Source organism: Micromonospora sp. HUAS YX12 (genome assembly GCF_040215685.1).
In the GTDB taxonomy this organism is placed as follows: domain Bacteria; phylum Actinomycetota; class Actinomycetes; order Mycobacteriales; family Micromonosporaceae; genus Micromonospora; species Micromonospora tulbaghiae.
In genome coordinates this window covers 5,773,311-5,830,981 of record NZ_CP157974.1, presented here as the reverse complement: position 1 = coordinate 5,830,981, position 57,671 = coordinate 5,773,311, and the positions used below count along the sequence as shown (strand labels likewise).

Here is a 57,671-nt window from a genome sequence, read left to right as displayed (position 1 = left end):
TGGCGACCATCCTGGCGAACCTGGGCATGGACACCACCACGCTGGTCGCGGCGCTGCTGCACGACACCATCGAGGACACCGAATACACACTGGACCAGATGCGCGCCGACTTCGGCGGTGAGGTCGCGCTGCTCGTCGACGGCGTCACCAAGCTCGACAAGGTCAAGCTCGGCGACGCCGCCAAGGCCGAGACCATCCGCAAGATGGTCGTCGCGATGGCGAAGGACCCCCGGGTTCTGGTGATCAAGCTGGCCGACCGGCTGCACAACATGCGGACCCTGACCTTCCTGCCCCGCCCCAAGCAGGAGCAGAAGGCCAAGGAGACGCTGGAGATCCTGGCCCCGCTGGCGCACCGCCTCGGTATGAACACGATCAAGTGGGAGCTGGAGGATCTCGCCTTCGGCACGCTGTTCCCGAAGCGGTTCGAGGAGATCAACCGGCTGATCGGGGAGCACCAGCCGCAGCGGGAGGCGCTGCTGCGCCAGGTGACCCAGAAGGTGTCCACCGACCTGAAGGCCGCCAAGATCAAGGCGGAGACGACCGGGCGGCCGAAGCACCTCTACTCGATCTACCAGAAGATGATCGTGCGGGGGCGGGACTTCAACGACATCTACGACCTGGTCGGTGTGCGGATCCTGGTCGACACGGTGCGCGACTGCTACGCGGCGCTGGGGGTCATCCACGCCAACTGGCAGCCGGTGCCGGGCCGGTTCAAGGACTACATCGCCATGCCCAAGTTCAACATGTACCAGTCGTTGCACACGACTGTCATCGGGCCCACCGGCAAGCCGGTGGAGATGCAGATCCGCACGTACGCGATGCACCGCACCGCCGAGTTCGGCATCGCCGCGCACTGGAAGTACAAGGAGCACAAGGGCAGCCCGGTGGTGGGCCCGCCGGCGCACATCGACGAGATGACGTGGCTGCGGCAGCTGCTGGACTGGCAGCGCGAGGCGGCCGACCCGAGCGAGTTCCTGGACGCGCTGCGGTTCGACCTGTCCAGCCAGGAGGTGTACGTCTTCACGCCCAAGGGCGACGTCATCCCGCTGCCGACCGGGTCGACGCCTGTCGACTTCGCGTACGCGGTGCACACCGAGGTCGGGCACAAGTGCATCGGGGCGCGGGTCAACGGCAAGCTGGTTCCCCTCGAATCGACGCTCTCCAACGGCGACGTGATCGAGATCTTCACGTCGAAGTCGGACACGGCCGGCCCGACGCAGGACTGGCTGGGCTTCGTCAAGAGCCCGCGCGCCCGTACGAAGATCCGCCAGTACTTCAACAAGGAGCGGCGCGAGGAGGCGATCGAGGCCGGCAAGGACGCGATCGTCAAGGCGATGCGCAAGCAGGGCATGCCGTTGCAGCGGATGCTCACCTCGGACGCGTTGATGGCGATCGCCCGGGATCTGCACCTGGCCGACGTGGCCTCGCTGTACGCGGCGGTCGGCGACAGCCAGGTCTCCGCGCAGTCGGTGGTGCAGAAGCTGATGGCGTCCTACGGCGGCGAGGAGGGCGCGGCGGAGGACATCGCCGAGACCGCCGTCGCCACCCGGCCGCCGCGCAGCCGGCAGAGCAGCGCCGACCCGGGCGTCGTGGTCCGCGGCGTCAGCGACGTCTGGATCAAGCTGGCCCGCTGCTGCACGCCCGTACCGCCGGACTCGGTGTTCGGGTTCGTCACCCGCTCCGGCGGGGTCAGTGTGCACCGGGACGACTGCGCCAACGCCGAGGATCTGCGCGCCCAGCCCGAGCGGGTGGTCGAGGTGAGCTGGAAGCTCACCTCCGCCTCCACGTTCCTCGTCGCCATCCAGGTGGAGGCGCTGGACCGGCACAAGCTGCTCGCCGACGTGACCAGGGTGCTGTCCGAGGAGCGGGTGAACATCCTCTCCGCGACCGTCACCACCACCCGCGACCGGGTGGCGGTCAGCCGGTTCAGCTTCGAGATGGCCGACCCGAAGCACCTCGGGCACCTGCTGGCCGCCGTGCGCAAGGTCGACGGCGTGTTCGACGCGTACCGGGTCACCTCGGGGGCCTGAGCCACCACGCATGCGAAAGCGCCCGCCGGCTGCGATCAGCCGGCGGGCGCTTCGTCGTCGTACGGGTGGGTCAGCCGCCCTGGATCGGGCTCATCGTCACCTTGGTCATGGTGATCTCCTTCTTCGGGTGACCACCGCCGGCCTGCTGGGCGAACGCGCCGTCGTCACCGGCCGCGGCGACCTGCTTAACCACGTCCATGCCACCGGTGATGGTGCCCAACACGGTGTATGCCGGGTCGAGCGGCGAGTCGCCGTACACGATGAAGAACTGACTGCCGGTGCTGCCCGGTTGGGTGGACTTCGCCATCGCGATGACACCCTCCGGGTACGGCGGGCGCTTGTCGGTGGGGAGGTTCTCCTCGGCCATGTTGTACGACGGGCCGCCGGTGCCGTCGGTGTCCCGCCAGCCCTTGCCGGTGGCGCTCGGGTCACCGCACTGGAGCACCTTGATGCCCTCGGTGACCAGCCGGTGGCACTTGGTGTTGTCGAAGAAGCCCTTACTGGCCAGGTGCGTGAAGCTACCGGCGGTGCAGGGCACCTTGGCGCGGTCGATCTTGGCGGTGATCGGACCCAGGTTGGTGTCGATGGTCATCGTCTGGGTGCCCTTGCCGGACTGCTGGGCCGGCGGCAGGCCGACGTCCTTGATCTGCGCCGGACGGCCCTCCTTGGGCACCTCCGTGTACGCGCACTGGACGGCACCGGCGGCGGCGGTCGTGCCGCCCTGCTTGTCGTCGTCGTCGCCGAGCGCGGCGACGAGCCAGACCGTGCCGGCCACGACGAGCACCAGCACCGCCGCGGCCCCGACGATCGCCTGGGTCTGCCGGCGCTTGCGGGCCCGGCCGGCCCGTTCCGCCATCTCCCGCTCGAGCTTGGCCCGCGCCGCCGCGCGCTGGCGGTCTCTGGTGGACGTCACGGTCACTCCTCACCTGCTGCGTTATGGGGTCGGCGCGCGCGCCGCCGGGTCACGTGTGGGTCACCGGCGGCGGGCCGCCGGATCGGCTTGTCTGGTCAGCCCGCGCTGGCGCTGGGCGACGGCGCGGGGCTGCCGGCCGGAGCCGCGCCGGGCTCGCCGACTGTGACGCTCTGGACCAGCACCTGCGTCTTCGGCTTGACCTTGGCGCCGTTGCCATTGTCCACCGTCGGCGTGGCGCCGATCTTCTCCACCACGTCGAGCCCGCCGGTGACCTTGCCGACCACCGAGTAGGCCGGCTTGGCCGGGCTGGCGTCCTTGAAGAAGATCAGGAACTGGCTGCCGTTGCTGCCGGGCGGGTTGCCGATCATGGCGACCGTGCCCTTCGGGTACGTCGTCGGCTGCCCGGGCGCCGGCGAGGCCGACGGGCTCGGCTCCGGCGCGGCCGGCACGTTCTCGTCGTAGAACGAGTAGGTCGGGCCGCCGAGGCCGGTGCCGGTCGGGTCACCGCAGCGCAGCGCGCCCTCGGCGGTGATCTCGTGGCAGGTGGTGTTGTCGAAGAACGACCGGCCGGCCAGGTAGCTCAGGCTCGCCGCGCCGCACGGCGCGTCGGTCTGGTCCAGCTCGACCGTGATCGGCCCGCCCTGGTTGGTGGTGATCGTCATCGGGCGGGTGCCCGAGGTCGGCAGGCCCGTGGTGGGCGGCTGGCCGACGTCCTTGAGGTTGGTGTTGACGGCGGCGTCCTCCGCGGCCCAGAGGCAGACGTCCTCGGCGGCCTTCTTCTCCGGCTCGGAGTCGAACGCGCCGAGCGCCCAGGCGGAGCCGGCCACGATCAGCACGAGCACCACCGCGGCGCCCACACCGGCCCGGATCTGCCGGCGGCGCTTCGCGGTCGCCGCCCGCCGGGCGAGCTGCCGGTCGAGCTTGGCGCGCGCCAGTTTGCGCTGCCGGTCCCTGCTGGAAGCCACGCGCGCTCCCCTTCCTCTGCCTGATCGCCGCCGGCGCCGGGCGCCGTCCGCCGTCCGATCGGGGTGCGCCACGCCACACGCCCGCCAGAGTGTACGGGTAGCGACTGTGAATGTGGTGTACGAGGTCCCGTCGTCTCGCCCCGGCCGGGGCGGACGGGGGCCGGTGGCGGACGGAACCCGCTCGCCGCTACGACTAGGCTGCAAGCAGACGACGACCGGACGGAAAGGGGAGCGACGTGCTCGTGGCCGGCTTTCCCGCGGACGCCTTCGGCACCAACTGCTATGTGGTGGCGACCGGGCCGGGGGAGCAGTGCGTGGTGGTCGACCCCGGCATCGGGGTGCTCGACCGGCTCGACGCCGTGCTCGCCGAGCACCGCCTGCACCCGGCCGCCGTGCTGCTCACCCACGGCCACCTGGATCACACCTTCTCCGTCGCCCCGGTCTGCGGCGCGCGGGGCATCCCCGCCTACGTCCACCCGGACGACCGGGAGCTGCTGGCCGACCCGAGCAAGGCGCTGTCGATGGACCTGACCCAGCTGTTCGGCGGCCGGCTGCCGTACGCCGAGCCGGACGACGTGGCCGAGCTGACCGACGGCGCGACGCTGTCGCTGGCCGGGTTGGAGATCGCCGTCGACCACGCCCCCGGCCATACCGGCGGGTCGGTGCTGTTCCGGTTGCCCGGCGCCGGCTCGCCCTGGGAGGCGGAGCAGATCTGCCTCTCCGGTGACGTGCTGTTCGCCGGCTCGATCGGCCGCACCGACCTGCCGGGCGGCAGCATGCCCCGGATGCTGTCCAGCCTGCGGGAGAAGGTGCTCCCGCTGGCCGACGACACGGTCGTCCTGCCCGGCCACGGCCCCGCGACCACGATCGGCCGTGAGCGCGCGACCAACCCGTACCTCGTCGAGGTGGCGGGCACCGGCGGCGCGCGCCCGGCCGCGCCCACCCGAGGCCTCTAGACCCTCACCCGCGCCCGCGCGGGTTCTCAAGGAGTTCGTGATGAGCAAGCCCACGCCCATCTCCGGCTTCCCGGAGTGGACCCCTGCCCAGCGGATGATCGAGCAGTTCGTTCTCGATCGCATTCGCACCACGTTCGAGCTGTACGGCTTCGCGCCACTGGAGACCCGCTCGGTGGAGCCGCTGGATCAGTTGCTGCGGAAGGGGGATACCGCAAAGGAGGTCTACCTGCTGCGCCGGTTGCAGGCCGACACCGACGGCCCGGCCGGTGACGACGCGCTCGGCCTGCACTTCGACCTGACCGTGCCGTTCGCCCGCTACGTGCTGGAGAACGCCGGCAAGCTCCAGTTCCCGTTCCGCCGCTACCAGATCCAGAAGGTGTGGCGGGGTGAGCGCCCGCAGGAGGGCCGGTACCGGGAGTTCCTCCAGGCCGACATCGACATCGTCGACCGGGACACCCTGCCGGCCCACTACGAGGCCGAGATGCCGCTGGTCATCGGCGACGCGCTGCGGTCGCTGCCGATCCCGCCGGTGCGTATCCAGGTCAACAACCGCAAGATCTGCGAGGGGTTCTACCGGGGCATCGGGCTGACCGACGCGGAGGCGGCGCTGCGCGCCGTCGACAAGCTCGACAAGATCGGCCCGGCCGGGGTGACGGAGCTGCTGGCGAGCACCGCCGGGGCGAGCGAGGCGCAGGCCAAGGCCGTGCTGGCGCTGGCCGAGATCTCCGCGCCGGACGCCTCCTTCGCCGACGCGGTGCGCGGCCTCGGGGTGAGCGACCCGCTGCTGGACGAGGGCGTCGCGGAGCTGACCGCCGTGGTGGAGACCGCCGCCGCGCACGCGCCCGGCCTCTGCGTGGCCGACCTGCGCATCGCGCGGGGCCTGGACTACTACACGGGTACGGTCTACGAGACGCAGATGATCGGCTACGAGCGGTTCGGCTCGATCTGCTCCGGCGGCCGGTACGACAACCTGGCCAGCTCGGGCAACGTCCGGTTCCCCGGCGTGGGCATCTCGATCGGGGTGACCCGGCTGCTCGGCCTGCTGTTCGGCGCCGAGGCGCTGTCGGTGTCCCGGTCGGTGCCGACCTGCGTGCTGGTGGCCGTCACCGCCGAGGAGGACCGGGCGGCCAGCGACGCGGTCGCGGCGGCGCTGCGGTCGCGGGGTGTGCCCACCGAGGTGTCCCCGTCGGCGGCCAAGTTCGGCAAGCAGATCCGGTACGCCGAGCGGCGCGGTATCCCGTACGTCTGGTTCCCCGGCGCGGACGGCGACGAGGTCAAGGACATCCGTTCCGGTGAGCAGGTGGCCGCCGCGGCGGGGGAGTGGACGCCGCCCCGGGCGGACCTGAAGCCGCTGGTCGGCCCGGCCGGCACTGGCGCCTGACGGCGTTTCGACCTACGGTGGCGTAAGTTACGCCACCGTAGGGAGAACGTCGTGACCGTGCTCAGCCAGACCGCTCTGCTCACCGAACTCGAGCCGGTGGTCGAGAAGAACCTCGACCGCCACCTGTCGCTGGCCAAGGAGTGGTTCCCGCACGAGTACGTGCCGTGGAGCGAGGGCCGCACCTTCGACGGCCCGCTGGGCGGCGAGGCCTGGTCGCCGGAGGACTCGACGCTGCCCGAGGTGGCCCGTACCGCGCTGATCGTCAACCTGCTCACCGAGGACAACCTGCCCTCGTACCACCACGAGATCGCCACCCTGTTCGGGCGCGACGGCGCGTGGGGCACCTGGGTGCACCGGTGGACCGCGGAGGAGGGGCGGCACGGCACCGCGATCCGCGACTACCTCACGGTGACCCGGGCGGTGGACCCGGTGGCGCTGGAGCGGGCCCGCATGGTGCACATGTCGGCGGGCTACCAGAACGTGCACGACCAGGAGATGCTGCACTCGCTGGCGTACGTGTCGTTCCAGGAGCTGGCCACCCGTATCTCGCACCGCAACACCGGCCGGGCCACCGGTGACCCGACGTGCGAGGCGCTGCTGGCCCGGGTGGCCGCGGACGAGAACCTGCACATGGTCTTCTACCGCAACCTGCTCGGCGCGGCGTTCGAGCTGGCCCCGTCGCAGGCGATGCGGGCGGTCGCCGACGTGCTCGCCGAGTTCCAGATGCCGGGCGTGGGCATCGACGGCTTCGCCCGCAAGTCGGTGGCGATCGCGCTGGCCGGCATCTACGACCTGCGCCAGCACCGCGACGACGTGGTGATGCCGGTGCTGCGCCAGTGGAACCTGTTCGACGTGACCGGCCTGAACGCCGACGGCGAGACCGCCCGCGAGCAGATCGCCGCCCACCTGGACACCCTGGAGACCCAGGCGTCCCGCTTCGAGGAAAAGCGCGCGGCCAGGGCCGCTCGCCTGCTTGTGCGCTAACCCCACCCCGCTCCTCCCCGCCGGAAGCGAGCTACCGAGAATCATCGGGATGGCGTGGTGGAGCATGCCTGCCCCTCCTGCGGGCCTCGGTGGCCGATCAAGGGTTGAGACGGCAGCTCTACCAGCGGCGCGGTGTCGCCAGACGAGGCTTCACTCATCCGGGCCCGGTCTCCTGATGCCTCGGTGGTCAATGCACACGCGTTTCGACGTGCTCAATACGGCTCGTCGGAGCGAACCCGCAGCTAGGCACGTCTAAATCGGTTGACATCACAGGTAGGACGATGAGGATCGATCCGAGGTGGTCGTGCATCTATCTATATGATAGCGTTTTGCTCAACGCACGAGGTCGTCAAAACGACGACCTCGTGGGCCAATCTGCCGACGAGAAAGGTGCTATCTATGCGACGAGGGGTAAAGCGAGCGATCGCCGCGGTGGCCGCCACGGGGCTCGCTCTGGTGGCTATTCCCGGCACGCCCGCCTTCGCCATCTCGAAGGTGTCATGCACTAGTTCTACCGTGGACATCATTACGGTTCTCAACTATCACCACTGCTACAGTGGTGCGGGTAAGGTAAACACGACCATCAACGGCGTGGTTCGTATCAAGGCCGGGAACAACACGGCTTTCGTAACGCTCTCGAACGGCGACGTAATCTTCTACAACCCCGGTGAGTCGACGAGTTTCTCAGCCCCCCGGCAAGACTATTACGGCGGTCCAGATCGTCTAGTCGCGATGCGCTGACTCGCCGTGGTGCGTTGGTTTTTCAGTGCGCTGATAAGGGAGCTCGGCGCGCACCGTGAATGAAGGCTGGTAATGCCAGCAGCAAGCCCTGAACGCCCTAGTGGGCATTCAGGGCTTGCTTCATTGCCTCGGAGGAAATTGTTCCGTGTCGGATGCGCACCCTGGTCGTGCTTTGCCCGATCTTCGACGGCGTGCGCCGCTGAAGGCATACGGGCCTCCCGCGCTCGGCGTTGACCAGGTGCTCGGGTGGGGCGACCGCTACCTGGCCGACCCGGAGGGATCGCCGCTGAGCGTCGCGCACCGCGACTGCGGCGCCGAGGTGCGGGTCGCGTTGCGCTGCGCCGAGGGGCACGAGATCGCCGAGGCGCGCGACGTGCTGCCCCGCCCGGGGCCGGGCGCCCACCGCCGCACACCCTGACCCGCTCTGACAGATGGTGTCGATGTTGTTGCTTGGGCGTTACATCGGGCGCGGGTGCGAATTAGGGCAAAGCCATGTCTTGCTTACGATCTTAAATGTGTGAATACTTTGGTCACCCGGACGGTTTCCCCAGGTCGTCCGGGTTGTCCTCGGGCGCGCCCCCATGACAGCGCCCGTTCACCCCCATTCGGAGGTTGTTACATGCGACCCACGAGGTCCACGCTCCGCCGCGCCGCCGCAGTCGCCGTCGCCGGCACCCTGGTCACCGGCTCGCTGCTCGGCGCACCCGCGCAGGCCGCCCCCACGGCCCTCTCGCCGGACGCCGCCGCCACCCTCGTCGAGAAGCTCGGCGCCCGCGCGGCCGGCACGTACGCCGACGCCAGCGGGAAGATGGTCGTCACGGTGACCGACGCCGCGACCGCCCGCCAGGTGCGCGCCGCCGGTGCCGTCCCGAAGATCGTGACGCGCGGCGCGGACAAGCTCAACGCCGCCACCAGCGAGCTGGAGCGCTCCGCCAAGATCCCGGGCACCGCCTGGTGGACCGACCCGGCGACCAACCAGGTCGTCGTCTCCGTCGACAGCACCGTCACCGGCGCCAAGCTGGAGCGGGTCAAGGCCGCCGCCGCCCGCACCGGTGGCGCGGTCCGGATCGAGGCCGAGGCCGGCACGCTCAGCACCCGGATCTCCGGCGGCCAGGCCATCTACGCCGGCGGCGGGGGCCGGTGCTCGCTCGGGTTCAACGTCCGCAGCGGCTCGACCTACTACTTCCTCACCGCGGGCCACTGCACCAACATCTCGTCGAGCTGGTACAGCAACTCCTCGCAGACCAGCCTGCTCGGCACCCGCGCCGGCACGAGCTTCCCGGGCAACGACTACGGCATCGTCCGGCACAGCAACTCGGCCAACGCGGCCGGCAACGTCTACCTCTACAACGGCAGCTACCGCGACATCACCGGCGCCGGCAACGCCTACGTGGGCCAGAGCGTGCAGCGCTCCGGCAGCACCACCGGCCTGCGTAGCGGCAGCGTGACCGCGCTCAACGCGACCGTGAACTACGCCGAGGGCAGCGTCTACGGCCTGATCCGGACCAACGTGTGCGCCCAGCCCGGCGACAGCGGCGGCTCGCTCTTCTCGGGCAGCACCGCGCTCGGCCTCACCTCCGGTGGCAGCGGCAACTGCAGCACCGGTGGTACGACGTACTTCCAGCCGGTCACCGAGGCGCTCAGCGTCTACGGCGTGAGCATCTTCTGATCCGCGTACTCCACGAGCGGGCCGCCGGGTGACCGGCGGCCCGTTCCGCGTACCCTATCAGGCGCCCGCCTCCCGGCGGCCCGGGCTGACCGGCGGGGTGTCCGGGCGCGGCGCATCCGGCGGCCGGCGGGGCAGGCGCAGCGCCGTGCCGGCCGGCCACAGCGACAGCGCGAGCACCGCCACCGTGGCCACCACGCCGTGCGCCGGGGAGCCGCCCACCTGCGGCCGGGGGAACGCGATGAGCGCGACGGTGGCCACCCCGCCGACCGCGAGCAGGAATCGGCTGGGCAGCCCGGCGGCGTGCAGCGCGGCGGCGGTGGCGCAGTAGCAGCAGCCGAGCAGCACCAGCGCGCCGCCCATCAGCCACGGATCGGTCGCGCCCTCGCCGGCCAGCTCGCTGATCGTGTCCCGCACCGGGTCGTAGCCCGGCGGCTGGCGGGCGCCCGCCACCGTCCAGCCCGCCACCAGCAGTGCGGGCGCGGCGGCCGCGGTGGCCACGGCCCAGCTCGGTACGGCACGCACCCGGCCACGGTAAACCGCCGGACCCGGCCCGCACCGCGCTTTCGCCGCGCGCCGGGGCGGACCGGGCTCGACGGGTGCCCGGGAGCGGGCCCGCCCGCCCTGACAGAATGCGGGGGAGCAGTGAGTGGACCAGATTGAGGAGACGCCAGCCGTGATCCGTACCCACAATGCCGGAAGCCTGCGCGCCGCGGACGCCGGCTCGACGGTGACGCTCGCCGGGTGGGTGGCCCGCCGGCGCGACCACGGCGGTGTCATCTTCGTCGACCTGCGCGACGCCTCCGGCGTCGTGCAGGTGGTCTTCCGCGAGGAGGACGCGCACGCGCTGCGCAACGAGTTCTGCGTCAAGGTCACCGGCGAGGTGACCCGCCGCCCGGAGGGCAACGAGAACCCGGACCTGCCCACCGGCGAGGTCGAGGTGACGGCGAGCGCGCTGGAGGTGCTCTCCGAGGCCGCGCCGCTGCCGCTGCCGGTGGACGACCAGGTCGAGGCCGGCGACGACATCCGGCTCAAGTACCGCTACCTGGACCTGCGCCGGGGCGGCCCGGCCAAGGCCATGCGGCTGCGCTCGCGGGCCAACCAGATCGCCCGCGGCGTGCTGCACGAGCGGGACTTCCTGGAGATCGAGACGCCGACGCTGACCCGCTCCACCCCGGAGGGCGCCCGCGACTTCCTGGTGCCGGTGCGCCTGCAGCCCGGTAGCTGGTACGCGCTGCCGCAGTCTCCGCAGCTGTTCAAGCAGCTGCTGATGGTCGGCGGCATGGAGCGGTACTACCAGATCGCCCGCTGCTACCGGGACGAGGACTTCCGCGCCGACCGGCAGCCGGAGTTCACCCAGCTCGACATCGAGATGTCGTTCGTCACCGAGGACGACGTGATCGACCTCGGCGAGGCGATCGTCTCGGCGCTGTGGAAGGACCTCGCCGGCTACGAGATCGCCCGGCCGATCCCGCGCATCACCTGGCACGACGCGATGTCCCGCTACGGGTCCGACAAGCCGGACCTGCGCTACGGCGTGGAGCTGACCGAGCTGACCGGCTACCTGCGCGGCACCGAGTTCCGGGTGTTCGCCGGCGCGATCGACGCGGGTGGCTACGTCGGCGCGGTCGTCATGCCCGGCGGCGCGTCCCAGACCCGCAAGGAGCTGGACGGCTGGCAGGACTGGGCCAAGGCGCGCGGCGCGCGCGGCCTGGCGTACGTGGTGCTGGACGCGGAGACCGGCGAGCCGCGCGGCCCGGTGGCGAAGAACCTGTCCGAGGCGCACCTGTCCGGCCTGGCCGACGCGGTCGGCGCGAAGCCCGGCGACGCGATCTTCTTCGCCGCGAGCACGAACACCCGTGAGGCGCAGGAACTGCTCGGCGCGGCCCGGATCGAGATCGCCAAGCGGGCGAACCTGGTCGACGAGAGCGCCTGGGCGTTCTGCTGGGTGGTCGACGCGCCCATGTTCGAGAAGACGGACGAGGGTGGCTGGACCGCCGTGCACCACCCCTTCACCTCGCCGAACGCCGAGTGGGTGGACCGGTTCGAGTCCGCGCCGGACCGGGCGCTCGCCTACGCGTACGACATCGTCTGCAACGGCAACGAGATCGGCGGCGGGTCGATCCGTATCCACCGCGGCGACGTGCAGCAGCGGGTGTTCGACCTGCTCGGCATCACCGCCGACGAGGCGCAGGACAAGTTCGGCTTCCTGCTGGAGGCGTTCAAGTACGGCGCCCCGCCGCACGGCGGCATCGCGTTCGGCTGGGACCGGGTCTGCATGCTGCTGGCCGGCGCGGACTCGATCCGTGAGGTGATCGCCTTCCCGAAGACCCGGGGCGGCTTCGACCCGCTGACCGGCGCGCCCACCCCGATCACCGCGCAGCAGCGCGCCGAGGCCGGCATCGACGCCAAGCCGAAGGCGGCGGCCGGCCCGCACGCCGGCACCGCCGGCCCGGCCGCGCCGGTGGCCGACCCGACCTGATCCTCGCTTGCTGGAAAGGCCCGCGTCATGATGACGCGGGCCTTTTCGATCTTCAGGGGGACTGATGCACCTGCTCGTGGTGGGAGCCAGCGGCTTCCTCGGCGCCGAGGTGTGCCGGCAGGCGGTCGCCGCCGGGCACCGGGTGGCCGGCACGTACCACTCGACCACCGTCGCGGTGCCGGGCGCCGCGCCGCACCGGCTCGACGTCACCGACCGCGCCGCCGTGCGTGAGCTGCTGATCCGGGTACGCCCCGACGCGGTCGTCGCCACCCCCTACCGGTACGACGACTGGGCGGTCACGGCGGACGGGGCGGCCCACATCGCGGTAGCGGCCGCCGAGGTGGGCGCCCGGCTGGTGCACCTGTCCAGCGACGCGCTGCACGCCGGGCGACCCACGCCGTACGCGGACGAGGACGTGCCCACGCCGCTGTACCCGTACGGGGCGGCGAAGGCGGCGGCGGAGACGGCGGTGCGGGCGGTGGACCCGGGCGCGGCGCTGGTGCGGACCTCGCTGATCGTGGGGGAGGGCAGCAAGCAGATCCAGCTCTGCCGGGACGCCCTGGCCGGCCGGGCCACGCTGTTCACCGACGAGCTGCGCTGCCCGGTGCACGTCGCCGACCTCGCCGCCGCGGTGCTGGAGCTGGTGCCGGGCGACCACGCCGGGCTGCTCAACGTGGCCGGGCCGGACGCGGTGAGCCGCGCCGAGCTGGGCCGGCTGGTGGCCCGGCACGACGGCGCGGACCCGGGCGCGCTGCGGACGACCACCATCGCCGCCGCCGGGCTGCGCCGGCCGGGTGCGGTGGTGCTGGACTCCACCCGTGCCGCCGGGCTGCTGCGGACCCGGCTGCGTGGCGTCACCGAGCTGTACGGCTAGTTGCACAGATTCTTTGCAACGCACTTGTGCACAGAAAGTGTGCACAGATATTGTGCACCGCATGGAGGAGAAGAAGCGGCCCGAGGATCGGGCCGTACGCATCGACCACCGCCAGGTGCGCGCGCTGGCCCAGCCGCTGCGCATGCGCCTGATCGGCGCGCTGCGCGTGGTGGGCCCGTCCACCGCCACCGCCCTGGCCGAGATGCTCGGCACCAACAGCGGCGCGACCAGCTACCACCTGCGCCAGCTCGCCGAGGTCGGCCTCGTGGTGGAGGATCCCAACCTCGGCACCGGCCGGCAGCGCTACTGGCGGGCCGCGCACGACGTCACCAACTGGGAGTCCAGCGACTTCGACGACGACCCCGACTCGCGGGCCGCCATCGAGTGGCTGGAGGCGGACTACGTCCGGTTCTTCGCCGGGCACGCCGAACGGTGGTTCGCCCAGCGGCACCAGTGGTCGCCCGCTTGGCGCGACGCGTTCGGCATGGGCGACTTCTTCATGCGGATCCCGGTGGACCGGCTGGAGGCCATCAAGGAGGAGGTCTTCGCGGTCTTCGAGCGGCACCGCGACGAGGCCGACCCGGACGACCCCGGCGCCGAGACGGTCCAGCTCTACCTCGCCGCCCTGCCGATGGACGCGGCGTTCCCGCGGCCCACCCCGCCGTCCACCGAGGAGAAGCCGTGAGCGCCCTGTCCGTACGCCAGATCCGGATCCGCTACCTCACGCTGTACGGCCTGCGCTGGCTGCCCACCGGCCTGCTCATGCCGGTGATGATCCTGCTGATGCAGGAGCGCGGGCTCACGCTGTCCCAGATCGGCCTGGTCGCCACCGCGCAGGGCCTCGTCGTGCTGGCGCTGGAGCTGCCCACCGGCGGCTTCGCCGACGCGCTCGGCCGCAAGCCGGTGCTGCTCGTCGCCTGGGTGGTCTGCCTGGGCTCGCTGGCACTGATGGCGGTGGCCGACTCGTTCTGGATGTTCTTCCTGGTCTGGGCGCTGCAGGGCGTCTACCGGGCGCTCGACAGCGGCCCGCTCGAATCCTGGTACGTCGACGCCACGCTCGCCGCCGACCCGAAGGCCGAGTACGAACGCGGCCTCGGCTGGGCCGGCACCGTGGTCGGCGTCGCCATCGGCGCGGGCGCGCTGCTCAGCGGCGGCCTGGTCGCGCTCGGCCCGGTCGGTCCGGTCAGCGCGCTGGCCCTGCCGGTGATCGTCGCCGCCGTGCTCCAGGGCGTCTCCATCGTGGCCCTGCTGGCGCTGATGGCCGAGCGGCGGTCCGCGTCCGGCCCGGCCGCGCTGCGCGCCTCGGTGGTCGACGCGCCCCGGATGGTCGGGCAGGCCGTCGGGCTGCTGCGCCGTAACCGGGTGCTGCTGGCGCTGGTCGCTCTCGAACTGTTCTGGGGCTTCGGCATGGTCACCTTCGAGTCGCTGCTCCCGGTGCGCCTCGCCGAGGTGGTCGGTGGCGCCGACCGCGCGGCGGCGCTGCTCGGTCCGGCCGGCACGGCGGCCTGGCTGGCGAACGCCGCCGGCGCCGCGCTCACCCCGTTCCTGCTGCGCCGGCTCGGCGCCGCCCCGGCCGCCGCGCTGATGCGGATCCTCCAGGGCGTGACGGTGGTCGGCATGGGCCTGCTGGCCGGCCCGGTCGGCGTGCTCATCGCGTACCTGGCCTGCTACGCCGTGCACGGCGCGTCGAACCCGCTGCACATGGGACTGCTGCACCGGCAGGTCGACGGCCCGTACCGGACGAGCGTGCTCTCGCTGAACTCGATGGCCGCCCAGCCGGCCGGCGCGCTCGGCGCGGTGACGCTGACCGCGCTGGCCGACGCGACGAGCGTCAGCGTCGCCATGATCGTCGGCGCGGTGATGCTCGCCGTGGCCGCGCCGCTCTACCTGCCGGCCTGGCGCGCCGCCCGCCGTACCCCGCCGGACGTCGAGGTGGGACCGGAGGGCACGGCCGGCGGCCCCGGTCAGACCGGCCTGGCCCCCGAGCCGGCACCGGTGGTCGTGCCGGCGTCGACCGGCCGCGACTGATCCCCGCCCGCTCGGGGTAACGCCGGCCGGCTCGGACGCGAGGAGATCTTGGTACGCGAGCGCCCCGATGGGGGCCGTTCCGTACCAAGATCTCGGCGTGGGGACGGTGCGTCAGGCGAGCTTGATCGAGGTGCGGCGTTCGGTGGCGGTGAAGCCGAGCCGGCGGTAGAGCCGGATCGCGCCCACGTTGTCCGGGTACACGCCCAGCGCCACGGCGTCGTACCTGCCGAACAGGGCACACGTCATCCCGGCGGTCAGCGCCGCGCCCAGCCCCCGGCCGCGATGCCCGGGCGCGACGGTCAGCCCGGCCAGGAAGCCGATGTCCCCCCGGCTGCGATCGGCGCCGCAGGCGAGCAGGCGGTCACCGTCGCGGATGCCGTACCAGTCGACGATGCCCGGGTCGCCCGGCCGGGAGGTGGTGCTCGGGAACGCCTCCTCGATCAGCGCGGCCAGCGCCGGACGGTCGGCCGCGGTCAGGCGTACCACCCGTTCCTGCTCCGGCTGCCGCGGCGGCGGGCCGGTGGTCCAGAGGAAGTCCCAGTCGGCCAGCCGGGCCACCGGCAGCCGCGCGGACACCTCGTCCGGATCCGCCCGGGGCAGGTTGACGGACTGGCCGGCCGACAGCGTCCCGTCCGCCCGCTGGGCGGCGAAGACGTCGAGCGCCGGGCCGGGAGCGCCGACCGCGCCGCCGGCCGACCACTCGCCCGGCGGGAGCAGCCATCCGACCGCGCCACCGTGGCGCCATCCCCGCACGTCCTGGTCGCGCCGGAGCGCATGCCGGGCGTACGGGTGGTTGCCCGTCGCGGCGAGCAGCGCCTCCGGCCCGGTCAGCGCCTCGTCGACCGTGATCATGCCGCCAGCCTACGAGCATCCCCGGCGCGTACCGGAGGCCGGGCCACCGCCTGTTCCACGGTGGAGATTGACGAACAGACCGATTGGGTACATCCGTCGCCGACCTGCTGGGAACCCCCACCGGAGGAACGACATGCTCGCCATTCTCGCGGCCATCGTGTTCGGTTTCGCGCTGCTGCTCGACTTCATGAACACCGACCTCGGCGCACCCGATCTGTTCAGCACCCCGACCCTCATGCTCATCGGCTTCCTGCTGCTCTCGCTCTACCTGGCCGGGGTCGGCTCCGGCCCGCGCGGCGGCGGTGGCGGCCGGTGGTACCGGGGCCGGCGGCCGGGTCGCGGCTGACCGGAAAAGACCACCCCGGGCCGGGGCGGCGGCGCGATTCCGGCGTCGTCGGCCCGGCCCGGTACTGTTCTCGTGATGGAATCGGACGCCCTCTTCACCCTCGGCGAGCCGGCCGGCGCACCCGCGGGCGCGGGCGGCGCCGACGGCTTCACCGACGCCCGGGCGGACTCGCCTCTGCCGGTGCGGATGCGGCCGGCGGGCATCGGCGAGCTGGTCGGGCAGGAGCACCTGCTCGCGCCGGGAGCGCCGCTGCGTCAGCTGGTCGAGGGCGCGGCGCCGATGTCGGTGATCCTCTGGGGTCCGCCGGGCAGCGGCAAGACCACCATCGCCCACCTCGTGGCCCGGGCCACCGACCGGCGGTTCGTGGCGATGTCCGCGCTCACCGCGGGCGTGAAGGACGTCCGCGCCGTGATCGACACCGCCCGGCGGCAACGCCGGTCCGGCGGCCCGCCGACAGTGCTGTTCATCGACGAGGTGCACCGGTTCAGCAAGACCCAGCAGGACTCGCTGCTCGCCGCCGTCGAGGACCGTACGGTCACGCTGCTGGCGGCGACCACCGAGAACCCGTACTTCTCGGTCATCTCGCCCTTGCTGTCGCGCTGCGTGCTGCTCACCCTCCAGGCCCTCGACGACGACGACGTACGCGGGCTGCTGCGCCGCGCGGTGGCCGACGACCGCGGGCTCGGCGGCGCGCTGGTCCTGGCCGAGGAGGCGGAGGACCATCTGGTCCGGCTCGCCGGGGGCGACGTGCGCAAGGCGCTCACCGCGCTGGAGGCGGCGGCGGCCACCGCGACCGCGCTGGGCACCGGCCGGATCGACCTGGCCGTGGCCGAGCAGGCGGTCGACGTGGCGGCGGTGCGCTACGACCGGGACGGCGACGCGCACTACGACGTGACGAGCGCGTTCATCAAGAGCATGCGCGGCTCGGACGTGGACGCGGCACTGCACTGGCTGGCCCGGATGCTGGTGGCCGGGGAGGACGCCCGGTTCATCGCCCGCCGGCTGGTGATCTTCGCCAGTGAGGACGTCGGCATGGCCGATCCCACCGCGCTGACCGTGGCCACCGCCGCCGCCCACGCGGTCGAGTACGTGGGCCTGCCGGAGGCGCAGCTCAACCTGGCCCAGGCGGTCATCCACCTGGCCACCGCGCCGAAGTCGAACTCGGCCACCACAGCGATCGGCGCCGCCGTCGCCGACGTACGCGCGGGTCGTGGCGGCGCGGTGCCGCGCGGACTGCGCGACGCCCACTACTCCGGCGCGCGGGGCCTCGGCCACGGGGCCGGCTACCGCTACCCGCACGACGACCACCGGGGGGTGGTCACCCAGCAGTACGCTCCGGACGACCTCGTCGGAACCGACTACTACCAGCCCAGCGGGCACGGCGCGGAGCGGGCGGTGGCCACCCGGCTGCCGCTGCTGCGCCGGATCGTGCGCGGGCTGCCGCCTCCGGCGACCCGGGCGGAGGCCGGCGCCCCGGCCGCCGCGAACGGGGCCCGGGTGGGGGGCGGCGAGCAGGCCAGCGGGGCGAGTGAGGGCGGCAGCGACGCCGCCGAGGGGGGTCAGTAGTGATGGCGCGTGGTCCGGAGCGGCCGGCGGACGGCCCCGACGAGCGGCGCGACCCGCGGGGCAAGGGCCGCCGGTGGGGACGCGGCCGGGCCGAGCCCGAGCTGGACCCGACTGTCGTCGGCGAGGAACTCGGCTGGATCGACGACCTGCGCACCGCCAAGCAGCAGGGCGGTGAACTCGGACCGGACGGGGCCGCCCCTGCGCCGCGCCCCGGCGCCGACCCTTCCTGGCCGGACGGCGACCCGGCCCGGCCACCCCGCCCGGCCGCCGCGCCGGGTCCGGGCCCCGGCCTGCCGGCCGCCGGCCGGCCGGCTCCGCGGCCCCCGGCACCGGGCGCCCAGCCGCCCTCGACCGGTCAGCCGGTTCCGCCGGCTTCGCCCGCCGGCCGGCCCGGTACTCCGCCGGCCGGCCCGCCCCAGGCTCCCGGCCGGCCCGTTCCGCCCCCGGCTGCCACCCCACCGGCTCCCGGCCGGCCGGTTCCGCCGCCGGCCGCCGCGCCGCAGGCTCCCGGCCGGCCCCATCCGGGCGGGCCCGCTCCGGGCGGCCGCACCGACCCGACGATGCCGCCCGTGACCGGCCGTCCCGGCCCGGCTGTGCCCCCGGCCGCCGGGCGTCCCGGCGGACCGGTCACCGGACGACCCGGTACCGACCTGCCCCCGGCCCCCGGCCGGCCGGGCGTGGAGACGCCTCCGCCCGCCGGCCGGTCCCGCGTGGACACCGCCCCGCCGTCCGGCCGGCCCGGCGTGGACATGCCCCCGGCGCCCGGGCGTCCGGCCGCGGACACGCGGCCGGGGGTCCGCCCACCGGTCGTGGACGCGCCCTCCGGCGGTGGCCGTCCCGGCCCGGAGACGCCGCCCGGTGGTGGCCGGCCCGGTCCGCGTCCGCCGGTCATGCGCCGCCCCGACACGCCCGGTCCGGCCGCGCCGCCGGTGCGCCCCGGCGGTCCCGAGACCGGTGCCCCGCGCCGGGCCGGTGACGGTCCCTGGCCCGGCGACCCCGGGGCCGGCGCCCCGCGGCGCCCCGCCGACGGTCCGTGGCCCGGCGTGCCCGAGGCGCCCCGTCCGGCCGACGCGCCGTACCGCCGCCGCGTGGACGGACCCACCGGCCAGCAGCCGCCCGTCGCCGGCACCCGCGTCCCGCCCGCTCCGCCGACGCCCGGCCGGGCACCCGCCGACCCGGGCCGGTCACCCGGTGACGGCGACACCCGCGTACCGCCGACGCCGCGCGGCCGGCACGGAGCCGGGCCCGAGGTCCCGCACCAGGCCGATCCGACGATCCCGCCGCCGCCCGGCGGCCGACGGGCCCGGGCGGACGACGCCGCCGGCATCCAGCCGGTCTCCGGTGGTGCCCGCCGGGCTCGCGCCGGGGACACCGACGCCGTCCAGCCGGTCCCCGGCGGAGCACGCCGGGCACGGCCCGAGGACGTACCGCCCGGCACGCGGCCGGTCTCGGGGGCGGGCCGCCGGGCCCGTGCCGAGGACGTACCGCCCGGCACGCGGCCGGTCTCGGGGGCGGGCCGCCGGGCTCGTGCCGACGAGGTTCCGCCCGGTACCCGGCCGGTCTCCGGTGCGGGCCGTCGCGCCGCACCGGAAGGCGTCGTACCCGGCGAACCGGCCGGACGAGCCGTTCCGGACGCCGCCCCGGTCTCCGGTGGCGGGCGACGGGCCCGGCACGACGAGCCCACCGGCGGCCACCACGTGCCCGCCCCCGGCGGCGAATCCGCAGCCGTGCCCACGCCGGGCACCGGCCGGCGGGCCGCCCCGGACCGCCCTTCGGTCGTACCGCGCAGCGGAAACGCGCCCGACCTGCCGGGTGCGCCCGTGTCCGGCAGTCCGGCGACCGGCCCGACCCCGCCCGCCGGCCGCCGTGGCGCGCCCGCCGGCCGCGGTGCCGCACCCGCCGTACCCGGCAGCCGGCGCGCCGCGCCCGATGCAGCCGGCGGCCGCCGGGCCGCGCCCGACGAGCCGGGCGGTCCCGGCGCCGGCGCCGAGACACCCGGTCGCCGGGCCGCCCGTGACGACAGCGGTGAGCCGCGGCCGCAACGGCCCGACCGGCCCGCCGACTGGCTGCGTCAGGCCGGCCGCACGCCGCACACCGACCCCGCCGTGCCGGCCACCCGCCGCCCGGCCGGCCCTCCGGCGGAGGAGCCGTCCGGCCGTCCCGGTGGGCCCGCCGGCCGGGCCGGCGTCGCCGTCCCGCCGGTGCGTCCCGAGCCGGGTACGCCGTCCCGGCGACCCGGACAGCCCGGCCCCGATGTGCCGGCGCGCGCCGAACCGGCGGGCCGCCCCGACCAGCCCGGCCCGGTCGCGCCCCCGGCCCGGCCTCAGCCGTCCGACCCGTCGCCCGGTAGGTCCGGTCCGGCCCGCGGCGCGGCCCGCCCCGGTGTCGCGCCCGCTCCCGGACCGGCCGGTCCCGGTCCGCGCGGCGACGTCGAACGCACGGGTGGGATTCCGGGCGGTGTTGGGCGCCCCGGTGGTGGCCCGGCCGGTCCGGCCGGACCTGGTCCCCGTGGCGATGTGGAGCGCACGGGCGGGATTCCGGCCGGCGGCGGCCGTCCCGGTGGTGGCCCCGCCGGTCCCGGCCCGCGTGGCGACGTCGAACGCACCGGTGGGATGCCGGTCGGTCCGGGCCGCCCCGGCGGCGGTCCGGCCGGACCCGGTGGTGACGGGCGCGGGGTGGCACGCCCCGACGACACCCGGCCCGGTGCCGGGCCTCGTCCGCCGGTGGCGCCCGGCGTCCGGGGACCGGCAGGCGACGGGCCGGTGCCGCCCGGTGCGCCGGTGACCGCCCGCGCGGCAGCCGGCGTGTCCCGCCCGGTCGCGCCGGACGAGCGGACCACCGGACGTGCGACGCCACCCGGACCGGAGCCGGACCGGCCCGGACCGGGCATCGCGGCGGCACCGGCGGCGGCCCGGGCGGCTGTGGTCGTACCCCCGGGGGAGCCCGCGGGGCCACGGCCCGCAGCGGGCGGCACATCACGGCCCGGCGGTCCCGGACGGGACGACAGCGGCGCGGAGGCCGGCGGCCTGCGCGGCGCCCGGTCCGAGCTGCGCCGGCAGATGCGCGAGCGCACCCGGCTGCGGCTGGGCATCCTCGCCCTGGTCAGCCTCGTGCTGCTGGGTGCGGTGCCGCTCTACTTCGGCATGCGTACGCTCAGCCGCGACCCGGTCTTCGACACCCTCGACGCGCTCGCCGTGCCCGCCTGGGCACAGAGCAACACGGTCGACAACGTCAGCGGCAGCCGCTGGTGCCTTCAGGACTGCCGCCTGCGTGAACGGTCGGTCGAGTCGGAGCAGGGGTGGAAGGAGACCGTCGCGGTCTACGAGAAGGCGCTGGCCGGGGACGGGTGGCGGCGCTGGAAGGTCGACCGCTGCCCGGACGAGAAGGTCCCGGGCAGCTACACCTGCTGGCGCCGGGACGAACTGACGCTCGACCTGTGGGTACGCGACCGCACCTGCACGCCCCCGCCGGTGGACGGTGCGCCGGCGCCGACCGCACCGGCCACGCCCGCAGCGGCGGAGTGCACCGGTTCGTTGGTGTCGGTGAAGGTGCGCAACGCGATCGACGACGAGCGCACCGGACCGACGCCCACCACCGATCCGTCACTCACCGGTGAGGATCCGTACCCGACCTTGACCGACGACCCGCTGGGCGAGGCGACCCCCTCACCGTCGTGAGCCGACTTTCATCACGGACGGTAGGGTCTGGGGCTGGCACGCCCGTCCGTGCCCGGTGACCGGGTCGGCGTGGCGCGAAGTGGGTAGGTACGGTCGCGCGTTCCGGGGCGTCGGGTTCCGGGACACTGCTTGAGGAGGACGTGCGCGTGAACGGTAGCGAGGTCGCTTGGCTGGTCCTGGCCGGCGCGTTCCTGATGCTGGTGCTCGTGCTGGCGGTGCCGATCCTGCGGCTGCGGCACACCGTGGACGCGACGACCCGCATGATCAACGAACTCAACGACCGCACCGCGCCGCTGCTCGGCGACGTGAACACCACGGTGAAGAACGTCAACGTGGCGCTGGAGCAGGTGCAGACCTCGCTGGACGGGGTGAACCTCCAGCTCGCCAAGGTGGACACCATGACCAGCCACGCGCAGAACGTCACCGCGAACGTGGCGAACCTGGCCACCGTGGTCTCCGCCGCCGCCGCGAACCCGCTGGTCAAGGTGGCCGCGTTCGGGTACGGCGTGCGCCGCGCCGCCTCCGCCCGCCGGCACGCCGAGACTGAGCGCGAGGTGCGCGACACGATCAAGCAGCAGCGTCGCGCCGCCAAGCGCGGCAACCGCTGACCCCGACCGGCGTACGCGGGAAGGATGAGAACATGAGGCGGTTGTTCTGGCTGGGCATCGGCCTGGCCGTGGGCGTCCTGGTGGTGCGCAAGGCCACCCGGACGGCGCAGGCGTACACCCCGGCCGGCATCGCCAGCGGGCTGTCCGAGTCCGCCGGCGGTCTGGTCGAGTCGCTACGGGCGTTCGTGGACGACGTCCGGGTCGGCATGGCCGAGCGTGAGCAGGAGATCCACGAGGCCTTCGCCCGCGGCGAGGTGTACGACGACCAGTTCGCCGAGCTGCGGGAGGACCCGCGGATCGGTGACCGAGAGATTTTCCCGGAGGACCACCAGCGATGAAGACGGCGGAGATCAAGCGGCGGTTCCTCGCCCACTTCGAGGCGAACGGGCACACCGTGGTCCCGTCCGCTCCGCTGCCCGCCATCAGCGACCCGAACCTGCTGTTCATCAACGCGGGCATGGTGCAGTTCGTGCCCTACTTCCTGGGCCAGCAGACCCCGCCGTACGCGCGGGCGACGAGCGTGCAGAAGTGCATCCGGACGCCGGACATCGACGAGGTCGGCAAGACCAGCCGGCACGGCACGTTCTTCCAGATGAACGGCAACTTCTCCTTTGGTGACTACTTCAAGGACGGGGCGATCCCGCTCGCCTGGGACCTGTCCACCAAGCCGGTCGAGGCGGGCGGCTTCGGGCTGGACCCGGAGCGGATCTGGGCGACCGTCTACCTGGACGACGACGAGGCGTACGACATCTGGCGTGCCACCGGCGTGCCGGCCGAGCGGATCGTGCGCCGCGGCAAGGCCGACAACTTCTGGTCGATGGGCATTCCCGGCCCGTGCGGCCCGTGCTCCGAGCTGTACTACGACCGTGGCCCGGCCTACGGCCGTGAGGGTGGCCCGGAGGTCGACGAGGACCGCTACCTGGAGTTCTGGAACCTCGTCTTCATGCAGTTCGAGCGCGGTCCGGGCGCCGGCAAGGAGGACTTCCCGATCCTCGGCGACCTGCCGGCGAAGAACATCGACACCGGCATGGGCCTGGAGCGGATGGCCTCGCTGCTGCAGGGCGTGGACAACCTCTACGAGATCGACGAGGTCAAGCCGATCCTGGACCGGGCGGCCGAGCTGACCGGCAAGCGGTACGGCGTGCACTCCGGTCACGCGGCGAACGAGTCGCACCCGGACGACGTACGGCTGCGGGTGATCGCCGACCACGTGCGGACCTCGCTGATGCTCATCGGCGACGGCGTGACCCCGTCGAACGAGGGCCGGGGTTACGTGCTGCGGCGGATCATGCGCCGGGCGATCCGGGCGGTGCGGCTGCTGGGTTACTCCGACCGGGCGCTGCCGGAGCTGCTGCCGGTGGCCCGCGACTGCATGGCGCCGTCGTACCCGGAGCTGGCCGAGGACTTCGGCCGGATCTCCCAGTACGCGTACGCCGAGGAGGACGCGTTCCTGGCCACGCTGCGCGCCGGCACCACGATCCTGGACACCGCCATCGCCGAGACCAAGTCGGCCGGGAAGGCCGCCCTCTCCGGTGACAAGGCGTTCCAGCTGCACGACACGTACGGCTTCCCGATCGACCTGACCCTGGAGATCGCCGCCGAGCAGGGCCTGCAGGTCGACGCGGAGGGCTTCCGCCGGCTGATGGCCGACCAGCGCAGCCGGGCCAAGGCCGACGCGCAGGCCCGCAAGACCGGGCACACCGACGTCTCGGCGTACCGGTCGGTGCTCGACGGCGGCGGACCGGTCGAGTTCACCGGCTACACCGAGCTGAGCCGGGAGTCCCGGGTGCGCGCGCTGCTGTCCGGCGGCGCCGCGATCCCGGCAGCGGTCGAGGGGGACACGATCGAGCTGGTGCTCGACACCACCCCGTTCTACGCCGAGGGCGGCGGGCAGCAGCCCGACCAGGGGCTCATCACTGTCGGCGGCGGCCAGGTCGAGGTCTTCGACGTGCAGCAGCCGGTGCCCGGCCTGATCGTGCACCGGGCCAGGGTGGTGCGCGGCGAGGTGCGCTCCGGCGAGACCGGGTACGCCGAGATCGACGTGTCCCGCCGCCGGGCGATCTCCCGCTCGCACACGGCGACGCACCTGGTGCACCAGACGATGCGCAACTTCCTCGGCGAGTCGGCGACCCAGGCGGGTTCGCTGAACGCGCCGGGCCGGCTGCGGTTCGACTTCAACACCCCGACGGGCGTCGCGCCGAGCGTGCTGCACGACGTCGAGCAGCAGGTCAACGAGGTGCTGCTGGCCGACCTGGAGGTGCACGCGTTCGTCACCAGCCAGGAGGAGGCCCGCCGGATCGGGGCGATGGCCCTGTTCGGCGAGAAGTACGGCGAGCGGGTCCGGGTCGTCGAGGTCGGCGACTACGCCCGCGAGCTGTGCGGCGGCACGCACGTGGCCCGGTCCGCCCAGCTCGGCCTGGTGAAGATCCTCTCCGAGGCGTCGGTGGGTTCCGGGGTACGCCGGATCGAGGCGCTCGTGGGCATGGACGCGTTCGGCTTCCTGGCCCGCGAGCACCTGCTGGTGTCCCGGCTGGCCGAGCTGTTCCGGGTGCCGGGGGAGCAGGTCGCCGACCGGGTGGAGCAGACGGTCACCCAGCTGCGCGACGCGGAGAAGGAGCTGGAGAAGCTGCGCGCCCAGCTCGTGCTCGGCGGGGCCGGTGCCCTGGCGGCGCAGGCGAAGGACGTGCGCGGCGTCGCGTACGTCGGCACCGAGGCGCCGGAGGGCGCGGCCGCGAACGACGTGCGGACCCTCGCCCAGGAGATCCGGGGCCGGATCGACGCGGCCCGCCCGGCGGTGGTCGCGGTGGCCGCCCGGGCCAACGGCAAGGCGTCCCTGGTGGTGGCCGTGAACCAGGCCGCCCGGGGCCGGAACCTGAGCGCGAAGGATCTGGTCAAGGCCGCGTTCTCCGGCCGGGGCGGCGGCAGCGACGACCTGGCCCAGGGCGGTGGGCTGCCCGCGACGGAGGCGCCGAACCTGCTGGTCACCGTCGAGCGGGCGGTCGCCGACGCGGCATGAGCGAACGCACCGAGCGGAGCGAGGGCCGTGAGGGCATGCCCAGCCGGCACGGCATGAGCGAACGCACCGAGCGGAGCGAGGGCCGTGAGGGCATGCCCGGCCGGCACGGCATGAGCGCAACGATCGACGCCAGGGCGGATCACCCGGTCCGCCCTGGCCCGTACCGGCGGGGAGGTGTCCGCCCGTGACCGAGCTGTCCCGTGGCGTCCGGCTGGGTGTCGACGTCGGCCAGGTCCGGGTGGGGGTGGCCCGTTGCGACCCGCACGGCATCCTCGCCACGCCGCTGGTCACGCTGGCCCGTGACCTGACGGCGGAACCGGACGCGGTGCCCGCCGACATGGCCGAGCTGGTCCGGCTCGCCGCCGAGCACGAGGCGGTGGGGATCGTGGTCGGGCTGCCGGTCAACCTCGCCGGAAAGCACGGCCCCGCGGCGGCGAACGTATCAGCATATGCCAGCCGATTGGCTGATGTAATGAGGCCGATTCCGGTGACGCTGACGGACGAGAGGATGTCTACCGTCGTCGCGAGTCGTAGGCTGGCCGAACGGGGCGTCCGGGGAAAGCGCCAACGAGCGGTGGTCGACCAGGCCGCCGCGGTGGAGATTCTGCAGAGCTGGCTGGACGCACAGCGGAGGCGGACGCAATGATCGACGACCTTGATCTGGGCTTCGACGAGCAGGACAGGGGGGACAAGGGCCGGCACCGGCGCGGCGCGGTGCGCCGGCGCCAGGGCAGGTCCGGCGGCGGCCGGGGCAAGACCCTTCTCGCGCTCGCGCTCGCGCTGGTCCTGCTGGGCGGCATCGGCGGCGGTGCGTTCTACGGCTTCGACCGGGTCCAGAGCTACTTCGTCACCCCCGACTACGAGGGCTCCGGCACGGGCGAGGTGACCGTCGAGATCAAGCAGGGCGCGCTGATCGCCGACATGGCCGACGCGCTCGTCGCGGCCGACGTGGTGAAGAGCACGAAGGCGTTCATCGAGGCCGCCGAGGAGAACTCGCGCAGCAAGAACATCCAGCCCGGCACGTACAAGCTGCGCAAGCAGATGAGCGGTGACGCGGCGGTCGCGGCGATGCTGGACCTCAAGAACAAGATCGTCAACGGGATCACCATCCCCGAGGGCCTCACCGCGAAGACGGTCTACAAGCGGCTCTCCGAGAAGACCGACATCCCGGTCAAGGACTTCGAGGCCGCGGCGAAGGACCCGGAGGCGCTCGGCGTACCGGACTGGTGGTTCAAGCGCTCCGACGGCAAGAAGGTCAAGCCGTCGATCGAGGGCTTCCTGTACCCCGACACCTACGAGATCCCGCCGAAGGCCACCGCCGAGACCGTGCTCAAGCTGATGGTGGACAACTTCCTCACCGTCACCTCTGGCATGCAGTACGCCGAGAAGGTGCAGAAGGACCGCGGCGGCATCACCCCGTACGAGGCGCTGATCGTCGCGTCGCTCGCGCAGGCCGAGGCCGGCAACAAGGCCGACCTGGGCAAGGTCGCCCAGGTGGCCTACAACCGGGTCTACAAGGGCAACTTCGACTGCGGCTGCCTGGAGATGGACGTCACTGTCAACTACTACCTGGAGCTGACCGGGCAGCCGACCAAGGCGTCCAAGGACATGACCTCTGCCGAGCTGGACAATCCGAAGAACCCGTACAACCGCAAGCTACGCGGCCTCATCCCCACCCCGATCAACAACCCGGGCAAGGACGCCCTGCAGGGCGCGCTGAGCCCGCCGCCGGGCAAGTGGCTCTTCTTCGTGGCGATCAGCAAGGACGGGCGCTCCGCGTTCGCCGAGACGTACGCCGAGCACCAGCGCAACGAGCAGAAGGCGCGCGAGGCCGGAATCATCTGATGGCCGATCCCCGCCGCGCCGCGGTGATCGGCAAGCCGATCGCCCACTCTCTCTCCCCGGTGATCCACACCGCCGGGTACGCAGCGGCCGGGCTGACCGGCTGGTCGTACACCCGGATCGAAGCCGGCGCCGACGAACTGCCCGGCCTGGTCGCGGGCCTCGGCCCCGAGTGGGCCGGGCTGTCGGTGACCATGCCGGGCAAGGAGGCGGCGCTCGCGCTGGCCGACGAGGTCTCGCCGGTCGCCGCCGCGGTCGGCGCCGCCAACACGCTGGTACGCCGGCCCGACGGCACCTGGTACGCGGACAACACCGACGTCACCGGCATGGTCGAGGTGCTCACCGGCGCCGGCTGCGTGGCCGGGGCGGTGGTCACCGTGCTCGGCGCGGGTGGCACCGCCCGGGCGGCCATCGCGGCGGCGGCCCGGATCGGGGCGGCCGAGGTGACTGTGGTGGCCCGCCGCCCGGAGGCGGTCGACGAGCTGCGCCCGGTCGCGGAGGCGGCCGGCGTGCCGCTGGCCGCCGCCGAGTGGGACGGTGCGCCCGCCCACGCCCGCGCCGATCTGGTGATCTCCACGGTGCCCAGGGGCGTCGCCGACCCGCTGGCCGACAACTTCGACTGGCGGCCGGAGTCCGTCTTCTTCGACGTCGTCTACGACCCGTGGCCCACGCCGCTCGCGGCGGCGGCGCTCGCCGCCGGCTGCCGGGTGGTCTCCGGGCTGGACCTGCTGCTGGCCCAGGCGTTCGGCCAGTTCGAGCAGTTCACCGGCGTTGCGGCACCGGTGGAGGCGATGCGCGCCGCGGTGGCGACCGACCGTCGCCACTGAGCCTCGGCGGCTCCGGCAGGCTCACGGATCGTGATCGCCGGTTCCGGCCCGCGAGAGTCCGGGCTGGTCGGAGGTATTGATGACCGTCATCCCGCGGTGACGGAAAATCATGATTGACGTTTGTCTCTTACCGACCGTAGCGTTCCCCCCACTATCAGCCCTAGTTCACGGGGGAGGGCCCTGGTGGCTCCTGCGCACGTGCGAAAAGTCCCACCACTGTCCACAATGGACAGAGCGGTCGGATCCAGGTGGGGACGGGCGGCTGTCGCCGCGCTGGCCGCCACCATGGCGATGACGCTCTCCGACGTTCCGCTCCGGCGGGCGGAGGCGGCGCCCAAGCCCAAGCCGGCCGAGGCGCTGGAACGGCCCGACGAGATGGCGGCGCTGATCACCGCCCGGATGACCGGCCGAGACGTCCGCATCACCGGCATGACCACCGAGTCCGCCGAGTACATCGCCCATCCCAACGGGCAGATCGAGGCGACCGTCCACGCGGGTCCGGTGCGGATGCGGCAGAACCAGAAGTGGGTGCCGATCGACCTCAGACTGCAACCCGCCGCCGACGGCTCCGTGCAGGCGGTGGCGCACCCGCTGGATCTGCGGATCTCCGGCAAGCGTTCCGGGGCGGGCGAACTCGCCGCGGTCGGCGCCGGCGACGGCCGGTTCGCCCTCGGCTGGCCGGGTGCCCTGCCCACGCCGGTCCTCGACCAGAACCGCGCCACCTACCCCGAGATCGCGCCCGGGATCGACCTCGTGGTCGAGGCGACCCGGACCGGCTTCTCCCAGTACCTCACCGTCAAGAGCCGCGACGCGGTGGACCGCCTGCCCTCGCTGGCGCTGCCCCTGACCGGCAAGGGGCTCGCCTCGTTCACCCAGGACTCGGCGGGTGGCCTGACGCTGCGCAATGCCAAGGGCAAGCCGCTGGCCACCGTCCCGGCCCCGCAGATGTGGGACGCCCGGCGCGCCCCCGGCTCGGAGGAGCCGACCCGGCGCACCATGGTCCGGACCAAGGCGGAACGGCCCGCGGCGGCGAACCGCGGCGCGGCCACGAACGGGCTCACCATGCGGTTGCAGCCGGACCTGGCCTGGCTGAAGGACCCGGCCACCCAGTATCCGGTGACCATCGACCCGCAGGTCAACCCGCTCTACACCTCCTTCGACACGTACGTGAAGGAGGGCGACAACGTCGACCGCGGCGGGGCGAACGACCTCCACGTCGGCCTGCTGGCCGGCACGCCCAACGTCAAGTCCCGGGCCTTCGTGCACTGGCCGGTCTCCGCCCTCTCCGGCAAGCAGATCACCTCGGCGACCGTCTACTTCTGGAACTTCTGGTCCCACACCTGCACCGCCACCTCCTGGGAGATCTGGAGCACCGGCGCGGCCTCCTCGGCCACGCGCTGGGGCACCCAGCCGACCTGGATCCAGAAGGAGGCGACCTCCACCCAGACCAAGGGCTTCTCGTCGGCCTGTAACGACGGATGGGTGAGCATCAGCGGGACCACCTTCTTCCAGCGGGCCGCCACGGCCGGGCAGTCGACCGCCTACATGGGCGTGCGCGGCACCGACGAGACGACAACCAACAGCTTCAAGCAGTTCCGCTCCCGCAACGCGGCCGACAGCAGCCAGGTTCCGTACGCGGTCGTCACGTACAACTCGTACCCGACGGTCGGCACCCGATCCACGGTGCCGTCGACCGCCTGCGTCACGGGCACCTCGCGGCCCACCGTCAACACCGCCACCCCCCAGCTCAAGTCGGTCATCTCCGACGGCGAGGGCTCGACCGTGAAGGCCGAGATCGAGTGGTGGACGCTGACCGGCACCGCCAAGCTGGGCAGCACCGTCACCGCCACCGCCGCCTCCGGCAGCACCTTCGGCGCCATCGTGCCGGCCGGCGTGATGACCAACGGCTCGTCGTACAAGTGGCGGGTCCGCGGCAACGACGGCACCGTCAACGGCAACTGGTCGTCGTTCTGCGAGTTCACCGTGGACACCTCGATCGGCGCGCCGCCGCTCGTCAGCTCCACCACCTACCCGGAGAACGCGTGGGGCGGTGACGCGAACGTCGCCGGCAACTTCACCTTCGACCCGAACGGTGTCGCCGACGCCGCCGCCTACGAGTACAGCCTCGACGTGTCGCCGCCGAACAAGGTGGTCAACGCCCCGTCTCCGGGTGCTCCGGCAACCGTGAGCATCAAGCCGCTCACTCCCGGCTGGCACAACATCTGGGCACGCACGCGGGACTCGGCGGGCAACGTCACCGCCTTGCGCAGCTACCCGTTCAAGGTCGGCTCCGGCTCACAGGACTCGCCGAAGGCCGGCGACATCAGCGGGGCGAAGGTCGCGCTCGCCTCGACCGCCGCGCCGTCCTTCGCCGACGTCACCTACCAGTGGCGGCGGGCCGGCTCGGACGGTTGGGTCACCATCCCGGCAGGTCACGTCACCTACGCCGTCGGGGGTGGGCCGGTCACCTGGCCGGTCACGCTCGCCAGTGGCATCGCGCCCAAGCTGAACTGGGACGTCGCCGCCACGCTCGCCTCGGTGGACGCGGCCGGCATCCCGCGCGACGGGCCCGTTCAGGTCCGGCCCTACTTCAACCTGAACAACTACGGGGCGCCGGCGGACCAGGTGAAGTTCACCTTCGACCGTGACCTCGCCTCCGCCGCCTCCGCCGAGGTGGGCCCCGGCTCGGTCAACCTGATCACCGGTAACTACCAGATCACCACGTCCGACGTCGCGGCCGGCGGACTGGCCGTCTCCCGTACCCTCAACAGCCGCCAGCCACTCGGCCTCGACCCGCTCTTCGGTCCGGGCTGGGTGTCCGGCCTGGTGGTGTCCGACGCGGAGGCCCCCTACACCAGGCTGACCACCCACGGCAGTCTGGCCCAGGTCCACCTGCCGGACGACTCGTCCATCGGCTTCACCAAGGTCGACGGCGCCGGCGTCAACTACGAGCCGCAGGTCGGCGCGGAGTCCTACAAGCTGACGTTCGCCTCGGCCACGAGCACCTTCACCCTCTCCGACGACAAGGGGAACGTGGTCACGTTCACCCGGACCGCGACGGACCCGGCGAACGTCTACACCCCCACCGCGGTCACGCCGCCGGGCTCGGGCAACGCCACCACCTACTCCTGGGAGAAGGTGACGCTGGGAACCAGCGACGTCATGCGGCCGACGCGTCTGCTGGCCCCGGTGCCAGCCGGCGTCAACTGCGCCACGCTGGTGCGCGGCTGCCAGGCCCTGACCTTCACCTACGCCACCGCGACCACGGCCACCGGGCTCGGCGACGGTCAGTGGGGTGACTACCTCGGCCGGGTGAAGCAGATCTCCTACACCGCCTGGGATCCCGACCTGTCCACCCCGGCGATGCGGACCGTCGTGCTGGCCCGCTACACCTACGACAGCAGCGGCCGGCTGCGGAGCTTCGCGGACCCCCGGCTGGACTACACCGACGGAAGCGGGTCGCACACGCTGCGCACCGTCTACTTCTACGACTCGAACGGCATCATCGTCTCGCTGACCCCGCCGGCTCAGCAGCCGTGGCAGTTCTCGTACACCACGACGCCGAGTGACCCCGGCAAGGGCCGGCTGCACAAGATCACCCGGTCGGCGTTGACCGCGGGGACCTCCGTGCAGACGGTCGTCTACCAGGTGCCGACGTCCGGCGCGGGCGCGCCGCACGACCTGTCCGGCACGCAGACCGCACGGTGGGCGCAGAGCGAGCCGCCCACCGACGCCACAGCCGTCTTCCCGGCCTCGCAGGTGCCGACCGGTGACCCGGCGACCGGCACGCTGCCGGGCTCCTACGAGCGGGCGACGGTGCTGTACCTGGACGCGAACGCGCGCATGGTGAACGTGGCCGAGCCGAACGGGCAGATCACCAGTACGTCGTACGACCAGTACGGCAACGCAGTGCAGGAGCTGTCCCCCGGCAACCGCCGGCGGGCGCTGGACGCGTCACCCGGCGACGCCGCCGGCGCCGAGGCGCAGATCGCGGCGAGGCTCGCCAGCGTCAGCGTCTACTCCACCGACGGGCAGCGGCTGCTGGAGACCTTCGGCCCGGAACATGACGTGATGCTCGCCTCCGGCACTGTCGTGCGGGGCCGGCAGCACACCCGGCGCACCTACGACGAAGGGGCGCCGAGCAGCGGCGGGCCGTTCGGCCTGCTGACCACCGAGCAGGTGTCGGTCAGCTACGTGAACGCCGGCCAGACCGTGGACGCGGACAGCCGCACGACGACCACGGAGTACGACTGGACGCTGCGCCAGCCGGTCAAGACGACAGTCGATCCGGACGAGCTGGACCTCGTCACGCGCACCGGCTACGACGCTCAGGGCCGCGTGATCAGCACCACGACCCCGGCCGGTGGCAGCACGGACACCACGCCGGCCACCCGGCTCGTCGTCTACTACACGGCGGCGGCCAACAGCACCCACACCGAGTGCGGCAACCGGCCGGAGTGGCACGGCCAGGTCTGCCGTACCCAGACCGGCGGCCAGCCGGAGAGCGGCCCGGAGGTGCCGGTCACGGTCACCACCTACGACATGTACGGGCAGTCGCGCGTGCAGTCGACGAAGACCGGGTCGGGTGAGCTGCGGCGGACGGAGATCACCTACGACGCCGCCGGTCGCCAGCGGGAGAACTCGGTGACCGCCGCGGGTCTGGGCACCGCCCTGGAGAAGCGGCGCACCGTGTACGACCAGGCCACCGGCCAGGCCGTGCGGACCCAGACGGTGAACGCGTCGGGCGCGGTGACGGCCGAGGTGATCCGGGCGTACGACAGCCTGGGCCGGATGACGTCGTACACCGACTCCGACGGCACCGTCACCACCAGCACCTTCGACATCGCCGGACGGCCCGCGACGGTGAACGACGGCAAGGGCACCCGCACCTACACCTTCGACGGCGGCAGCGAGCGACGTGGCCTGCCGACGTCGGTGGCGGACAGCCAGGCCGGCACCTTCACCAGCACCTATGACCACGACGGAAACCCGGTCAGCCAGACCTGGCCGAACGGGCTCGTGGTCGGCCACACCACCGACGAGAGCGGCGCGGCCAGCGGCATCACCTACACCAAACCGGGCTGCGGCCAGGCCGACTGCACCCTCTACACCGAGACCGTCGTCTCCAGCGTCCACAACCAGTGGCGCAGCCGGACCTCGACCCTGTCCGCGCAGACCTACACCTACGACGGCGCCGCCCGGCTCACCGGCGTGGCGGACACCGTGGCCGGTCAGTGCACCACCCGCAGGTACGAGTTCGACGCCGCCACGAACCGCACCAACCAGGTGGCGTACGGGCCGGGGGCGGGCGGCGTGTGCCAGGCCACCACTGTCGGCACCGCCCGGGAGTGGAGCTACGACAGCGCCGACCGCACCAGCGGTGCCGGCTACACCTACGACGCCCTGGGTCGCACGCTGACCCAGCCGGCCGCCGACTCGGCGGTCGCCGGCGGCTCCGGCAGCACCATGGCCTACCACGTCAACGACATGGTGCGCAGCATCACCAAGGGCACGCGCACCACCACCTACACGCTGGACGTCATGTCCACCCGGATCCGCTCCTGGACGGACACGGGTGACGGCCTGACCAGGATCAACCACTACAGCACCGACGGGGACAGCCCGAGTTGGACCGATGAGGGCGGCGGCAACCACTCCCGCGCCATCGGCGGACTGGCCGGAATCGCGGGCCTGTTCACCAACGCCACCGGTGTCGCGTGGCGGATCACCAACCTGCACGGCGACCTCGTCGCCGGAATGACCGAGACCGGTGCGGGACTGGCCTACACCAGCGAGTACGACGAGCACGGCAACGCCCGTAACCCGGGCGACGCCGGCACCCGGCGCTACGGCTGGCTCGGCAGCCACCAGCGTGCCGCCGACACCCCCGACGGATCGATCCTGATGGGATCCCGGCTCTACAACCCCAGCACCAGCCGCTTCCTCTCCACCGACTCCGTCTACGGTGGCAACGCCAACCCGTACGAATACGCCACCGGCGACGCGGTGAACAAGGACGACCTCTCCGGGAACCTGTCGTGCTGGCGTACCAGTCTCAGCACCCGCAAGTGGTACTACTGGTGGGGCACGTGGGGCGGGTACCGCGTCGACTGGCGGTTCACGTGCTACATCTCGAACTGGGACGTGAAGTTCCTGACCAGATGGGGCTTCGCGTACGCCATCATCGGCGCGATCGCGGGCGTCTTCTATCCGCCGGCGGGGGCTGCGTTCGCCGTCGCGGCCGGTGCCATCGCCTGGATCGTGTGGGAGTACTACGAGTCGTGCACCCGGCGCCGCGGGGCGTACATGAAGGGTTACTTCCGCTGGTGGGTGAACCGGAGCTGGAAATTCCAGCACGGTTACGGTTGGCTCACCTCCAAGTTCTGTGCTTAGGCCAGGCGCGGATTCCGGAGAGGCAGGCAGATGGACGCGGTAGTGGATGTTTGGTTGGCCGGCCGTACGGCCGGGCAGTTGACGCCTCCGCCACGGTCACTCACCGACGGCAGTGAAACGTTCGCCACGGTGCGCGCCTGCTCCCTGGGGCGGTTCGGACCGGGCCGGGCGGCGGTCAGCCTTCCGGTCGACACGGCAACCGGCAAGCGGCTCGCCCTGTCCTGCCGGATGGAGGCGATGTGGAGGCGTGCGGTGTTTCCGGCGGTTCTCGTCGCGGCGGCTGTGCTCGTCGTCCTGTTCGTCGTCGACTCCGTGCGCGACGACTCGCGGAACGCGAGCCTGCTGCTGCTGGTCGCGCTCGGTCTGGCGGTCGCGGTGCTGACCGGAAGGTTGGTGCTGAATCTGCTGCGCTCACGGCATCATCCCGAAGAGGTGAGGGGTGACGTCTACATTCGTGGCGTCGACCGCCAGGCGGCCGAGATCTGGGCCGGCCTCAACCCGGCAGGTGCCGTAAAGATCATCGACGGATGACGATCCCAGTCGTTCGGAAATGAACAGCCCTGGGTGGGTGCCGCACCGGCGCCCACCCAGGGCGTGTTCGACTGCGATCGGCTCGCCGGGGCGGGCTGGGGCGACGACACCGATGTCCGCAGGGCGGGACGCGGTGGGCGCAGCACCGGTGAGGCCACGGCGCGTGACAGACTGACCGTCGTGTTGCGCTGGCTGACTGCAGGTGAATCGCACGGACCCGCCCTCGTCGCGCTGCTGGAGGGCGTACCCGCCGGCATCGAGGTGACCACCGGGGAGATCTCCGGCGAGCTGGCCCGGCGCCGGCTCGGCTACGGCCGGGGCGCCCGGATGTCGTTCGAGCAGGACGAGGTCGAGATCATCGGCGGGCTGCGGCACGGGGTGACGCTCGGCAGCCCGGTGGCGATCCGGGTCGGCAACTCCGAGTGGCCCAAGTGGCGCACCGTGATGGCCGCCGACCCGGTCGATCCGGAGGAACTGGCGAACCAGGCCCGCAACGCGCCGCTGACCCGTCCCCGTCCGGGCCACGCCGACCTGGCCGGCATGCAGAAGTACGGGCACGCCGACGCCCGGCCGATCCTGGAGCGCGCCAGCGCCCGGGAGACCGCCGCCCGGGTCGCTGTGGGCACCGTCGCCAAGGCGCTCGTGCGTCAGGCGCTCGGCGTCGAGATCGTCTCGCACGTGGTCGAGCTGGGTCCGGTGGCGGTCAAGCCGGGTCTGCGCCCCACCCCGCAGGACGCCGCGCGCATCGACGCCGACCCGCTGCGCTGCCTCGACGCCGAGGCCAGCGCCCGGATGGTCGCCGAGGTCGACGCCGCGAAGAAGGCCGCCGACACGCTCGGCGGCGTGGTCGAGGTGCTCGCGTACGGGGTGCCGCCGGGCCTGGGCAGCCACGTGCAGTGGGACCGCAAGCTCGACGCCCGCCTCGCCACCGCGCTGATGTCGATCCAGGCGATCAAGGGCGTGGAGATCGGCGACGGCTGGCAGCAGGCGCGTTCCCGCGGCTCGGAGGCGCACGACGAGATCGTGCCCACCGCGACCGGCGTGCGGCGGATCACCGACCGGGCCGGTGGCCTGGAGGGCGGCATCACCACGGGTGAGCCGCTGCGGGTGAAGGCGGCGATGAAGCCGATCTCGTCGCTGAACCGGGCCCTGGCGACCATCGACGTGACCACCGGCGAGCCGGCCACCGCGATCAACCAGCGCTCGGACGTGTGCGCGGTGCCGGCGGCAGCGGTGGTGGCCGAGGCGATGGTCGCGCTGGTGCTGGCCGAGGCGGCGGTGGAGAAGTTCGGCGGCGACTCGGTCGCCGAGATGCGCCGCAACCTGAACGGCTACCTCGACAGCCTGGTCGTCAAGTGAGCGCGAGGAACGCAGCGCAGCGGAGTCCCGCAGTCGCGAACGAAAGGTGGCAACGATGAGCACCCGGCCGGTCTGCGTGCTGGTCGGGGCGCCCGGCTCCGGCAAGACCACTGTCGGCACGGCGCTCGCCGAGGCGCTCGGCGTCGGCTTCCGGGACACCGACGCCGACATCGAGAACCTCGCCGGCAAGCCGATCCCGGAGATCTTCGTGGACGAGGGGGAGGAGCACTTCCGTACCCTCGAACGGGCTGCCGTGGCGGCGGCGCTCGCGTCGCACGCGGGCGTGCTCGCGCTCGGCGGCGGCGCGGTCCTGGCCGAGGAGAACCGGGCCGCGCTGATCGGCCACACGGTGGTGCACCTGTCGGTGGAGCTGCCCGACGCGCTCAAGCGGGTCGGTCTCGGCGCCGGCCGGCCGCTGCTCGCGCTGAACCCGCGCGCCACGCTCAAGCACCTGATGGACCAGCGCCGCCCGCTCTACGCCGAGGTGGCGACCGCGACTGTGGTCACCGACGGGCGTACGCCGCAGGAGCTGGCCGCGGAGATCGCCGCGCTGCTCAAGCCCTGACACCCGCCACGTCGCGTTCCGGCTCCCGGCTCCCCCGGTGGAACGCCGTGGGTGTCTCGTGGGCGTCGTGGCACCCGTGGCGTTCCAGTCGGCGTGGATGACGTGGGTGGGTGGAACGCCGTGGGTGTCTGGTGGGCGTTGTGGCACCCGTGGTGTTCCAGTCGGCGCGGATGCCGCGGGTGGGTGGAACGCCGTGGGTGGGTGAGGTGGCGTGCCGGCCAGGGCCGGCCGGTGCCGGCGCGGGGTGGGCCGGTCAGGCGTTGGCCGCAGCGGCCCCGGTCGCCCGGCGTCCGGCCCGGCGGCGAGGGCTCCGCTCCGGTCGCCAGGTGGCGAGCAGCGCCAGCGCCAGCGCGATCTCGGCCAGGTCGCCGAGGTAGTACATGAGCGTGGCTCCGGCCCGCAGTTCGGCGGCGGTGGCCGGCACGTCCACGAACAGCCCGGCGTAGAGCAGCTGGGCGATGGTGGCGTGCGCGGCCACGCCGACCCCGATCAGCACCAGCCGCACCGGTACGCGCGGGCGGTGCGGCCCCGGATCCGGGCCGGCGATCGACCAGGCGAACAGGCAGCCGCTGAGCAGGAAGTGCAGGTTCACCAGCGTGTGCAGGACCGGGCTGTCCAGGCTGGCCCGGTACAGCGGGGTGAGGTAGAGCAGCCAGAGCCCGCCCGCGGTGAGCAGCAGGCCGGTCACCGGATGGCCGAGCACCCGCGCGACCGGATGCCGCAGCAGGTGGACCAGCCTCCGGCCGGTACGCCGGTCCAGCGTGCGCAGCAGCAGCGTGACCGGGGCGCCGAGCACCAGCGCCAGCGGCGCCAGCATGCCGATCAGCAGGTGCTGCCACATGTGCCCGACGAAGTCCCCGGCCGGCCACAGCAGCCCGGCCGTCAGCAGCAGCGCGCCCAGCCCGAAGCTCGCCGTGCGGGCGTGCGGCCAGCCCGGCCCGGCGGGGTCGCGCAGCCGTAGCGCGGCGGCCAGGTACGCCCAGAACAGCGCCACCGGGATCAGCGCGGTTACCGGGAAGCCACCGGCGGCGTGCCCGGCATGGGCCACTGTCACCGGCGCTCCGGCGCGCAGAGGTCCACGGCGCGGGCGCGGCGCTGGATCGCCCAGCCGACCGCGATCAGCACCACGCCGAGGGCGAGGAAACCGAGATCCCACCAGAGCTGGTGCGGGCCGCTGCGGACGTGGTGGATGCCGAGCAGATGGTGGTCGATGACGCCCTCGACCAGGTTGAACAGGCCCCAGCCGATCAGCGCCCAGCCCCAGAGCATCGGCGAGCGCCACAGCCGGCCCCGGGAGTGTGTGACCCGGGCGTAGAGCAGGGCCAGCCCGGTCAGCACCGCCACCCAGGTGACCACGTGGAACAGGCCGTCCCAGAGCGTGTTCATCTGCAACCCGGGCACCGTGTCCACCGGGTACTCCCGGACGCCGATGCGGTCGCTGCCGGTGCTGCTGAGCAGGTGGTGCCACTGGAGCACCTGGTGCAGGACGATGCCGTCGACGAAGCCGCCGAGCCCGACGCCGAGGATCGTGGCGGGCAGCCGGATGCTCGTGGCCGATTCCGGCCGGGTCGCGTGCTCTGTCGTCTCGCTCATTCCGCCCGCCCTACCCGCTGCGTGGCCGGACAAACACCCAGCCAGTGGACAGTCGCCGCGCGAGGGCGGTGCGCTGGACTAGGCTGCCCGCGATGGACGAGGTGACCCGGATCCCGGTCGGCGGCGAGCGGCCGTACGACGTGCTGGTGGGACGTGACCTGCTGGACCCGCCGCCCCGGCTGCTGCCCGGCGCCGAGCGGGTGGCCTTCCTGCACGCGCCGCCGCTCAAGGCGCTCGCCGACCGGCTCGCCGACGGCGTCCGCGAGGGCGGCGTGACGCCGCTGCTGATCGAGGTGCCGGACGCGGAGGCGGGCAAGCACGTTGACGTGGCCGCGGCCTGCTGGGACCGGCTCGGCGACGCCGGGTTCACCCGTACCGACGCGGTGGTCGGGGTGGGCGGCGGCGCGGTCACCGACCTGGCCGGGTTCGTCGCGGCCACGTGGCTGCGCGGCGTGCGCTGGGTGCCGGTCGCGACGTCGCTGCTCGGCATGGTCGACGCCGCCGTGGGCGGGAAGACCGGCATCAACACGGCCGCCGGCAAGAACCTGGTCGGCGCGTTCCACCCGCCGGCCGGTGTGCTGGCCGACCTGGCGACGCTGGACAGCCTGCCCCCGGCCGACCTGGCGGCCGGGATGGCCGAGGTGGTCAAGTGCGGGTTCATCGCCGACCCGGTCATCCTCGACCTGGTCGAGCGGGATCCGGCCGCCGCGCTGGACCCGGCCGGGCCGGTGCTGCGGGAACTGGTCGAGCGCGCGGTCCGCGTGAAGGCCGACGTGGTCGCCGGGGACCTGCGCGAATCCGGGGTACGCGAGGTGCTCAACTACGGGCACACGCTGGCGCACGCGATCGAGAAGGTGGAGGGCTACCGCTGGCGGCACGGTCACGCCGTGGCGGTCGGCCTGGTCTACGCGGCCACGCTGGCCCGGCTCGCCGGCCGGCTCGACGCGGCCGACGCCGAGCGGCACCGCCGGGTGCTGACCGCGCTCGACCTGCCCACCGGCTACCGGGCCGACGCCTGGCCGGACCTGCTGGCCGCGATGCGGGTGGACAAGAAGGCCCGGGGCAGCCGGCTGCGGTTCGTGGTGCTCGACGGGCTCGCTCGCCCGGCGATCCTGGAGGCGCCGCCGGACGACCTGCTCGCCGCCGCGTACGAGGAGATCAGCTCGTGAGGGTGTACGTGCTGAACGGGCCGAACCTGGGCCGGCTCGGCACCCGCCAGGTCGACGTGTACGGGGTGACCAGCTACGCCCAGCTCGTGGCCGACTGCGAGCGGCACGGCCGGGAGCTGGGCCTGGACGTGGTGGTCCGGCAGACCGACGCCGAGCACGAGATGCTCGCCTGGCTGCACGAGGCGGCCGACGAAGCGGCAGCGGTGGTGCTCAACCCGGCCGCCTGGTCGCACTACTCGATCGCGGTGCGGGACGCCTGCGCGATGCTGCGCGGCCCGCTGGTCGAGGTGCACATCTCCAACATCCACGCCCGGGAGGAGTTCCGGCACCACTCGGTGGTCTCCGCGGTGGCCACCGGGGTGATCTGCGGCCTGGGCGTGGACGGCTACCGGCTGGCCCTGCACCACCTGGCTCAGCGTGCGAGTCCGATTCGACAGGGCGAGTAGACTTGCACGGTCTGTCCGCCAATTGATGATCAAGGCAGGAAATGGCCACCACCAACGACCTGAAGAACGGCCTGGTACTCAACCTGGACGGCGAGCTGTGGGCCGTCGTCGAGTTCCAGCACGTCAAGCCCGGTAAGGGTGGTGCCTTCGTGCGCACCACGCTGAAGAACGTGCTGTCCGGCAAGGTGGTCGACAAGACCTTCAACGCGGGCACCAAGGTCGAGACCGCGACCGTCGACAAGCGCACCATGCAATACCTCTACGCCGACGGCGAGGACTACGTCTTCATGGATCTGGAGACGTTCGACCAGATCACCGTCCCCGGCGGCACCGTCGGCGAGGCCGCCAACTACCTCCTCCCCGAGGCCGAGGCGACCGTCGCCACCCACGAGAGCGTGCCGCTGTACATCGAGCTGCCGACCTCGGTCGTGCTCGAGGTCACCTACACCGAGCCGGGCCTGCAGGGCGACCGGTCGACCGGCGGCAACAAGCCGGCCACCGTCGAGACCGGCGCCACCGTGCAGGTGCCGCTGTTCATCACCACCGGTGAGAAGATCAAGGTCGACACCCGCGACGGCCGTTACCTCGGCCGAGCCTGATGGCCGAGGGCCCCAAGCAGCAGATGCCGGCGCGCCGCAAGGCGCGCAAGCGGGCGCTGGATGTGCTCTTCGAGGCCGACCTGCGGGACCGCCCGCCGGTCGAGGTGCTCGCCGGTTACCTGGAACGGATCGAGCAGCCGCGCCCCGCCCACCTCGGCTACGCGGTCGGGCTGGTCGAGGGCGTGGCGGCGCACCTCGACCGGATCGACGAGACGATCGCCAGCTACGCCGAGGGGTGGACGCTGGAGCGGATGCCCGTGGTCGACCGCAACCTGGCCCGGATCGCCGTGTACGAGCTGCTCTACGTCGACGAGATCGACGACGCGGTGGCGATCAGCGAGGCCGTGGAGCTGGCCCGGCAGATGTCGACCGACGACTCGCCCCGGTTCCTCAACGGCATCCTCGGCCGGATCGCCGAGTACGCCACGCGCTGACGCGCCGCAACGACGAAGGGCCCGTGCCAGCCGGCACGGGCCCTTGTCGTCGTACGGGGGTGTCAGGACGCGAAGAACGCCCGCGGGTCGGCGACCAGCACGCCGTGCTCGGTCAGCCGCTCGATCAGGCCCGACGGCGAGGCGTCGTAGACGATCGCGAGGGCGCGCAGGTCGTCGGCGCGGATCGAGAGCACCCGGCCGTTGTAGTCGCCGCGCTGCTGCTGGATGGCGCGCGCGTAGCGGGCCACGTACGCGAGATCCTCGGAGGCCTCGTCGTAGAGCCGCTCCAGGTCCAGGACGATCTTGCTGGTGGGCTCGTGCCGCACCCCGCTGCCGTCGGGCAGCAGCTCCGAGACGGGAACGCGGTAGAAGTCGGCCAGCTCCGCCAGGCGGGACACGGTGACGGCGCGGTCGCCGCGCTCGTACGAGCCGACCACCACGGCCTTCCACCGCCCGTTCGACTTCTCCTCCACCCCCTGCAGGGACAGGCCCTGCTGCTGGCGGATGGAGCGCAGGCGGGCGCCCAGCGACTTGGCGTATTCAGAGGGCATTCGGACACTCCCAGTGCTGTTCGGGTTCCCCGAGCTATCGCTACGGAGCGTGACGGTACGGGGATTGCGACATGTGGTCAAGTGTTGCCGTGCACCGGGTCCGGCACCCACGTGTGGCTTGTCCCTATTTCTCCGGGCTGACCAGCAGGTCAGGACCGGCGGCGGGCGGCCCGGTGACCGCTGGTAACGTGGCGTGAAGCCCCGGTCCGGGCCCCGCGCGGGCCTGCCGGAGCCGACCAGACGTCCTTTAACGACCCGTCCCGTGAGGCGGGGAAGGAGGTCCGCCGTGGCCTACCCACCGGCTGCCCACTCGTCGCCGCCGCGACAACCCTCGGTGAAGGTGATCCTCGCCGCAGCGGACGTGTCGCGGGTGGTCGACCGCATCGCCCACCAGATCCTGGAGAAGACCCAGGGCGCCGCCGACACCGTGCTGCTCGGCATCCCCACCCGGGGCGTGCCGCTGGCCCACCGCCTCGCGGCCCGGATCAGCACCTTCGAGGACGTCACAGTCCCGGTCGGCGTGCTCGACATCACGCTCTACCGCGACGACCTGCGCCGGCACGCCACCCGCGCGGTCGGCCCGACCGACCTGCCCACCGGCGGGATCGACGGCAAGCGGGTGATCCTCGTCGACGACGTGCTGTTCTCCGGCCGCACCGTGCGGGCCGCGCTGGACGCGCTCAGCGACGTCGGCCGGCCGGCCTCCGTGCAGCTCGCGGTCCTGGTCGACCGCGGCCACCGCCAGCTGCCGATCCGCGCCGACTACGTCGGCAAGAACATCCCCACCGCGCTGGCCGAGAACGTCAAGGTCACCCTCGCCGAGACCGACGGCACAGACGAGGTCAAGTTGTACGGGGGTACACCCGCATGATCCGGCACCTGCTCTCCGGCGCCGACCTGGACGCCGGCACCGCCACCCTGGTCCTGGACACCGCCGCGGAGATGGCGACGGTGGCCGGTCGCGAGGTCAAGAAGCTGCCCGCGCTGCGCGGGCGCACCGTGGTCAACCTCTTCTACGAGGACTCCACCCGCACCCGGATCTCGTTCGAGGCGGCCGCCAAGCGGCTCAGCGCCGACGTGATCAACTTCTCCGCCAAGGGTTCCAGCGTGGCCAAGGGGGAGAGCCTGAAGGACACCGCGCTCACGCTCCAGGCGATGGGCGCGGACGCGGTGGTCGTCCGGCACCCCGCCTCCGGCGCACCGCACCGGCTCGCCGAGTGGGTGGACGGATCGGTGGTCAACGCCGGTGACGGCACCCACGAGCACCCGACCCAGGCGCTGCTCGACGCGTACACGATGCGGTCCCGGCTGGGCCGCCTCGACGGCCTGCACGTGGCGGTCGTCGGCGACGTGCTGCACTCCCGGGTGGCCCGCTCCAACGTGCTGCTGCTGTCCACGCTCGGCGCGAAGGTCACCCTGGTCGGCCCGCCCACGCTCATCCCGGTCGACATCGCCGCCGCCCTGGCACCCGGCACCGACGTCTGTTACGACCTCGACACCGTTCTCCCAGATGTGGACGTGGTGATGATGCTGCGGGTGCAGCGCGAGCGGATGGGTGACTCCTACTTCCCGTCGGCCCGCGAGTACGCCCGCCGCTACGGGCTCGACGGCCCGCGCATGCGCCGGCTGCCCGAACACGCGATCGTCATGCACCCCGGCCCGATGAACCGGGGCATGGAGATCACGCCCGAGGTGGCCGACTCGCCCCGCTCCACCATCGTCGAACAGGTCGCCAACGGGGTCTCCGTGCGGATGGCCGTGCTCTACCTGCTGCTCGGAGGGAACAACCGGTGACCGCGTACCTCATCACAGGCGTCAGCATCGTCGGCGGCGAGCCGACCGACCTGCTCATCCGCGACGGCGTGGTGGCCGGGACGGGCCGCGGGCTCGCCGCGGGCGACGCCACTGTCATCGACGCGACCGGCCTGGTCGCGCTGCCCGGCCTGGTCGACCTGCACACCCACCTGCGCGAGCCCGGCCGGGAGGACGCCGAGACGGTCGAGTCCGGTTCCCGGGCGGCGGCACTCGGCGGCTACACGGCGGTGTGCGCGATGGCGAACACCTCCCCGGTCGCGGACACCGCGGGAGTGGTGGAGCAGGTCTGGCGCCTCGGCCGGGAGGCCGGCCTGGTCGACGTGCAGCCGATCGGGGCGGTCACGGTCGGGCTGGCCGGCGAGCGCCTGGCCGAGCTGGGCGCGATGGCCGACTCGGCGGCCGGGGTGCGGATCTTCTCCGACGACGGGCACTGCGTGTCGGACCCGCGGCTGATGCGCCGGGCGCTGGAGTACGTCAAGGCGTTCGACGGCGTGATCGCCCAGCACGCCGAGGAGCCCCGGCTGACCGAGGGCGCGCAGATGCACGAGGGCGAGGTGTCCACCCGCCTCGGCCTGACCGGCTGGCCGGCCGTCGCCGAGGAGGCGATCATCGCCCGGGACGTGCTGCTGGCCGAGCACGTCGGCAGCCGGCTGCACGTCTGCCACGTCTCCACCGCCGGCAGCGTCGAGGTGCTGCGGCAGGCCAAGGCGCGCGGGGTACGGGTCACCGCCGAGGTGACGCCGCACCACCTGCTGCTGACCGACGCCAAGGCGGAGAGCTACGACCCGGTCTTCAAGGTCAATCCGCCGCTGCGTACCGCCGCCGACATCGCCGCGCTGCGGGAGGCACTGGCCGAGGGCGTGATCGACATCATCGCCACCGACCACGCGCCGCACGCCGTGGAGGACAAGGAGTGCGAGTGGGCGTACGCCCGGCCGGGCATGCTCGGCCTGGAGACGGCGCTGTCGATCGCGCTCGACGTGTTCGGCCCCCGCTGGGATCTGATCGCCGAGCGGATGTCCCGCACACCGGCCCGGATCGCCGGGCTGGCCGGGCACGGCCTCGACCCGGCGCCCGGCGTACCGGCCAACCTGACCCTGGTCGATCCGGCCGCCCGCCGCGTCATCGAACCGGCGGAGCTGGCCAGCCGTAGTCGCAACACCCCGTACGCCCGCATGACGCTGCCGGGTCGCATCGTGGCGACCTTCCTGCGCGGCGAGCCGACGGTTCTGGACGGAAAGGCTGTCAGGTGAGCGCGAGGAACGTAGCGAAGCGGAGTCCCGCAGTCGCGAACGAAAGGCCGGCACAGTGAGCAATAGGCGTAGGCCCGCGATCCTCGTCCTGGAGGACGGGCGCACGTTCCACGGCGAGGCGTACGGCAGCGTCGGGGAGACCTTCGGCGAGGCCGTCTTCAACACCGGCATGACCGGCTACCAGGAGACGCTCACCGACCCCTCGTACCACCGGCAGGTGGTGGTGCAGACCGCGCCGCACATCGGCAACACCGGCGTCAACGCCGAGGACGACGAGTCCGACCGGATCTGGGTGGCCGGATACGTGGTGCGCGACCCGGCCCGGATCAGCTCCAACTGGCGGGCCGGCGGCGGCCTGGAGGACCGGCTCGCCGCCGAGGGCGTCGTCGGCATCAGCGGGGTGGACACCCGGGCGCTGACCCGGCACCTGCGCGAGCGCGGCGCGATGCGGGTCGGCATCTCCAGCGTCGAGGACGACCCGGCCGCCCTGCTGGAGCGGGTGCGCCGCTCGCCGCAGATGGTCGGCGCGAACCTGTCCGACGAGGTGACCACCGCCAAGCCGTACGTCGTCGAGGCGCAGGGCGAGCACCGGTTCACGGTGGCCGCGGTGGACCTGGGCATCAAGCGCAACGTGCCGCGGCGGCTCGCCGCCCGCGGCGTCACCACCCATGTGCTGCCCGCCGGGTCGACGATCGAGGATCTGCTCGCCACCGGCGCGGACGCGGTCTTCTTCTCGCCCGGCCCGGGCGACCCGGCGACCGCCGACGGCCCGGTGGCGCTGGCCCGGGAGGTGCTGACCCGGCGGATCCCGCTGTTCGGCATCTGCTTCGGCAGCCAGATCCTCGGCCGGGCGCTCGGCTTCGGCACCTACAAGCTCGGGTACGGCCACCGCGGCATCAACCAGCCGGTGCTCGACCGGGCCACCGGCAAGGTCGAGGTGACCAGCCACAACCACGGCTTCGCGGTGCAGGTGCCGGGTGCCGGGGACGGCGCGGTGGTGCCGGATCAGGTGATCCAGACCGAGTTCGGCGGTGTCCAGGTGTCACACGTCTGCCTCAATGACAACGTGGTCGAGGGGCTGCGGGCCGTGGACGTGCCCGCCTTCACCGTCCAGTACCACCCGGAGGCGGCGGCCGGCCCGCACGACGCGGACTACCTCTTCGACCGCTTCGCCGAGTTGATCGAAGGCGGCGGCCTCGACCGGAAGCAGACTGAGGGGCGCGACAATGCCTAAGCGGACCGACCTCAAGCACGTCCTGGTGATCGGCTCCGGGCCGATCGTGATCGGACAGGCCTGCGAGTTCGACTACTCCGGCACCCAGGCCTGCCGGGTGCTGCGCAGCGAGGGGATCCGGGTCAGCCTGGTCAACTCCAACCCGGCGACGATCATGACGGACCCGGAGTTCGCCGACGCCACGTACGTCGAGCCGATCACGCCGGAGTTCGTCGAGCTGGTCATCGCCAAGGAGCGCCCCGACGCGCTGCTGCCGACGCTCGGCGGGCAGACCGCGCTGAACACCGCCGTCGCCCTGCACGAGGCCGGTGTGCTGGAGAAGTACGGCGTCGAGCTGATCGGCGCGAACATCGAGGCGATCAACCGGGGCGAGGACCGGCAGCTGTTCAAGGAGATCGTCGCGAAGGCCGGCGTACGGCTGGGCCTGGCGGATCCGTCCGCGCTGGTGCCCCGTTCGCGGGTCTGCCACTCGATGGACGAGGTCCGCGAGACGGTCGCCGAGCTGGGCCTGCCGGTGGTCATCCGGCCGTCGTTCACCATGGGCGGCCTCGGTTCCGGCATGGCGCACACCGACGAGGACCTGGAGCGCATCGCCGGCGCGGGCCTGGCGGCCAGCCCGGTGCACGAGGTGCTCATCGAGGAGAGCGTGCTCGGCTGGAAGGAGTACGAGCTCGAACTGATGCGCGACCGCCACGACAACGTGGTGGTGGTCTGCTCGATCGAGAACGTCGACCCGATGGGCGTGCACACCGGCGACAGCGTCACCGTCGCCCCGTCGATGACGCTCACCGACCGGGAGTACCAGCGGCTGCGTGACCTCGGCATCGCGGTGCTGCGCGAGGTCGGTGTGGACACCGGCGGCTGCAACATCCAGTTCGCGGTGAACCCGGCCGACGGCCGGATCGTCGTGATCGAGATGAACCCGCGCGTGTCGCGCTCCTCGGCGCTGGCGTCGAAGGCCACCGGCTTCCCGATCGCGAAGATCGCCGCGAAGCTGGCCATCGGTTACACGCTCGACGAGATCCCGAACGACATCACGCTGAAGACGCCGGCCGCGTTCGAGCCGACGCTCGACTACGTGGTGGTGAAGATCCCCCGGTTCGCGTTCGAGAAGTTCCCCGGCGCGGACCCGGAGCTGACCACCACGATGAAGTCGGTGGGCGAGGCGATGAGCCTGGGCCGCAACTTCACCGAGGCGCTGAACAAGGCGATGCGCTCGATGGAAACCAAGGCGTCCGGTTTCTGGACCGTGCCGGACCCCGACGGCGCCACCAAGGAGAACACCCTGGCGGCGCTGCGGACGCCGCACGACGGCCGGCTCTACACGGTCGAGCGGGCGCTGCGCCTCGGCGCGTCGATCGCCGAGGTGTCCGAGGCGTCCGGCGGCATCGACCCGTGGTTCCTGGACCAGATCGCCTCGCTGGTCGAGCTGCGCGCCGAGATCGTGGACGCGCCGGTGCTCGACGCCGGCCTGCTGCGCCGGGCCAAGCGGGCCGGCCTGTCCGACCGGCAGCTCGCCGCGCTGCGTCCCGAGCTGGCCGCCGAGGACGGCGTACGCACGCTGCGGCACCGGCTCGGCGTCCGGCCGGTCTACAAGACGGTGGACACCTGCGCGGCCGAGTTCGAGGCGACCACGCCGTACCACTACTCGACGTACGACTCGGAGACCGAGGTGGCGCCCTCGGCCCGGCCGAAGGTGCTCATCCTGGGCTCCGGGCCGAACCGGATCGGGCAGGGCATCGAGTTCGACTACTCGTGCGTGCACGCGGTCCAGGCTCTCCGGGGCGTGGACTACGAGACGGTCATGGTCAACTGCAACCCGGAGACCGTCTCCACCGACTACGACACCGCCGACCGGCTCTACTTCGAGCCGCTGACGTTCGAGGACGTGCTGGAGGTCTGGCACGCCGAGGACACCTCCGGCAAGGAGGCGGGCGGCCCCGGCGTGATCGGGGTGGTCGTGCAGCTCGGCGGGCAGACCCCGCTCGGCCTGGCGCAGCGGCTCAAGAACGCCGGGGTGCCGATCGTGGGCACCTCCCCGGAGTCGATCCACCTGGCCGAGGAGCGCGGCGCGTTCGGCGCGGTGCTGGCCCGGGCCGGGCTGCGCGCGCCCGCGCACGGCATGGCCACCTCGTACGACGAGGCGAAGGCGATCGCCGACGAGATCGGGTACCCGGTGCTGGTCCGCCCCTCGTACGTGCTCGGCGGGCGCGGCATGGAGATCGTGTACGACGACGCCACGCTGCGCGACTACATCGGCCGGGCCACCGCCATCTCGCCGGACCGTCCGGTGCTCGTGGACCGGTTCCTGGACGACGCCATCGAGATCGACGTGGACGCCCTCGTGGACGCCGGCGGCGACGTCTACCTGGGCGGCGTGATGGAGCACATCGAGGAGGCCGGCATCCACTCCGGCGACTCGTCCTGCGCGCTGCCGCCGATCACCCTGGCCGGCTCGCACCTGGCCCAGGTGCGGCACTACACCGAGCAGATCGCCCGCGGCATCGGGGTGCGCGGCCTGCTCAACGTCCAGTACGCGTTGCAGGGCGACATGCTCTACGTGCTGGAGGCCAACCCGCGCGCCTCCCGGACCGTACCGTTCGTCTCGAAGGCCACGGCGGTGCCGCTGGCCAAGGCGGCGGCCCGGATCGCGCTCGGCGCCACCATCGCGCAGCTGCGCGCCGAGGGGATGCTGCCGCCCACCGGGGACGGCGGCACCATGCCGGCCGACGCGCCGATCGCGGTCAAGGAGGCGGTGCTGCCGTTCAAGCGGTTCCGCACCCCGTCCGGCAAGGGCATCGACGTGCTGCTCGGCCCGGAGATGAAGTCCACCGGCGAGGTGATGGGCATCGACACCGGCTTCGGCCAGGCGTTCGCCAAGTCGCAGGCCGCCGCGTACGGGTCGCTGCCGACCGCCGGGAAGATCTTCGTCTCGGTCGCCAACCGGGACAAGCGGGGCATGATCTTCCCGATCAAGCGCCTGGCCGACCTGGGCTTCGAGATCGTGGCCACCACCGGCACGGCCGAGGTGCTGCGCCGGCACGGCATCGCCTGCGAGCAGATCCGCAAACACTACGAGTCGGGCGAGGGCGCGGACGCGGTCTCGCTGATCCTCGGCGGGGACGTGGCGCTGGTGGTGAACACGCCGCAGGGCTCCGGGGCGAGCGCCCGTTCCGACGGGTACGAGATCCGCAGCGCGGCGGTGACCGCGGACATCCCCTGCGTCACCACCGTCCCCGGCGCCGCCGCCGCCGTCATGGGCATCGAGGCCCGCATCAACGGCGACCTGAAGGTCCGCCCGCTGCAGGATCTCCACGCCGCCCTCCGGGCGGGCGAGTGACCCCGCGCCTCCACGCGCCGATCATGAGGTTGGCGGCGGATATGGAGATCCACATCGCCGCCAACTTCATGATCAACGGTCAGGCCGGGCGGGCCGGGCGGGGGGCCGGGGCGTGATCTTCGAAAAGGTGGTGCGGCCCCGGCTGTTCTCGCTCGCGGGCGGGGACGCGGAGGGGGCGCACGAGTGGACGCTGGAGCGGCTGGCCGCGGTGTCGCGTCGGCCGGCGGTCCTCGCCGCGCTGCGGGCGGCGTACTTCCGGCCGGCGCCGCGCACCGTGTTCGGGGTGCGCTTCCCCAACCCGGTCGGGCTGGCGGCCGGCATGGACAAGAACGGACTCGCGTTGCCGGCCTGGCCTGCGCTGGGCTTCGGCTTCGTCGAGGTCGGCACCGTGACCGCGCACGCCCAGCCGGGCAACCCCCGGCCCCGGCTGTTCCGGCTGCGCGACAGCGAAGCGGTGATCAACCGGATGGGCTTCAACAACGCGGGCGCGGCGGCGCTCGCGGACCGGCTGGCCGCGTTGCCGCGCCCGCTCGGCGTGCCGCTGGGCATCTCGCTCGGCAAGTCCAAGGTGACCCCGCTGGACGAGGCGGTCGAGGACTACCTCGCCTCCTACCGGGCGCTCAAGGAGCACGGCGACTACTTCGCGGTGAACGTGTCCTCACCGAACACCCCGGGGCTGCGGTCGCTTCAGGACCGGTCCCATCTGGACGCGTTGCTCGCCGCGCTGGTGGGGGAGAAGCCGGTACTGGTGAAGATCGCCCCGGACCTGAGCGAGCCGGCCGTGGCCGAGCTGCTGGAGGTCTGCCTCGACCGGGGCGCGGCCGGGGTCATCGCCACCAACACCACGCTCGCCCGTGACGGGCTCGCCCCGGCCGACCGGGAGCGTGCCGCCGAGGCCGGCGGGTTGTCCGGCCGGCCGCTGACCGCCCGGGCCCGGGAGATGGTCGCCTTCGTGCACCGGGAGACCGGCGGCCGGCTGCCGGTGATCGGCGTGGGCGGCATCCTCCACCCGGACGACGCCACCCGCATGTTCGACGCCGGCGCCGCCCTGCTCCAGCTCTACACCGGCTTCATCTACCGGGGCCCCGCCCTGACACGAGCCATAACCCGGACCACCCGACCCTGACCCCGACCCCGACCCCGACCCCGACCCCGACCCCGACCCCTGCGCGATCTTGCACTTCCGGCCCCGGCATACCACCGCGTTCCGGGCGTGGCGGGGGCGGCAACTGCAAGATCAGCGAGGGAGAGCGGGGAGCGGGGGAGGGGTGCGGGGCGGCGGAGGAGGAGGAGACGTGACGCCTGAGGAGATTCTGGAGGCCGACCGGCGGCACGTGTGGCATCCGTATACCGCCATGCCTTCCGCCGGCGCGCCGTACGTCGTCGACAGCGCGGAAGGGGTGCGGCTGCGGCTCGCCGACGGGCGGGAGCTGGTCGACGGCATGTCGTCGTGGTGGGCGGCGATCCACGGCTACCGGCACCCGGTGCTCGACGCCGCGGTGACCGACCAGCTCGGGCGGATGAGCCACGTGATGTTCGGCGGGCTCACCCACGAGCCCGCCGTACGCCTGGCCCGCACGCTCGTCGAGCTGACCCCGGACGGCCTGGAACACGTCTTCCTGGCCGACTCCGGCTCGGTCAGCGTCGAGGTCGCGGTGAAGATGTGCCTGCAGTACCAGCGGGCGCTGGGACGCCCGCAGCGCCGCCGGCTGGGCACCTGGCGGGGCGGCTACCACGGCGACACGTTCCACCCGATGAGCGTCTGCGACCCGGAGGGCGGCATGCACCACCTCTGGGGCGACGTGCTGCCCCGGCAGGTGTTCGCGCCGGTGCCGCCGCCCGGCTTCGACGCGGCACCGGACCCGGCGTACGAGGCGGCGCTGGTGGAAGCGGTGGAGCGGCACGCCGACGAGCTGGCCGCGGTGATCGTGGAGCCGGTGGTCCAGGGCGCCGGCGGGATGCGGTTCCACCACCCGCAGTACCTGCGCGTGCTGCGCGAGGTGACCCGCAGGCACGGCATCCTGCTGGTGTTCGACGAGATCGCCACCGGCTTCGGCCGGACCGGCCGGATGTTCGCCGCCGAGCACGCCGCCGTCACCCCGGACGTGCTCTGCGTCGGCAAGGCGCTCACCGGCGGGTACCTGACGCTCGCCGCGGCGCTGTGCACGCCCGAGGTGGCGCGGGCCGTCTCCGCCGGCGGGGTGCTGGCGCACGGGCCGACGTTCATGGGCAACCCGCTCGCCTGCGCCGTCGCCAACGCCTCCCTGGACCTGCTGCGGGCCGGGGACTGGGCGGGACGGGTGGCGGGCGTCGCCGAGGGCCTGCGGGCCGGTCTGGCGCCGTTGCGGGACGCGCCCGGCGTGGCCGACGTACGCGTGCTCGGCGCGATCGGGGTGGTGCAGCTCGACCACGAGGTGGACCTGCCCCGGGCGACCGCCGCCGCGGTGGCCGAGGGGGTGTGGCTGCGCCCGTTCCGGGATCTCGTCTACACGATGCCGCCGTACGTCTGCGACGCCGCGGACGTGGCACGGATCGCGGCCGGAGTGGCCGCGGCGGTCAAGGCCGGCTGAGCCCGGCCGAGTTCGACAGGGCGCGACGGGAGGCCCGTCGCCGGACACGCCAGGCGGCCGGGAGCCGCCGGGAGAGGGAGAGACGCGATGGAGACGTTCGGCGCCCGCCTGCACCGGGCCGTGGCGGAACGAGGGCCGCTCTGCGTCGGGATCGACCCGCACCCCGGGTTGCTGACCGCCTGGGGCCTGTCCGACGACGTGGCGGGCCTGGAGCGGTTCTGCGCCACCGTGGTGGAGGCGATCGGTGACCGGGTCGCCGTGGTCAAGCCGCAGTCGGCGTTCTTCGAGCGCTTCGGCGCCCGGGGTGTCGGTGTGCTTGAGTCAACTATCCGACAGTTGCGAGATTTCGGAGCGCTCACTCTGCTTGACGTCAAGCGTGGTGACATCGGCTCGACCGTCGCCGCGTACGCCTCGGCGTACCTCGATCCATCCAGCCCTCTGTATGTCGATGCGGTCACCGCGAGCCCTTACCTGGGAGTAGGTTCGCTCGCCCCGATGTTCTCCACCGCCGCCGAGCACGGTGGCGGGGTCTTCGTCCTGGCGCTCACCTCCAACCCGGAGGGCGCCTCCGTGCAGCGCGCCGTGGGCGCCGACGGGCGCACCGTCGCGCAGACCGTGATCGACGAGATTTCCCAGCTCAACCGGGGTGCGGAGCCGCTGGGCAGCGTCGGCCTGGTGGTCGGCGCGACAGTCGGTGAGACGGGTCACGATCTGGACTCGGTCAACGGTCCGCTGCTCGCGCCGGGGCTGGGCGCGCAGGGCGGGACGCCTGCCGGGTTGCGTACCGTGTTCGGCGCCGCGCTGCCGTCGGTGCTTCCCTCGTACTCCCGGGAGGTGCTCGGCGCGGGCCCCGACCCGGCCGACCTGCGGGCCGCCACCGAGCGGGTGCTGGCCGACTGCCGGGCCGCACTGGGCGCGGCGGACTGACTGACGGCTCGGTCACTTTAGGTTGATCATCGCGCGTCCACGTTGCCGAAATCTCCGTTGACCGCTAGTTTTCCCCGCGCTGGGAACCACGGACCCCTTTGGTTGCCAGCGACACCACGTTTCACAGATGCGGTGGGGCGCTCAGCCCGCCGTACTAGGGACCTGAGGAGAACTGGTGCCGCTCCCGTCACTGACCCCCGAGCAGCGCGCTGCCGCGCTGGAGAAGGCCGCGGAGATCCGCAAGGCCCGCGCTGAGCTGAAGGAGCAGCTCAAGCAGGGCAAGACCACCCTCGCCACCGTCCTCGAGCGGGCCGAGTCCGACGACGTCGTGGGCAAGCTGAAGGTTTCGGCCGTGCTCCAGGCGATGCCGGGCATCGGCAAGATCCGGGCCACCCAGATCATGGAGAAGCTCAAGATCGCCGACAGCCGTCGCCTGCGCGGCCTCGGCGAGCAGCAGCGCAAGGCTCTGCTCGGAGAGTTCGCCGCCAACTGAACGGCCCGCCGTGTAGAAACAAGCGGTGAGCACGGATGACGAGGCGCGCTCGGCGGCTCGGCTCACTGTCCTGTCCGGTCCCTCCGGGGCCGGCCGGAGCAGTGTCGTCGAGGCGGTCCGGGCGCGCCTTGCGTCTGTCTGGGTGCCGGTGGTCGCCACCACCCGCCCACCCCGTCCGGACGAGCGCGACGGCGTCGACCGCGTCTTCCTCGACGCCCCCGGCTTCGACCGGCTGATCGCCGCGGGGGAGCTGCTGGAGTGGTGCCGGATCGGGCCGTACCGCCGGGGGGTGCCCCGGGCCGGGGTGCGGGCGCGGCTCGCCGAGGGACGGCCGGTGCTGCTGCCGCTGGACCTGGCCGGCGCGCTGGCGGTACGGGCGGCGGTGCCCGGCGCCCGGCTGGTGCTGCTCGCGCCGCCGGCGTACCGGGCCGACCCGGACGTGGCGGCCGTCTTCGCCCACGCCGTGGCACACGACCACACCGAGCGCGCCGCGGCGGAGCTGGTAGGATTGCTCGGTTCGTCCTTCCTGGCTCCGGCCCGACCGCCCGCGGGCGGCGCACGAGACGCAGAGGTTTAATTCGTGGGATCCATCGCCACCAACCCCGAGGGCATCACCAACCCGCCGATCGACGAGCTGCTCGAGAAGACCACCTCGAAGTACGCGCTGGTCATCTTCGCCGCCAAGCGCGCCCGTCAGGTCAACGCCTACTACAGCCAGCTCGGTGAGGGCCTCCTGGAGTACGTCGGCCCGCTGGTGGAGACCACCCCGCAGGAGAAGCCGCTCTCCATCGCCATGCGCGAGATCAACGCGGGCCTGCTCACCGCCGAGCCGACCGACCAGCCGTAACCGCGCCCGCGCCGATGCCCGCCGAGATCGTCCTCGGGGTCGGCGGCGGCATCGCCGCCTACAAGGCGTGTGAGCTGCTCCGGCTCTTCACCGAGTCGGGTCACCGGGTCCGGGTGGTGCCGACCGCCTCGGCGCTCCGCTTCGTCGGGGCGCCGACCTGGGCGGCCCTGTCCGGCCGGCCGGTCGCCGACGACGTCTGGTCCGACGTGCACGAGGTGCCGCACGTGCGGCTCGGGCAGCACGCCGACCTGGTCGTGGTCGCCCCGGCCACCGCCGACCTGCTCGCCAAGGCCGCCCACGGCCTCGCCGACGACCTGCTCACCAACACGCTGCTGACCGCGCGCTGCCCGGTGCTGCTGGCCCCGGCCATGCACACCGAGATGTGGGAGCACCCGGCGACCGTCGCGAACGTGGCCACGCTGCGCTCGCGGGGCGTGCGCGTGATCGAGCCGGCCGTGGGCCGGCTCACCGGGCGGGACACCGGCAAGGGCCGGCTGCCCGACCCGGCGGAGATCTTCGCGGTGGCCCGCCGGGCACTGGCCCGCGGCGCCGAGGCCGAGGCCGACCTGGCCGGGCGGCACGTGGTCGTCACCGCCGGGGGCACCCGCGAGCCGCTGGACCCGGTCCGGTTCCTGGGCAACCGGTCGTCCGGCAAGCAGGGGTACGCGTTCGCCCGCGCCGCCGTGGCCCGGGGCGCCCGGGTCACGCTCGTCGCGGCCAACGTGGCGCTGCCCGACCCGGCCGGGGTGGACCTGGTCCGGGTGGGCACCACCGAGGAGTTGCGCGACGCCACGCTCGCGGCGGCCGCCGGCGCGGACGCCGTGGTGATGGCCGCCGCACCCGCCGACTTCCGGCCGGCCAGCTACGCCAGCGGGAAGATCAAGAAGTCCGACGACGGCGTCGCGCCGACCATCGAGCTGGTCACCAACCCGGACATCGCCGTCGAGCTGGGGCGGCGGCGCCGGCCCGGACAGGTGCTGGTGATCTTCGCCGCGGAGACCGACGACGCGGAGGCCAACGGCCGGGCCAAGCTGGCCCGCAAGGGGGCCGACATGATCGTGGTCAACGAGGTCGGCGCGGACAAGGTCTTCGGCGCCGACACCAACGCGGCCACCGTGATCGGCGCCGACGGCGCCGTGCACCGGTTACCCGAGCAACCCAAGGAGGCCCTGGCCGACGCCGTCTGGGACCTCGTCTGTCAGCGGTTGCCGTCGCGTTCCTGACGGTTGGTCGCCCCGCGTTCATCGGGTCGCGGCGGAACGATGGTGACTAAACTGCCGCCGAGCGACCTTTAAAAGTCTTCACATGCTTAGGAGTGCCGTGACACGTCTCTTCACGTCCGAATCGGTCACGGAGGGCCACCCGGACAAGATCGCCGACCAGATCAGTGACGGCATTCTCGACGCGCTGCTCGCCCAGGACCCGCACAGCCGGGTCGCGGTGGAAACGTTGATCACCACCGGTCAGGTGCACGTGGCCGGCGAGGTGACCACCAAGGCGTACGCCGACATCCCGACCATCGTCCGCGAGACCATCCTCGGCATCGGCTACGACTCGTCGAAGAAGGGCTTCGACGGGGCGTCCTGCGGCGTCAGCGTGTCCATCGGCGCGCAGTCGCCGGACATCGCCCAGGGTGTCGACAACGCGTTCGAGCTGCGTACCGGTGGGTCGGAGAGCGCGCTGGACGCGCAGGGCGCCGGTGACCAGGGCATGATGTTCGGCTTCGCCTGCTCCGAGACGCCCGAGCTGATGCCGCTGCCGATCGCGCTGGCGCACCGGCTGGCCCGCCGGCTCGCCGCGGTCCGCAAGGACGGCACGATCCCGTACCTGCGGCCGGACGGCAAGACCCAGGTCACCATCGAGTACGACGGGCTGCGCCCGGTCCGGCTCGACACCGTCGTCGTGTCCAGCCAGCACGCGGCGGACATCTCGCTGGAGTCGCTGCTCACCCCGGACATCCGGGACCACGTCATCGCCCCGGAGCTGGAGGGCCTCGGTCTGGAGACCGAGGGCTACCGGCTGCTGGTGAACCCGACCGGGCGGTTCGAGATCGGCGGCCCGATGGGTGACGCCGGCCTGACCGGTCGGAAGATCATCGTGGACACGTACGGCGGGTACGCCCGGCACGGCGGCGGCGCGTTCTCCGGCAAGGACCCGTCGAAGGTCGACCGGTCGGCCGCGTACGCGATGCGCTGGGTGGCCAAGAACGTGGTCGCCGCCGGGCTGGCCGAGCGGTGCGAGGCGCAGGTCGCGTACGCGATCGGCAAGGCGCACCCGGTGAGCCTGTTCATCGAGACGTTCGGCACCGAGACCGTGCCGGTCGCCTCGATCGAGAAGGCCGTGGCCGAGGTGTTCGACCTGCGTCCGGCCGCCATCATCCGGGATCTGCACCTGCTGCGCCCGATCTACCAGCAGACCGCCGCGTACGGCCACTTCGGCCGGGAGCTGCCGGAGCTGACCTGGGAGGGCACCGACCGGGCCGCCGACCTCAAGTCGGCCGCGGGAGCCTGACCGCCACCACGCGCCGCGACCGGCGACCCGCACAGGGGTCGCCGGTCGCGCGCGTCTGCGTGGACGTGCCGCTGCCCCACCTCGACCGCCCGTTCGACTACCTGGTGCCGGAGGCGCTCGACGCCGACGCCCGGCCGGGGGTACGGGTGAAGGTGCGGTTCGCCGGGCAGCTCGTCGACGGCTGGCTGCTGGAGCGCGCCGAGTCGTCCGAGCACCCGAAGCTGGCGTACCTGGAGAAGGTCGTGTCCCCGGTGCCGGTGCTGTCCCCGGAGGTGGCCCGCCTGGCCCGCGCGGTCGCCGACAGGTACGCCGGCAGCCTCGCCGACGTGCTCCGGCTGGCCGTGCCGCCCCGGCACGCCCGCGCCGAGAAGGCCGTCACCGCCGCGGCCGCGTCACCCACCGACGCGCCCGCGCCCGACGGCGGCCCCGCCGGCGGCACCGCGCCCGACGGGAGCACCGCGCCCGCGGGCGTACCGCCCGAGGCCGCCGACGCGGACGCCCAGCCGGGTGCCCGGGTGGGTGGCCGGGCGGAGGTGGATCCGCGCGGCTGGCGGGACTACCCGGCCGGGCCGGCGCTGCTGCGCGCGCTCACCGACGGCCGGCCCGCCCGCGCGGTCTGGTCGGCGCTGCCGGGGGAGGACTGGGCCGAGCGGTACGCCGACGCGGCCGCCGCCACGGTGGCCGGTGGCCGGGGCGCCGTGGTCGTGGTGGCCGACGCCCGTGACCTGGACCGCCTCGACGCCGCCCTGACCGCCGTGCTCGGCGCGGGACGGCACGTCCGGCTCACCGCCGCCGACGGCCCGGCGCGCCGCTACCGGGCCTTCCTCACCGCCCGGACGGGCGAGGTGGACGTGGTCATCGGCACCCGGGCCGCGATGTTCGCCCCGGTGCGGCGGCTCGGCCTGGTGGCCGTCTGGGACGACGGCGACGACCTGCACGCCGAACCGCGCGCGCCCTACCCGCACGCCCGGGACGTGCTGCTCACCCGGGCGCAGCTCGGCGACATCGCCGCCCTGGTCGGCGGCTACGCGCGTACCGCCGAGGCGCAGTTGCTGGTGGAGACCGGCTGGGCGCGCGAGGTGGTGGCCGACCGGGCGGTGGTGCGCGCGCGTACCCCGGCCATGGCCCCCACCGGCGACGACCCGCAACTGGCCCGCGATCCCGGCGCGGCCTCGGCGCGGCTGCCGAGCCTGGCCTGGACCACCGCCCGGGACGCGCTGCGCGCGGACCTGCCGGTGCTGGTGCAGGTGCCGCGCCGGGGGTACGTGCCGTCGGTGGCCTGCGCCG

Annotated in this window: 48 protein-coding genes and 1 pseudogene (2 of these 49 cut by a window edge); 42 read left to right on the top strand and 7 right to left on the bottom strand. The window is 73.0% G+C overall.

The features are described 5' to 3' along the window. Positions 1-2,030 carry the 3' portion of a bifunctional (p)ppGpp synthetase/guanosine-3',5'-bis(diphosphate) 3'-pyrophosphohydrolase gene (locus ABIH81_RS27660; protein WP_349881220.1) on the top strand. It extends 418 nt beyond the left edge of the window, so the window shows 2,030 of its 2,448 coding nt (coding positions 419-2,448); the start codon falls outside the window, past its left edge; its stop codon occupies positions 2,028-2,030. Between the two features lie 70 nt (positions 2,031-2,100). Here the strand turns inward: ABIH81_RS27660 and ABIH81_RS27655 are convergent, their stop codons facing one another. Both ABIH81_RS27655 and ABIH81_RS27650 read right to left on the bottom strand, forming a co-directional pair. Then, positions 2,101-2,943: a peptidylprolyl isomerase gene (locus tag ABIH81_RS27655; protein WP_349877825.1), complete on the bottom strand. Its 843-nt coding sequence runs from the start codon at positions 2,941-2,943 to the stop codon at positions 2,101-2,103. Positions 2,944-3,038: 95 nt separating this feature from the next. Continuing rightward, positions 3,039-3,908 carry a peptidylprolyl isomerase gene (locus ABIH81_RS27650; RefSeq protein WP_349877824.1) on the bottom strand — a complete coding sequence of 290 codons (870 nt, stop codon included), beginning with the start codon at positions 3,906-3,908 and terminating at the stop codon, positions 3,039-3,041. A gap of 236 nt (positions 3,909-4,144) precedes the next feature. Between ABIH81_RS27650 and ABIH81_RS27645 the strand changes: the two genes are divergently transcribed. The 6 genes and pseudogenes from ABIH81_RS27645 (at position 4,145) to ABIH81_RS27620 (ending at position 9,639) form a co-directional block, all read left to right on the top strand. Continuing rightward, positions 4,145-4,864: an MBL fold metallo-hydrolase gene (locus ABIH81_RS27645; protein ID WP_349877823.1), complete on the top strand. Its 720-nt coding sequence runs from the start codon at positions 4,145-4,147 to the stop codon at positions 4,862-4,864. A gap of 40 nt (positions 4,865-4,904) precedes the next feature. Beyond that, positions 4,905-6,245, top strand: coding sequence for a histidine--tRNA ligase (gene hisS / locus ABIH81_RS27640; protein ID WP_349877822.1), 1,341 nt, complete (start codon positions 4,905-4,907; stop codon positions 6,243-6,245). A 51-nt stretch (positions 6,246-6,296) separates the two neighbouring features. Next, positions 6,297-7,229: an acyl-ACP desaturase gene (locus ABIH81_RS27635; RefSeq protein WP_349877821.1), complete on the top strand. Its 933-nt coding sequence runs from the start codon at positions 6,297-6,299 to the stop codon at positions 7,227-7,229. A gap of 399 nt (positions 7,230-7,628) precedes the next feature. Continuing rightward, a complete protein-coding gene (locus ABIH81_RS27630) occupies positions 7,629-7,970 on the top strand; it encodes a beta/gamma crystallin domain-containing protein (RefSeq protein ID WP_349877820.1) in 342 nt (113 codons plus the stop codon). A gap of 238 nt (positions 7,971-8,208) precedes the next feature. Next, positions 8,209-8,388 (top strand): annotated as a pseudogene (locus ABIH81_RS27625) (transcriptional regulator); the annotation flags it as partial. Between the two features lie 201 nt (positions 8,389-8,589). After that, a complete protein-coding gene (locus ABIH81_RS27620) occupies positions 8,590-9,639 on the top strand; it encodes a S1 family peptidase (RefSeq protein WP_349877819.1) in 1,050 nt (349 codons plus the stop codon). 57 nt (positions 9,640-9,696) lie between these two features. On the opposite strand, the gene ABIH81_RS27615 is transcribed toward ABIH81_RS27620, so the two are convergent. Further along, positions 9,697-10,161: a DUF998 domain-containing protein gene (locus tag ABIH81_RS27615; protein ID WP_349877818.1), complete on the bottom strand. Its 465-nt coding sequence runs from the start codon at positions 10,159-10,161 to the stop codon at positions 9,697-9,699. Between the two features lie 151 nt (positions 10,162-10,312). Between ABIH81_RS27615 and aspS the strand changes: the two genes are divergently transcribed. From aspS to ABIH81_RS27595, 4 genes are all read left to right on the top strand, one after another. After that, a complete protein-coding gene (aspS, locus tag ABIH81_RS27610) occupies positions 10,313-12,118 on the top strand; it encodes an aspartate--tRNA ligase (protein ID WP_349881219.1) in 1,806 nt (601 codons plus the stop codon). Positions 12,119-12,182: 64 nt separating this feature from the next. Then, positions 12,183-12,992, top strand: a complete 810-nt coding sequence (locus ABIH81_RS27605; RefSeq protein ID WP_349877817.1) for a sugar nucleotide-binding protein — start codon at positions 12,183-12,185, stop codon at positions 12,990-12,992. Positions 12,993-13,053: 61 nt separating this feature from the next. Next, positions 13,054-13,677 carry a winged helix-turn-helix domain-containing protein gene (locus tag ABIH81_RS27600; protein WP_349877816.1) on the top strand — a complete coding sequence of 208 codons (624 nt, stop codon included), beginning with the start codon at positions 13,054-13,056 and terminating at the stop codon, positions 13,675-13,677. After that, entirely contained in the window at positions 13,674-15,020 is a 1,347-nt protein-coding gene (locus tag ABIH81_RS27595) for an MFS transporter (RefSeq protein WP_349877815.1), read from the top strand. The genes ABIH81_RS27600 and ABIH81_RS27595 overlap by 4 nt, the downstream gene beginning before the upstream one ends. 111 nt (positions 15,021-15,131) lie before the next feature. On the opposite strand, the gene ABIH81_RS27590 is transcribed toward ABIH81_RS27595, so the two are convergent. Beyond that, positions 15,132-15,872, bottom strand: coding sequence for an N-acetyltransferase (locus tag ABIH81_RS27590; protein WP_349877814.1), 741 nt, complete (start codon positions 15,870-15,872; stop codon positions 15,132-15,134). Between the two features lie 133 nt (positions 15,873-16,005). Here ABIH81_RS27590 and ABIH81_RS27585 point away from each other — a divergent pair, with 133 nt between their 5' ends. The 13 genes from ABIH81_RS27585 to ABIH81_RS27525 all read left to right on the top strand — a co-directional run bounded on the left by ABIH81_RS27585 (position 16,006) and on the right by ABIH81_RS27525 (position 36,602). Further along, positions 16,006-16,218, top strand: coding sequence for a hypothetical protein (locus ABIH81_RS27585; protein WP_349877813.1), 213 nt, complete (start codon positions 16,006-16,008; stop codon positions 16,216-16,218). 75 nt (positions 16,219-16,293) lie between these two features. Continuing rightward, entirely contained in the window at positions 16,294-17,784 is a 1,491-nt protein-coding gene (locus tag ABIH81_RS27580) for a replication-associated recombination protein A (RefSeq protein WP_349877812.1), read from the top strand. Positions 17,785-20,843: 3,059 nt separating this feature from the next. Next, entirely contained in the window at positions 20,844-21,461 is a 618-nt protein-coding gene (locus ABIH81_RS27575; RefSeq protein WP_349881218.1) for a hypothetical protein, read from the top strand. 146 nt (positions 21,462-21,607) lie between these two features. Then, positions 21,608-22,069 carry a DUF948 domain-containing protein gene (locus ABIH81_RS27570; RefSeq protein ID WP_043324962.1) on the top strand — a complete coding sequence of 154 codons (462 nt, stop codon included), beginning with the start codon at positions 21,608-21,610 and terminating at the stop codon, positions 22,067-22,069. Between the two features lie 32 nt (positions 22,070-22,101). Beyond that, positions 22,102-22,407: a hypothetical protein gene (locus tag ABIH81_RS27565; RefSeq protein WP_013285491.1), complete on the top strand. Its 306-nt coding sequence runs from the start codon at positions 22,102-22,104 to the stop codon at positions 22,405-22,407. After that, on the top strand, positions 22,404-25,085 hold the full coding sequence (alaS, locus tag ABIH81_RS27560; RefSeq protein WP_349877811.1) for an alanine--tRNA ligase: 2,682 nt from the start codon (positions 22,404-22,406) through the stop codon (positions 25,083-25,085). Before ABIH81_RS27565 ends, alaS begins: the two co-directional genes overlap by 4 nt. Before the next feature lie 184 nt (positions 25,086-25,269). Further along, a complete protein-coding gene (gene ruvX / locus ABIH81_RS27555; RefSeq protein WP_128138093.1) occupies positions 25,270-25,731 on the top strand; it encodes a Holliday junction resolvase RuvX in 462 nt (153 codons plus the stop codon). Continuing rightward, positions 25,728-26,930, top strand: coding sequence for an endolytic transglycosylase MltG (mltG, locus tag ABIH81_RS27550; RefSeq protein ID WP_349877810.1), 1,203 nt, complete (start codon positions 25,728-25,730; stop codon positions 26,928-26,930). Before ruvX ends, mltG begins: the two co-directional genes overlap by 4 nt. Then, complete coding sequence (locus ABIH81_RS27545) at positions 26,930-27,754, top strand: shikimate dehydrogenase (protein WP_349877809.1); 825 nt, start codon at positions 26,930-26,932, stop codon at positions 27,752-27,754. The genes mltG and ABIH81_RS27545 overlap by 1 nt, the downstream gene beginning before the upstream one ends. Positions 27,755-27,979: 225 nt before the next feature. Then, on the top strand, positions 27,980-34,147 hold the full coding sequence (locus ABIH81_RS27540) for an RHS repeat-associated core domain-containing protein (RefSeq protein WP_349877808.1): 6,168 nt from the start codon (positions 27,980-27,982) through the stop codon (positions 34,145-34,147). A 30-nt stretch (positions 34,148-34,177) separates the two neighbouring features. Then, positions 34,178-34,678: a hypothetical protein gene (locus tag ABIH81_RS27535; protein ID WP_349877807.1), complete on the top strand. Its 501-nt coding sequence runs from the start codon at positions 34,178-34,180 to the stop codon at positions 34,676-34,678. A gap of 180 nt (positions 34,679-34,858) precedes the next feature. Further along, entirely contained in the window at positions 34,859-36,037 is a 1,179-nt protein-coding gene (aroC, locus tag ABIH81_RS27530) for a chorismate synthase (RefSeq protein WP_349881217.1), read from the top strand. Between the two features lie 55 nt (positions 36,038-36,092). Then, positions 36,093-36,602 (top strand): shikimate kinase, encoded by a 510-nt coding sequence (locus ABIH81_RS27525; RefSeq protein ID WP_091424298.1) that lies wholly within the window; start codon positions 36,093-36,095, stop codon positions 36,600-36,602. A gap of 253 nt (positions 36,603-36,855) precedes the next feature. Here ABIH81_RS27525 and ABIH81_RS27520 read toward each other — a convergent pair whose 3' ends face one another. Both ABIH81_RS27520 and ABIH81_RS27515 read right to left on the bottom strand, forming a co-directional pair. Beyond that, the gene (locus ABIH81_RS27520) at positions 36,856-37,656 is read right to left on the bottom strand and encodes a cytochrome c oxidase assembly protein (RefSeq protein ID WP_349877806.1); all 801 of its coding nucleotides are present in this window, start codon (positions 37,654-37,656) and stop codon (positions 36,856-36,858) included. Further along, on the bottom strand, positions 37,653-38,195 hold the full coding sequence (locus ABIH81_RS27515; protein ID WP_349877805.1) for a DUF2243 domain-containing protein: 543 nt from the start codon (positions 38,193-38,195) through the stop codon (positions 37,653-37,655). Before ABIH81_RS27515 ends, ABIH81_RS27520 begins: the two co-directional genes overlap by 4 nt. A 92-nt stretch (positions 38,196-38,287) precedes the next feature. On the opposite strand from ABIH81_RS27515, the gene aroB reads away from it, so the two are divergent. Genes aroB through nusB form a run of 4 tightly spaced genes read left to right on the top strand, consistent with a single transcriptional unit; the run spans position 38,288 to position 40,843 of the window. Next, complete coding sequence (gene aroB / locus ABIH81_RS27510; RefSeq protein WP_349877804.1) at positions 38,288-39,364, top strand: 3-dehydroquinate synthase; 1,077 nt, start codon at positions 38,288-38,290, stop codon at positions 39,362-39,364. Beyond that, positions 39,361-39,810 carry a type II 3-dehydroquinate dehydratase gene (gene aroQ, locus ABIH81_RS27505; protein ID WP_349877803.1) on the top strand — a complete coding sequence of 150 codons (450 nt, stop codon included), beginning with the start codon at positions 39,361-39,363 and terminating at the stop codon, positions 39,808-39,810. The genes aroB and aroQ overlap by 4 nt, the downstream gene beginning before the upstream one ends. Positions 39,811-39,851: 41 nt before the next feature. Continuing rightward, the gene (gene efp / locus ABIH81_RS27500; RefSeq protein WP_013285503.1) at positions 39,852-40,409 is read left to right on the top strand and encodes an elongation factor P; all 558 of its coding nucleotides are present in this window, start codon (positions 39,852-39,854) and stop codon (positions 40,407-40,409) included. A 23-nt stretch (positions 40,410-40,432) separates the two neighbouring features. Then, positions 40,433-40,843, top strand: a complete 411-nt coding sequence (nusB, locus tag ABIH81_RS27495) for a transcription antitermination factor NusB (RefSeq protein WP_349881216.1) — start codon at positions 40,433-40,435, stop codon at positions 40,841-40,843. Between the two features lie 62 nt (positions 40,844-40,905). Here the strand turns inward: nusB and ABIH81_RS27490 are convergent, their stop codons facing one another. Continuing rightward, positions 40,906-41,394, bottom strand: a complete 489-nt coding sequence (locus tag ABIH81_RS27490) for a helix-turn-helix domain-containing protein (RefSeq protein WP_013285505.1) — start codon at positions 41,392-41,394, stop codon at positions 40,906-40,908. A gap of 286 nt (positions 41,395-41,680) precedes the next feature. Here ABIH81_RS27490 and pyrR point away from each other — a divergent pair, with 286 nt between their 5' ends. The 14 genes from pyrR to ABIH81_RS27420 all read left to right on the top strand — a co-directional run. Then, positions 41,681-42,265 (top strand): bifunctional pyr operon transcriptional regulator/uracil phosphoribosyltransferase PyrR, encoded by a 585-nt coding sequence (gene pyrR, locus ABIH81_RS27485; RefSeq protein WP_349877802.1) that lies wholly within the window; start codon positions 41,681-41,683, stop codon positions 42,263-42,265. Beyond that, positions 42,262-43,188: an aspartate carbamoyltransferase catalytic subunit gene (locus tag ABIH81_RS27480; protein WP_349877801.1), complete on the top strand. Its 927-nt coding sequence runs from the start codon at positions 42,262-42,264 to the stop codon at positions 43,186-43,188. Before pyrR ends, ABIH81_RS27480 begins: the two co-directional genes overlap by 4 nt. Beyond that, on the top strand, positions 43,185-44,462 hold the full coding sequence (locus tag ABIH81_RS27475; protein WP_349877800.1) for a dihydroorotase: 1,278 nt from the start codon (positions 43,185-43,187) through the stop codon (positions 44,460-44,462). Before ABIH81_RS27480 ends, ABIH81_RS27475 begins: the two co-directional genes overlap by 4 nt. A 55-nt stretch (positions 44,463-44,517) precedes the next feature. Next, a complete protein-coding gene (gene carA, locus ABIH81_RS27470; RefSeq protein WP_349877799.1) occupies positions 44,518-45,696 on the top strand; it encodes a glutamine-hydrolyzing carbamoyl-phosphate synthase small subunit in 1,179 nt (392 codons plus the stop codon). Beyond that, positions 45,689-49,036: a carbamoyl-phosphate synthase large subunit gene (gene carB / locus ABIH81_RS27465; RefSeq protein ID WP_349877798.1), complete on the top strand. Its 3,348-nt coding sequence runs from the start codon at positions 45,689-45,691 to the stop codon at positions 49,034-49,036. Before carA ends, carB begins: the two co-directional genes overlap by 8 nt. A 112-nt stretch (positions 49,037-49,148) precedes the next feature. Continuing rightward, on the top strand, positions 49,149-50,162 hold the full coding sequence (locus ABIH81_RS27460) for a quinone-dependent dihydroorotate dehydrogenase (RefSeq protein WP_349877797.1): 1,014 nt from the start codon (positions 49,149-49,151) through the stop codon (positions 50,160-50,162). Positions 50,163-50,331: 169 nt separating this feature from the next. After that, positions 50,332-51,606, top strand: coding sequence for an adenosylmethionine--8-amino-7-oxononanoate transaminase (locus ABIH81_RS27455; protein ID WP_349877796.1), 1,275 nt, complete (start codon positions 50,332-50,334; stop codon positions 51,604-51,606). Positions 51,607-51,693: 87 nt separating this feature from the next. Then, on the top strand, positions 51,694-52,533 hold the full coding sequence (gene pyrF / locus ABIH81_RS27450) for an orotidine-5'-phosphate decarboxylase (protein WP_349877795.1): 840 nt from the start codon (positions 51,694-51,696) through the stop codon (positions 52,531-52,533). A gap of 175 nt (positions 52,534-52,708) precedes the next feature. Then, entirely contained in the window at positions 52,709-53,026 is a 318-nt protein-coding gene (mihF, locus tag ABIH81_RS27445) for an integration host factor, actinobacterial type (protein ID WP_013285515.1), read from the top strand. Between the two features lie 25 nt (positions 53,027-53,051). After that, a complete protein-coding gene (locus ABIH81_RS27440; protein ID WP_349877794.1) occupies positions 53,052-53,603 on the top strand; it encodes a guanylate kinase in 552 nt (183 codons plus the stop codon). A 3-nt stretch (positions 53,604-53,606) separates the two neighbouring features. After that, positions 53,607-53,873, top strand: a complete 267-nt coding sequence (gene rpoZ / locus ABIH81_RS27435) for a DNA-directed RNA polymerase subunit omega (RefSeq protein ID WP_013285517.1) — start codon at positions 53,607-53,609, stop codon at positions 53,871-53,873. A gap of 14 nt (positions 53,874-53,887) precedes the next feature. Then, positions 53,888-55,096 carry a bifunctional phosphopantothenoylcysteine decarboxylase/phosphopantothenate--cysteine ligase CoaBC gene (coaBC, locus tag ABIH81_RS27430; RefSeq protein WP_349877793.1) on the top strand — a complete coding sequence of 403 codons (1,209 nt, stop codon included), beginning with the start codon at positions 53,888-53,890 and terminating at the stop codon, positions 55,094-55,096. A gap of 97 nt (positions 55,097-55,193) precedes the next feature. After that, positions 55,194-56,384 (top strand): methionine adenosyltransferase, encoded by a 1,191-nt coding sequence (gene metK, locus ABIH81_RS27425; RefSeq protein WP_013285519.1) that lies wholly within the window; start codon positions 55,194-55,196, stop codon positions 56,382-56,384. A gap of 59 nt (positions 56,385-56,443) precedes the next feature. Continuing rightward, positions 56,444-57,671, top strand: partial view of a primosomal protein N' gene (locus ABIH81_RS27420; protein WP_349877792.1) — the 5' portion only. Its footprint extends 800 nt past the window's final position; only the first 1,228 of its 2,028 coding nucleotides appear in the window; its start codon is at positions 56,444-56,446; its stop codon lies beyond the right edge, outside the window.

What these genes read in the sequence shown, in the direction of transcription:
- nusB (WP_349881216.1), top strand. Translation starts at nt 40,433, where the DNA reads ATGCCGGCGCGCCGCAAGGCGCGCAAGCGGGCGCTGGATGTGCTCTTC.
- coaBC (WP_349877793.1), top strand. Translation starts at nt 53,888, where the DNA reads ATGCCCGCCGAGATCGTCCTCGGGGTCGGCGGCGGCATCGCCGCCTAC.
- alaS (WP_349877811.1), top strand. Translation starts at nt 22,404, where the DNA reads ATGAAGACGGCGGAGATCAAGCGGCGGTTCCTCGCCCACTTCGAGGCG.
- mltG (WP_349877810.1), top strand. Translation starts at nt 25,728, where the DNA reads ATGATCGACGACCTTGATCTGGGCTTCGACGAGCAGGACAGGGGGGAC.
- ABIH81_RS27620 (WP_349877819.1), top strand. Translation starts at nt 8,590, where the DNA reads ATGCGACCCACGAGGTCCACGCTCCGCCGCGCCGCCGCAGTCGCCGTC.
- aroB (WP_349877804.1), top strand. Translation starts at nt 38,288, where the DNA reads ATGGACGAGGTGACCCGGATCCCGGTCGGCGGCGAGCGGCCGTACGAC.
- ABIH81_RS27515 (WP_349877805.1), bottom strand. Translation starts at nt 38,195, where the DNA reads ATGAGCGAGACGACAGAGCACGCGACCCGGCCGGAATCGGCCACGAGC.
- ABIH81_RS27565 (WP_013285491.1), top strand. Translation starts at nt 22,102, where the DNA reads ATGAGGCGGTTGTTCTGGCTGGGCATCGGCCTGGCCGTGGGCGTCCTG.
- efp (WP_013285503.1), top strand. Translation starts at nt 39,852, where the DNA reads ATGGCCACCACCAACGACCTGAAGAACGGCCTGGTACTCAACCTGGAC.
- carB (WP_349877798.1), top strand. Translation starts at nt 45,689, where the DNA reads ATGCCTAAGCGGACCGACCTCAAGCACGTCCTGGTGATCGGCTCCGGG.
- ABIH81_RS27490 (WP_013285505.1), bottom strand. Translation starts at nt 41,394, where the DNA reads ATGCCCTCTGAATACGCCAAGTCGCTGGGCGCCCGCCTGCGCTCCATC.
- ABIH81_RS27575 (WP_349881218.1), top strand. Translation starts at nt 20,844, where the DNA reads ATGCGCGAGCGCACCCGGCTGCGGCTGGGCATCCTCGCCCTGGTCAGC.
- ABIH81_RS27590 (WP_349877814.1), bottom strand. Translation starts at nt 15,872, where the DNA reads ATGATCACGGTCGACGAGGCGCTGACCGGGCCGGAGGCGCTGCTCGCC.
- ABIH81_RS27540 (WP_349877808.1), top strand. Translation starts at nt 27,980, where the DNA reads ATGGACAGAGCGGTCGGATCCAGGTGGGGACGGGCGGCTGTCGCCGCG.
- hisS (WP_349877822.1), top strand. Translation starts at nt 4,905, where the DNA reads ATGAGCAAGCCCACGCCCATCTCCGGCTTCCCGGAGTGGACCCCTGCC.
- ABIH81_RS27630 (WP_349877820.1), top strand. Translation starts at nt 7,629, where the DNA reads ATGCGACGAGGGGTAAAGCGAGCGATCGCCGCGGTGGCCGCCACGGGG.
- ABIH81_RS27605 (WP_349877817.1), top strand. Translation starts at nt 12,183, where the DNA reads ATGCACCTGCTCGTGGTGGGAGCCAGCGGCTTCCTCGGCGCCGAGGTG.
- ABIH81_RS27585 (WP_349877813.1), top strand. Translation starts at nt 16,006, where the DNA reads ATGCTCGCCATTCTCGCGGCCATCGTGTTCGGTTTCGCGCTGCTGCTC.
- pyrF (WP_349877795.1), top strand. Translation starts at nt 51,694, where the DNA reads ATGGAGACGTTCGGCGCCCGCCTGCACCGGGCCGTGGCGGAACGAGGG.
- ABIH81_RS27580 (WP_349877812.1), top strand. Translation starts at nt 16,294, where the DNA reads ATGGAATCGGACGCCCTCTTCACCCTCGGCGAGCCGGCCGGCGCACCC.
- ABIH81_RS27525 (WP_091424298.1), top strand. Translation starts at nt 36,093, where the DNA reads ATGAGCACCCGGCCGGTCTGCGTGCTGGTCGGGGCGCCCGGCTCCGGC.
- ABIH81_RS27600 (WP_349877816.1), top strand. Translation starts at nt 13,054, where the DNA reads ATGGAGGAGAAGAAGCGGCCCGAGGATCGGGCCGTACGCATCGACCAC.
- ABIH81_RS27535 (WP_349877807.1), top strand. Translation starts at nt 34,178, where the DNA reads ATGGACGCGGTAGTGGATGTTTGGTTGGCCGGCCGTACGGCCGGGCAG.
- ABIH81_RS27480 (WP_349877801.1), top strand. Translation starts at nt 42,262, where the DNA reads ATGATCCGGCACCTGCTCTCCGGCGCCGACCTGGACGCCGGCACCGCC.
- ABIH81_RS27545 (WP_349877809.1), top strand. Translation starts at nt 26,930, where the DNA reads ATGGCCGATCCCCGCCGCGCCGCGGTGATCGGCAAGCCGATCGCCCAC.